The 56,639-nt window shown below is 68.8% G+C and carries 52 protein-coding genes and 2 pseudogenes (1 of these 54 running past the window's edge); 23 read left to right on the top strand and 31 right to left on the bottom strand.

Translation table 11 applies throughout. The features are described from left to right. Positions 1-198: 198 nt before the first annotated feature. The 9 genes from ACTMO_RS0108685 (at position 199) to ACTMO_RS0108645 (ending at position 11,934) form a co-directional block, all read left to right on the top strand. Complete coding sequence (locus tag ACTMO_RS0108685) at positions 199-972, top strand: 3-hydroxybutyrate dehydrogenase (RefSeq protein WP_019854293.1); 774 nt, start codon at positions 199-201, stop codon at positions 970-972. A 42-nt stretch (positions 973-1,014) separates the two neighbouring features. Then, positions 1,015-2,355 (top strand): MFS transporter, encoded by a 1,341-nt coding sequence (locus tag ACTMO_RS0108680; protein ID WP_019854292.1) that lies wholly within the window; start codon positions 1,015-1,017, stop codon positions 2,353-2,355. 60 nt (positions 2,356-2,415) lie between these two features. Continuing rightward, the gene (locus ACTMO_RS0108675) at positions 2,416-4,299 is read left to right on the top strand and encodes a helix-turn-helix domain-containing protein (protein ID WP_019854291.1); all 1,884 of its coding nucleotides are present in this window, start codon (positions 2,416-2,418) and stop codon (positions 4,297-4,299) included. A 104-nt stretch (positions 4,300-4,403) separates the two neighbouring features. Then, positions 4,404-5,996, top strand: coding sequence for a molybdopterin-dependent oxidoreductase (locus ACTMO_RS0108670; RefSeq protein WP_019854290.1), 1,593 nt, complete (start codon positions 4,404-4,406; stop codon positions 5,994-5,996). A 192-nt stretch (positions 5,997-6,188) separates the two neighbouring features. Beyond that, the gene (locus ACTMO_RS0108665) at positions 6,189-6,887 is read left to right on the top strand and encodes a fasciclin domain-containing protein (protein ID WP_033401831.1); all 699 of its coding nucleotides are present in this window, start codon (positions 6,189-6,191) and stop codon (positions 6,885-6,887) included. A 363-nt stretch (positions 6,888-7,250) separates the two neighbouring features. Then, positions 7,251-8,780 (top strand): phytoene desaturase family protein, encoded by a 1,530-nt coding sequence (gene crtI, locus ACTMO_RS0108660; protein ID WP_019854288.1) that lies wholly within the window; start codon positions 7,251-7,253, stop codon positions 8,778-8,780. Next, positions 8,777-9,763: a phytoene/squalene synthase family protein gene (locus ACTMO_RS0108655; RefSeq protein ID WP_019854287.1), complete on the top strand. Its 987-nt coding sequence runs from the start codon at positions 8,777-8,779 to the stop codon at positions 9,761-9,763. The genes crtI and ACTMO_RS0108655 overlap by 4 nt, the downstream gene beginning before the upstream one ends. A 3-nt stretch (positions 9,764-9,766) precedes the next feature. Continuing rightward, complete coding sequence (gene idi, locus ACTMO_RS0108650) at positions 9,767-10,336, top strand: isopentenyl-diphosphate Delta-isomerase (RefSeq protein WP_019854286.1); 570 nt, start codon at positions 9,767-9,769, stop codon at positions 10,334-10,336. Further along, entirely contained in the window at positions 10,333-11,934 is a 1,602-nt protein-coding gene (locus ACTMO_RS0108645) for an FAD-dependent oxidoreductase (RefSeq protein ID WP_019854285.1), read from the top strand. Before idi ends, ACTMO_RS0108645 begins: the two co-directional genes overlap by 4 nt. Here the strand turns inward: ACTMO_RS0108645 and ACTMO_RS0108640 are convergent. Then, on the bottom strand, positions 11,931-12,956 hold the full coding sequence (locus tag ACTMO_RS0108640) for a Rieske (2Fe-2S) protein (protein WP_019854284.1): 1,026 nt from the start codon (positions 12,954-12,956) through the stop codon (positions 11,931-11,933). The two genes, ACTMO_RS0108645 and ACTMO_RS0108640, sit on opposite strands and share 4 nt — an antisense overlap. A gap of 323 nt (positions 12,957-13,279) precedes the next feature. After that, a complete protein-coding gene (locus tag ACTMO_RS0108630; RefSeq protein ID WP_019854282.1) occupies positions 13,280-13,597 on the bottom strand; it encodes a hypothetical protein in 318 nt (105 codons plus the stop codon). Positions 13,598-13,914: 317 nt separating this feature from the next. On the opposite strand from ACTMO_RS0108630, the gene ACTMO_RS0108625 reads away from it, so the two are divergent. Beyond that, on the top strand, positions 13,915-14,358 hold the full coding sequence (locus ACTMO_RS0108625; protein ID WP_019854281.1) for a universal stress protein: 444 nt from the start codon (positions 13,915-13,917) through the stop codon (positions 14,356-14,358). Between the two features lie 105 nt (positions 14,359-14,463). On the opposite strand, the gene ACTMO_RS0108620 is transcribed toward ACTMO_RS0108625, so the two are convergent. Next, positions 14,464-14,889, bottom strand: a complete 426-nt coding sequence (locus tag ACTMO_RS0108620; protein ID WP_026449013.1) for an SPW repeat protein — start codon at positions 14,887-14,889, stop codon at positions 14,464-14,466. 215 nt (positions 14,890-15,104) lie between these two features. After that, positions 15,105-16,751, bottom strand: a complete 1,647-nt coding sequence (gene qcrB, locus ACTMO_RS0108615) for a cytochrome bc1 complex cytochrome b subunit (RefSeq protein WP_051099233.1) — start codon at positions 16,749-16,751, stop codon at positions 15,105-15,107. Positions 16,752-16,908: 157 nt separating this feature from the next. On the opposite strand from qcrB, the gene ACTMO_RS0108610 reads away from it, so the two are divergent. Together ACTMO_RS0108610 and ACTMO_RS0108605 are read left to right on the top strand one after the other, a co-directional pair. Beyond that, positions 16,909-17,565: an O-methyltransferase gene (locus ACTMO_RS0108610; RefSeq protein WP_019854278.1), complete on the top strand. Its 657-nt coding sequence runs from the start codon at positions 16,909-16,911 to the stop codon at positions 17,563-17,565. Positions 17,566-17,664: 99 nt separating this feature from the next. Next, positions 17,665-18,072: a DUF2267 domain-containing protein gene (locus tag ACTMO_RS0108605; protein ID WP_019854277.1), complete on the top strand. Its 408-nt coding sequence runs from the start codon at positions 17,665-17,667 to the stop codon at positions 18,070-18,072. A gap of 79 nt (positions 18,073-18,151) precedes the next feature. Here ACTMO_RS0108605 and ACTMO_RS24070 read toward each other — a convergent pair. Continuing rightward, a pseudogene (locus tag ACTMO_RS24070) lies at positions 18,152-18,372 on the bottom strand (sugar phosphate isomerase family); the annotation flags it as partial. Between the two features lie 114 nt (positions 18,373-18,486). On the opposite strand from ACTMO_RS24070, the gene fdxA reads away from it, so the two are divergent. The 4 genes from fdxA (at position 18,487) to ACTMO_RS0108580 (ending at position 23,140) form a co-directional block, all read left to right on the top strand. Further along, the gene (gene fdxA, locus ACTMO_RS0108595; RefSeq protein WP_026449012.1) at positions 18,487-18,810 is read left to right on the top strand and encodes a ferredoxin; all 324 of its coding nucleotides are present in this window, start codon (positions 18,487-18,489) and stop codon (positions 18,808-18,810) included. 205 nt (positions 18,811-19,015) lie between these two features. Next, positions 19,016-21,463, top strand: a complete 2,448-nt coding sequence (locus ACTMO_RS0108590) for a wax ester/triacylglycerol synthase domain-containing protein (RefSeq protein WP_245556088.1) — start codon at positions 19,016-19,018, stop codon at positions 21,461-21,463. After that, the gene (locus ACTMO_RS0108585) at positions 21,460-22,380 is read left to right on the top strand and encodes a DMT family transporter (RefSeq protein ID WP_019854273.1); all 921 of its coding nucleotides are present in this window, start codon (positions 21,460-21,462) and stop codon (positions 22,378-22,380) included. The genes ACTMO_RS0108590 and ACTMO_RS0108585 overlap by 4 nt, the downstream gene beginning before the upstream one ends. Before the next feature lie 7 nt (positions 22,381-22,387). Then, a complete protein-coding gene (locus tag ACTMO_RS0108580; protein WP_019854272.1) occupies positions 22,388-23,140 on the top strand; it encodes an SDR family NAD(P)-dependent oxidoreductase in 753 nt (250 codons plus the stop codon). 19 nt (positions 23,141-23,159) lie between these two features. Here ACTMO_RS0108580 and ACTMO_RS20765 read toward each other — a convergent pair whose 3' ends face one another. The 10 genes and pseudogenes from ACTMO_RS20765 to ACTMO_RS0108535 all read right to left on the bottom strand — a co-directional run bounded on the left by ACTMO_RS20765 (position 23,160) and on the right by ACTMO_RS0108535 (position 33,660). Next, positions 23,160-23,861 (bottom strand): VC0807 family protein, encoded by a 702-nt coding sequence (locus ACTMO_RS20765; RefSeq protein ID WP_019854271.1) that lies wholly within the window; start codon positions 23,859-23,861, stop codon positions 23,160-23,162. A gap of 171 nt (positions 23,862-24,032) precedes the next feature. After that, complete coding sequence (gene hpnH / locus ACTMO_RS0108570; protein ID WP_026449011.1) at positions 24,033-25,034, bottom strand: adenosyl-hopene transferase HpnH; 1,002 nt, start codon at positions 25,032-25,034, stop codon at positions 24,033-24,035. Then, positions 25,001-25,657 (bottom strand): phosphorylase family protein, encoded by a 657-nt coding sequence (locus tag ACTMO_RS0108565; protein ID WP_026449010.1) that lies wholly within the window; start codon positions 25,655-25,657, stop codon positions 25,001-25,003. Before ACTMO_RS0108565 ends, hpnH begins: the two co-directional genes overlap by 34 nt. Positions 25,658-25,660: 3 nt before the next feature. Next, entirely contained in the window at positions 25,661-27,670 is a 2,010-nt protein-coding gene (gene shc / locus ACTMO_RS0108560; protein ID WP_019854269.1) for a squalene--hopene cyclase, read from the bottom strand. After that, positions 27,667-28,677 (bottom strand): polyprenyl synthetase family protein, encoded by a 1,011-nt coding sequence (locus ACTMO_RS0108555; protein WP_019854268.1) that lies wholly within the window; start codon positions 28,675-28,677, stop codon positions 27,667-27,669. The genes shc and ACTMO_RS0108555 overlap by 4 nt, the downstream gene beginning before the upstream one ends. Before the next feature lie 3 nt (positions 28,678-28,680). After that, positions 28,681-30,033 (bottom strand): hydroxysqualene dehydroxylase HpnE, encoded by a 1,353-nt coding sequence (hpnE, locus tag ACTMO_RS0108550; RefSeq protein WP_019854267.1) that lies wholly within the window; start codon positions 30,031-30,033, stop codon positions 28,681-28,683. Further along, positions 30,030-30,911: a presqualene diphosphate synthase HpnD gene (hpnD, locus tag ACTMO_RS24065; RefSeq protein WP_342670128.1), complete on the bottom strand. Its 882-nt coding sequence runs from the start codon at positions 30,909-30,911 to the stop codon at positions 30,030-30,032. The genes hpnE and hpnD overlap by 4 nt, the downstream gene beginning before the upstream one ends. A gap of 33 nt (positions 30,912-30,944) precedes the next feature. Continuing rightward, positions 30,945-31,796 (bottom strand): annotated as a pseudogene (gene hpnC, locus ACTMO_RS24060) (squalene synthase HpnC); the annotation flags it as partial. Between the two features lie 151 nt (positions 31,797-31,947). Next, the gene (locus ACTMO_RS21970) at positions 31,948-32,754 is read right to left on the bottom strand and encodes a PRC-barrel domain-containing protein (RefSeq protein WP_157062840.1); all 807 of its coding nucleotides are present in this window, start codon (positions 32,752-32,754) and stop codon (positions 31,948-31,950) included. A gap of 42 nt (positions 32,755-32,796) precedes the next feature. Beyond that, positions 32,797-33,660, bottom strand: a complete 864-nt coding sequence (locus tag ACTMO_RS0108535) for a mechanosensitive ion channel family protein (RefSeq protein ID WP_019854264.1) — start codon at positions 33,658-33,660, stop codon at positions 32,797-32,799. 184 nt (positions 33,661-33,844) lie between these two features. Here ACTMO_RS0108535 and ACTMO_RS0108525 point away from each other — a divergent pair, with 184 nt between their 5' ends. Then, positions 33,845-35,671, top strand: coding sequence for a transketolase (locus ACTMO_RS0108525; protein ID WP_026449009.1), 1,827 nt, complete (start codon positions 33,845-33,847; stop codon positions 35,669-35,671). 205 nt (positions 35,672-35,876) lie between these two features. Further along, entirely contained in the window at positions 35,877-38,243 is a 2,367-nt protein-coding gene (locus tag ACTMO_RS0108520; RefSeq protein WP_019854261.1) for a Tex family protein, read from the top strand. An 82-nt stretch (positions 38,244-38,325) separates the two neighbouring features. Here ACTMO_RS0108520 and ACTMO_RS0108515 read toward each other — a convergent pair whose 3' ends face one another. The 4 genes from ACTMO_RS0108515 to ACTMO_RS0108500 are packed head-to-tail and all read right to left on the bottom strand — an operon-like array spanning position 38,326 to position 40,925. After that, positions 38,326-38,592 (bottom strand): hypothetical protein, encoded by a 267-nt coding sequence (locus ACTMO_RS0108515; RefSeq protein ID WP_019854260.1) that lies wholly within the window; start codon positions 38,590-38,592, stop codon positions 38,326-38,328. Then, complete coding sequence (locus ACTMO_RS0108510) at positions 38,589-38,876, bottom strand: non-oxidative hydroxyarylic acid decarboxylases subunit D (protein ID WP_019854259.1); 288 nt, start codon at positions 38,874-38,876, stop codon at positions 38,589-38,591. Before ACTMO_RS0108510 ends, ACTMO_RS0108515 begins: the two co-directional genes overlap by 4 nt. Further along, a complete protein-coding gene (locus tag ACTMO_RS0108505; RefSeq protein WP_019854258.1) occupies positions 38,873-40,309 on the bottom strand; it encodes a non-oxidative hydroxyarylic acid decarboxylases subunit C in 1,437 nt (478 codons plus the stop codon). The genes ACTMO_RS0108510 and ACTMO_RS0108505 overlap by 4 nt, the downstream gene beginning before the upstream one ends. 37 nt (positions 40,310-40,346) lie before the next feature. Further along, positions 40,347-40,925: a UbiX family flavin prenyltransferase gene (locus ACTMO_RS0108500; protein WP_019854257.1), complete on the bottom strand. Its 579-nt coding sequence runs from the start codon at positions 40,923-40,925 to the stop codon at positions 40,347-40,349. Between the two features lie 190 nt (positions 40,926-41,115). On the opposite strand from ACTMO_RS0108500, the gene ACTMO_RS0108495 reads away from it, so the two are divergent. The 3 genes from ACTMO_RS0108495 (at position 41,116) to ACTMO_RS0108485 (ending at position 44,200) form a co-directional block, all read left to right on the top strand. Further along, a complete protein-coding gene (locus tag ACTMO_RS0108495; RefSeq protein ID WP_019854256.1) occupies positions 41,116-41,523 on the top strand; it encodes a MarR family winged helix-turn-helix transcriptional regulator in 408 nt (135 codons plus the stop codon). Positions 41,524-41,641: 118 nt separating this feature from the next. Next, entirely contained in the window at positions 41,642-43,561 is a 1,920-nt protein-coding gene (locus ACTMO_RS0108490; RefSeq protein ID WP_019854255.1) for an ABC transporter ATP-binding protein, read from the top strand. Between the two features lie 156 nt (positions 43,562-43,717). Then, positions 43,718-44,200 carry a hypothetical protein gene (locus ACTMO_RS0108485; protein ID WP_019854254.1) on the top strand — a complete coding sequence of 161 codons (483 nt, stop codon included), beginning with the start codon at positions 43,718-43,720 and terminating at the stop codon, positions 44,198-44,200. Positions 44,201-44,266: 66 nt separating this feature from the next. Here ACTMO_RS0108485 and ACTMO_RS0108480 read toward each other — a convergent pair whose 3' ends face one another. From ACTMO_RS0108480 to cysC, 9 genes are all read right to left on the bottom strand, one after another. Then, the gene (locus tag ACTMO_RS0108480) at positions 44,267-45,067 is read right to left on the bottom strand and encodes an IclR family transcriptional regulator (protein ID WP_019854253.1); all 801 of its coding nucleotides are present in this window, start codon (positions 45,065-45,067) and stop codon (positions 44,267-44,269) included. Between the two features lie 12 nt (positions 45,068-45,079). Continuing rightward, the gene (gene pcaDC / locus ACTMO_RS0108475; RefSeq protein ID WP_019854252.1) at positions 45,080-46,285 is read right to left on the bottom strand and encodes a bifunctional 3-oxoadipate enol-lactonase/4-carboxymuconolactone decarboxylase PcaDC; all 1,206 of its coding nucleotides are present in this window, start codon (positions 46,283-46,285) and stop codon (positions 45,080-45,082) included. Continuing rightward, on the bottom strand, positions 46,269-47,657 hold the full coding sequence (gene pcaB / locus ACTMO_RS0108470) for a 3-carboxy-cis,cis-muconate cycloisomerase (protein ID WP_019854251.1): 1,389 nt from the start codon (positions 47,655-47,657) through the stop codon (positions 46,269-46,271). Before pcaB ends, pcaDC begins: the two co-directional genes overlap by 17 nt. Then, positions 47,629-48,219, bottom strand: coding sequence for a protocatechuate 3,4-dioxygenase subunit alpha (gene pcaG / locus ACTMO_RS0108465; protein WP_051099228.1), 591 nt, complete (start codon positions 48,217-48,219; stop codon positions 47,629-47,631). Before pcaG ends, pcaB begins: the two co-directional genes overlap by 29 nt. Positions 48,220-48,321: 102 nt before the next feature. Next, positions 48,322-49,077 (bottom strand): protocatechuate 3,4-dioxygenase subunit beta, encoded by a 756-nt coding sequence (pcaH, locus tag ACTMO_RS0108460; protein WP_019854249.1) that lies wholly within the window; start codon positions 49,075-49,077, stop codon positions 48,322-48,324. 94 nt (positions 49,078-49,171) lie between these two features. Next, positions 49,172-50,353 carry a thiolase family protein gene (locus ACTMO_RS0108455; RefSeq protein ID WP_019854248.1) on the bottom strand — a complete coding sequence of 394 codons (1,182 nt, stop codon included), beginning with the start codon at positions 50,351-50,353 and terminating at the stop codon, positions 49,172-49,174. Beyond that, positions 50,350-51,150, bottom strand: coding sequence for a CoA-transferase subunit beta (locus tag ACTMO_RS0108450; protein WP_019854247.1), 801 nt, complete (start codon positions 51,148-51,150; stop codon positions 50,350-50,352). The genes ACTMO_RS0108455 and ACTMO_RS0108450 overlap by 4 nt, the downstream gene beginning before the upstream one ends. Continuing rightward, entirely contained in the window at positions 51,147-51,968 is an 822-nt protein-coding gene (locus ACTMO_RS0108445) for a CoA transferase subunit A (protein WP_019854246.1), read from the bottom strand. Before ACTMO_RS0108445 ends, ACTMO_RS0108450 begins: the two co-directional genes overlap by 4 nt. 227 nt (positions 51,969-52,195) lie before the next feature. Further along, positions 52,196-52,810 (bottom strand): adenylyl-sulfate kinase, encoded by a 615-nt coding sequence (gene cysC / locus ACTMO_RS20755; protein WP_051099054.1) that lies wholly within the window; start codon positions 52,808-52,810, stop codon positions 52,196-52,198. 213 nt (positions 52,811-53,023) lie between these two features. Here cysC and ACTMO_RS20750 point away from each other — a divergent pair, with 213 nt between their 5' ends. Further along, entirely contained in the window at positions 53,024-54,223 is a 1,200-nt protein-coding gene (locus ACTMO_RS20750) for a hypothetical protein (RefSeq protein WP_019854244.1), read from the top strand. 100 nt (positions 54,224-54,323) lie between these two features. Here ACTMO_RS20750 and ACTMO_RS0108430 read toward each other — a convergent pair whose 3' ends face one another. Genes ACTMO_RS0108430 through wrbA form a run of 3 tightly spaced genes read right to left on the bottom strand, consistent with a single transcriptional unit; the run spans position 54,324 to position 56,162 of the window. Beyond that, entirely contained in the window at positions 54,324-54,545 is a 222-nt protein-coding gene (locus ACTMO_RS0108430) for an alpha/beta hydrolase (RefSeq protein ID WP_211212928.1), read from the bottom strand. A gap of 5 nt (positions 54,546-54,550) precedes the next feature. Next, positions 54,551-55,519, bottom strand: a complete 969-nt coding sequence (locus ACTMO_RS0108425) for a ring-cleaving dioxygenase (RefSeq protein ID WP_019854243.1) — start codon at positions 55,517-55,519, stop codon at positions 54,551-54,553. Positions 55,520-55,547: 28 nt separating this feature from the next. Then, positions 55,548-56,162 (bottom strand): NAD(P)H:quinone oxidoreductase, encoded by a 615-nt coding sequence (wrbA, locus tag ACTMO_RS0108420; protein ID WP_019854242.1) that lies wholly within the window; start codon positions 56,160-56,162, stop codon positions 55,548-55,550. 149 nt (positions 56,163-56,311) lie between these two features. On the opposite strand from wrbA, the gene ACTMO_RS0108415 reads away from it, so the two are divergent. Next, positions 56,312-56,639, top strand: partial view of a MarR family winged helix-turn-helix transcriptional regulator gene (locus ACTMO_RS0108415; protein WP_019854241.1) — the 5' portion only. 164 nt of this gene lie beyond the right edge of the window; the window shows 328 of its 492 coding nt (coding positions 1-328); the start codon lies at positions 56,312-56,314; its stop codon lies off the right edge, out of view.

The raw sequence follows: 56,639 nt of genomic DNA, 5'->3' as shown, positions 1-56,639 counted from the left end.
GCTCCTGCCGAAATCATCGTCGTTCATGAGCACCGTCACACCGGAGGTACCGGCCGGTGGGCGCGGGAACACCCGGCGCGCGTCGAGCATCGCCGGATCCCTTCCCGGCACAATGTCGGTGGCACACACCACTTGTCGGCCTACTGTGGCTGCTCGACACATCGAACGCGGTGCGTTCGCCGGATAGCGTCCTCCGACATGACCAGACACGCCGGCGAGGGGGCCGAGGACGGCTCCCGCACCACAACCGCGTTGATCACCGGCGCCGCCGGCGGGATCGGACTCGCCTGTGCCCGGAGACTGGCCGCCTCGGGCGCGTACGTGCACCTGGTGGACCTGGACCGGGCCGGGGTCGAACGGGCCGCCGCCGAGACCGGGGGAACGGCGCACGTGGTGGACCTGACCGACGAGTCCGCCGTCTCCGCCCTGCCGCGGGAGGTGGACGTACTCGTCAACAACGCGGGACTCCAGCACGTCGCCGCGCTGCACGAGTTCCCGACCGAGGTCTTCACCCGCATCCAACGGGTCACGGTCACCGCGCCCTTCCTGCTGATCAAACGGTGTCTTCCGTACATGTACTCCCGCGGCTGGGGACGGATCGTGAACGTGTCCAGCGTGCACGGTCTGCGTGCCAGCCCGAACAAATCAGCGTACGTGGCCGCCAAGCACGCCCTGGAGGGGCTGAGCAAGGTGACCGCCCTCGAAGCGGCCGAGCACGGGGTCACCAGTAACTGCGTGGATCCGGGATACGTCCGCACTCCCCTGCTGTGGGGACAGCTGAGCGCCCAGGCCGAGACCCACGGCGTCTCCGAGCAGGAGGTCGCCGAACGGGTGTTCCTGCGGGACAGCGCGATCAAACGGTTGATCGAACCGGAGGAGGTCGCCGCCGTGGTCGCCTGGCTCGCCGGGCCGGAAACCGACTACCTCACCGGAGCCTCCATTCCCATCGACGGTGCCTGGACGGCGCACTGACAACCGAGCGAACCCGCCCCGGCGGGGAAAAGGGGTGACACCATGCGTTCCGAACACTCCCCCACGCCGAGCCGGAGAGCACTGCTCCGGGTCGTCGGGTCGAGCATGATCGGCACCACCATAGAGTGGTACGACTTCTTCCTGTACGGGTCGGCGGCGGCGTTGGTGTTCAACAAGGCCTTCTTTCCCGTAGCGGACTCGTTGAGCGGTACGCTGTTGGCCTTCTCCAGCTTCGCCGTCGGATTCGTCTTCCGCCCTCTCGGCGGGCTGGTTTTCGGACACTTCGGTGACAGGCTGGGGCGTAAGAAACTGCTCGTGATCAGCCTGCTGGCCATGGGCGCTTCCACCTTCGCGATCGGACTGCTGCCCACCTACGCAACGATCGGCGTCGCCGCGCCGCTGCTGCTGACCTTCCTGCGGGTGGTCCAGGGGTTCGCCCTGGGCGGCGAGTGGGGCGGCGCCGTGCTGATGGTCTCCGAACACACCGAGGCCACCCGACGCGGTTTCTGGACCTCATGGCCCCAGGCGGGAGTGCCCACCGGCAATCTGCTGGCCACGGCCGTGCTGGCACTGCTGGCCGCCGTCCAGTCCCAGCAGGCCTTCCTCGCGTGGGGCTGGCGGATACCGTTCCTGCTGTCCGGACTGCTGGTGCTGGTGGGGCTGTGGATCCGACTGTCGGTCAGCGAGTCGCCGGTCTTTCTGGAGGCGGCGAGCCGGGCCGCCCGGAGGGGAACGCCCGAACAGCCTCCGATCGTGCGCGTGCTGCGTCACCAGTGGCGGGCGGTGCTGATCGCCTCGGGCGCCCGGTTCGTGGAGAACGTGTCCTACTACGTGATCACGGTCTTCGTGCTCACCTACGTCACCGACCAGCTCGACCTGCGGGAGGACGTGGCGTTGCGGGCGGTGCTGATCGCCTCACTGGCGCACTTCGTCGTGATCCCACTGTGGGGCGCCCTGTCCGACCGGTTCGGACGCAGGGGGGTCTACCTGTTCGGCGCCGTCGGAACCGGGGTGTGGGCCTTCGTGTTCTTCCCACTCCTGGACACGGGAGCCCTCTCCATGATCACGCTGGGGGTCACCGGCGGGCTGGTGCTGCACGGGGCCATGTACGGCCCCCAGGCCGCGTTCATGTCCGAGTTGTTCGGGACCAGGGTGCGCTACTCGGGAGCCTCGATCGGTTACCAACTGGCCTCCGTGGTGGCGGGCGGACTCGCTCCCACCGTGGCCACCGGTCTGCTGGCGGCGTTCGACAGTTGGGTTCCCATCGCCGTGTATCTCGCGCTCGGGGCCGTGCTCACGTCGGTGGCCATCCTGTTCGCGAGCGAGACCAGTGGCAGCTCACTGCGTTCCGACACCACCGATGCCGCCCCCACCTCCGCCTGAGGGACCGAGCGGGCTCGCGGCACGCCCCGGGGGTTGTTCCCGTACCCCGGAGAACCGAGGATGATCGTCATGGGCGACGAGCCGGCGGAGTCCCTGGTGCGGGTGTTCGAGTCCCTCGTCGACGGTGGCGGGGAGAAACTGGCCAGCACGATCGCGCGGGCACGTGCCGACCAGTCCGAGGAGCGCAACGTCCGGCTGGTCGAACGGGCCGGAGAGCTCGCGCTACGGCTCCGGGACATCCTGGAGCAGCGGCGGCGCCGCGAGTCCGAACTGACCGCGCTGTTCGACACGGCGGGAGACTTGGCGCGGGTGCGGGACCAGGACGCGGTGCTCGGGTCCATCGTGCACCGTGCCAGGACGCTGCTGGGCACACACGTCGCCTATCTCAGCCTCAACGACGACGAGTCCGGAACCACCTACATGCGGGTCACCGACGGCTGCACCTCGGCACTGTTCCAGCAGGTACGGCTGGGAATGGGGGAGGGCCTGGGCGGACTGGTGGCCCAGACGGCACGCCCCTACGCCAGCCCCTCCTACTTCGAGGACACCCGCTTCACCCACACCGAGGAAATCGACGCCGCGGTGCGGGACGAACGTCTGCTGGCCATTCTCGGGGTTCCGCTCACCGTGGGGGGTTCGGTGATCGGGGTGCTCTACGCGGCGGACCGGAACCGGCGGAGCTTCTCCCCCGACGAGATAGCCCTGCTGTCCTCGTTGGCCGATCACGCCGCCATCGCCATCGACAACGCGCGGCTGTTGCAGGAGACCCGTCAGGCCCTGGCGGAACTGCACACCGCGCACGAGACCATCAGTGAGCACAACGCCGCGCTGCACAGGGCCGAACGAGCCCACGACAGGCTCACCGACCTCGTGCTGCGTGGTGGAACACTCACCGACGTGGCCGAGGCGGTGTCCGGGGTGCTCGGTGGGGGGATCGTGGTGCACGACGCGGAGGGAAACCGGTTGGCGTGCGCGGGGACGGATCCCGTGCCGTGGCCGCGTTCGGCCGTCCGTCGTTCGAGCGGCAGCGGGAAGGCCGTTCCCCACGGCGACAATCTGGTCTGTGCGGCGCTGGCCGGCCCGGAACTGCTCGGCAGTCTCACCCTCGTGGGGGATACCGAGCTGTCCGAGGCCGATCGGCGCCTGTTCGAACGGGCCGGTGTGGTCACCGCCCTGGTCCTGCTGCTCCGCAGACGAAGCGACGAGGCGCGGGAACGGGAGCGGGAGGAGCTGCTCACCGAGCTGCTCAGCGCCTCCCGCCCGGAACGCGACGGGCTGGTGACCAGGGCACGCCGTGCGGGTGTCGACCCCGCGGGCGGCAAGGTGGTGCTGGTCGCCTCGGTCGAGGGGGTGGAACGGGAGCGGCTGCTTCCGGCGGCCTCCCGCTACGCGGAGCGCCGTGCGGGGCTGGCGGGAACGCACCTCGACCATCTGGTGATGCTGTTGTCCGGCACCGATGCCGGTGGCATCGCGAAGGACGCCGCACGGAGACTGAGTGCCTCGACGGGCCGATCCGTCAACATCGGAGCGTGCGATCCGGTGATGGGACTCACGGACGTGGCCCACGGTTACGAGGAGGCGTGTCGCTGTCTGCGGGCGCTGTCCGCCCTGGGACGGACAGGCACGGGCGCGGCACCGGCCGACCTGGGTTTTCTCGGTGTGCTGCTGGGGGAGCGCGGCGACCTGGACGGCTACGTCGAACGTACGCTCGGCCCCCTGCTGGAGCACGACGCGCGACGCGGCACCGAGCTGCTGCGCACGCTGCGCGGATACTTCTCCTGCGACCGGAGTCTCGTGCGCACCGCCCGTGCCCTGCACGTGCACGTGAACACGGTCAGTCAACGACTGGAACGCATCTCCTGCCTGCTCGGTGAGCAGTGGCGTTCTCCCGAGCAGCTTCTGGAGATCCAGGTGGCGCTCAGACTGCACGGGCTGCGGCACTGAACGACACACCGCCCCCGCGCTGCCGGGGCACGTCCCGTCGCGATGACTCGCGGCCGAACACTGTCGAGACCACGCGCCGAAGGGGTCGGTTCCGAACACCGGGTATGGCACACGTACCCGAGCCGGTCCGGATCGGAAAGGGCGTCGCCGCGTTGATCGGCCTGCTGAGCATGGCCGCGGCGCTGGCGGTGGGACATCTGGTCGCCGCCCTGACCGTACCGGCTTCCTCCCCCTACCTGGCCGTGGGCAACACCGCCATCGATCTGGCTCCCCAGCCGCTCAAGTCCCTCGCGATCGACCTGTTCGGCACCGCGGACAAGCTCGCCCTGCTGATCGGCATGGCCGTGGTCCTGGCCCTGCTGGCTGCCGGGGTCGGGCTGGGCTCCCGCACCTCGGTGCGGGTGGGCGGACTCCTCGTCGCGGTCTTCGGCGTGCTCGGAGTGCTCGCCGTACTCGCACGGCCCGCCGTGGGCGGCGACGGACTGTGGGCCCCTGTCGTCGCTTTCCTCGTCGGCCTCGGCGTGCTCCTGTTCCTGCATCGGACGGCCACGACGGTGGCCACGGAGAGAGCCGCGCTCTCCCCTTCGGGGGAGAACGCGACCACGGCGGAGACGCGGGCCGGGCGTGGGACGCACGGGCGCCGGCGAGTGCTGGTCTCCACGCTGTCGGTCGCCACGGGCTCGGCCGTGGCCGCTCTCACCGGGCAGAAACTCTCCTCGGGGGAACAGGTCGAACGTTCCCGGGCCGCACTCGGCGGAATCACCCCGGACACCCGGGCGGCACCGATCCCGCCCGGGTCCGATTTCGCGAAGTCCGGAACCCCGACGTTCATCACACCGAACTCGGAGTTCTACCGGGTCGACACGGCGCTGCGCGTTCCCCGGATCACCGCGGAGCAGTGGCGACTGCGAATACACGGCATGGTCGAGCGGGAACTCGACCTCTCCTTCGCTGATCTGAGGGCACGGAACACGGTGGAGAAGCCGATCACCATGACCTGTGTGTCCAACCCCGTCGGCGGCCCCTACGTCTCCACGGCCGAGTTCATCGGGGTCCCCATCAGGGAAGTGCTCGCCGAAGCCGGGGTCCGCGAGGACGCCGAACAGGTCTTCAGCACCAGCGTGGACGGTTTCACCGCGGGCACACCGGTGGACGTGCTGACCGACCCGGACAGGGACGCCCTGCTCGCCTTCGGGATGAACGGACGCCCACTGCCGATCGAACACGGTTTCCCGGTTCGGATGGTCACGCCGGGGTTGTACGGCTATCTCTCGGCCACCAAGTGGGTGACGGACCTCGAGTTGACCACCTGGGACCGGGAATCCTACTGGAGGACCCGCGGCTGGGCCCGGGAGGCTCCGATCAAGACCCAGTCCCGCATAGACACTCCCTCCGGCTTCGCGAAGGTCCCGGCAGGAGGAGTCACGGTCGCCGGGGTGGCCTGGGCACAACACACGGGCGTCGAACGTGTCGAGGTGCGTGTCGACGGAGGGGACTGGCGAACCGCCGAGTTGTCGGCACCGGTGAACCGGGACACCTGGCGCATGTGGCGCACGGAACTGGAGTTGCCGCCCGGCGGGCACACGGTGGAGTCCCGGGCCACGGACCGCTCCGGGCACACCCAGTCCCGGAAACGTTCCCCCACCGTTCCGGACGGGGCCACGGGATGGCACTCGGTCTTCTTCACCGCCGAGTGACGGAGCGCCAGACAACCACCCGGATGGCTCCCGTGCTCGGAACCTCTTCCGGAGCACGTGCCCACCACCGCGAAGAGCGTTCGAAAAAATCGACCGCCTCGACCAATCGGTCGAAGACTGTGCTCCGAAGAACCCGTGAAAGGACTTCTCGATCCACGAGGGATCGAATGTGACGAGGAGATCGAAAAGAGCATGACACACAGTCGAGCCAAAGCCGCCGTCACGGGCGCCGTCGCGTCGCTCGCCCTGCTGCTCACCGCCTGTGGCGGTGCCGACACGGAAACCGGGAACCAGCAGCAGGACCAGTCCTCCTCCATGGAGTCCGGAAGCGGTGACGAGCGTGGACAGCAGAACCGTGACGAGGGTTCGGGCAAGCAGGGGATGACCACGGTCGACGACATCTACGGTCCCGCCGCCTCCCAGGTCCCGACCGACCCGAACGACGAGGGATCCGCCAAGGGGATGGTCGACGACCCGGTGGCCACGGCGGCGAGCAACAACCCGCTGCTGTCCAATCTCACCAAAGCGGTGAAAACCGCCGGCCTGGTTGACACCCTGAACAACCAGGACCAGCAGTACACCGTGTTCGCCCCCGCGAACTCGGCTTTCGAGGAACTGCCTCCGGACACGCTGAAGGCGCTGTTGAACGATCCGGCCAAGAAGGAGCAGTTGCGCAGCATCCTCACCTACCACGTGGTTCCCGAACGCATGGACGCCCAGGACCTGGGGGAAGCGGGAGAGGTCCCCACCGTCAACGGTGAGAAGGTCAGCATCAGCGGCAGTGGCGAGAACATCGAGATCGGGGACGCGAAGGTGCTGGTGGGCAACATCCCCACCGCCAACGCGACCGTGTTCGTCATCGACAAGGTACTGATGCCCCAGCAGCAATGACACCTCCCCCGCGAGGTCTCTGCCGACCGAACCCGGTCGGCGGGCCCCTTCGGCGGGTAACCGCGGAAGGGGCCCGCAGGGGCACCGCTGAAAACAGCGTCTCGACGTCCCGGGCCCTTGCCCGGGACGTTTTCGCGTCGTCCACGCGCCCCGTGCTCGGTGCCGTCGACCACACTCGGCTGCCCAGGGACTCGTGCCGGAGCGAACCGGTCCCTCACTGTGCTCCATCTTCACACGAACAAGTGAAGGGTGCGCGTTTGAAGGCTTCCGAACGGGTTTCTAGACTGAGCCGCACCGACCAGACAGCCCCGAAGCGCGCCCATCACGGCGACCACGAACCCATCACTCGGAGGGACACGACACATGCGGACAGTCACCGGTCCCACCGATCACGTGGTCGTCGTGGGAGCGGGCCTCTCCGGACTGGCCGCGACCCTGCACCTACTCGGGGCGGGACGTGAGGTGACCCTCCTCGAACGGGAACGGGTTCCCGGCGGACGTGCCGGACGGCTGGACGTCGCCGGTTACCGCATGGACACCGGCCCCACCGTGCTGACCATGCCGGAGCTGCTGGACGAGGCCCTGGCCGCCGTCGGGCAGTCCGTTCACGAACAGCTGGAGCTGCTGCCGCTGGACCCCGCCTATCGTGCCTGCTTCGCCGACGGCTCCACGCTGGACGTGCTCAGTGACGGCGCCGCGATGGAACAGCAGGTACGGGACTTCGCGGGCCCCGTCGAGGCAGCGGGTTACCGACGGCTGCGGAACTGGCTGAACAGGCTGTATCGCACCCAGTACGCGAGCTTCATCGACGCCAACTTCGACTCGCCGTTGAACCTCGTGGAGCCGAACCTGGCACGGCTGGCGGCGCTCGGAGGGCTCGGCACCCTGCACCGAGCGATCGGCCGGTTCCTCACCGACGAACGGCTCCGCCGTGTCTTCTCGTTCCAGTCCCTGTACGCCGGGGTCTCTCCCCACCGGGCGCTGGCCGCCTACGCGGTGATCTCCTACATGGACACCGTGGGAGGCGTGTACTTCCCCCGGGGAGGGATGCGCGCGGTCCCGGACGCGCTGGCCCGGGCCGCCACGGGGGCCGGAGCCCATCTGCGCTACGGCAGCGCGGTGCGGTCCCTGGAACGCCACGGCGGGCGTGTGACCGCCGTGCACACCGAGCGGGGGGAACGCGTTCCCTGCGACGCGGTGGTGCTCACCCCGGACCTGCCGGTCGCCCAGCGACTGCTCGGCATCTCCCCGCGACGTTTCCCCCGACCACGTGCCGCCCCCTCGGCCCTGCTGCTCCACACCGGCACCGACCGTGAACAGCCCCGACTGGCGCACCACACCCTGTCCTTCGGACACGCGTGGAAACGCACCTTCGACGAGCTCACCCGGCGGGGCACGCTGATGAGCGACCCCTCGGTGCTGATCACCAACCCCACGCGTACCGACCCGGAACTCGCCCCGGCGGGCAAACACCTGCACCACGTCCTGGTTCCCTGCCCGAACCTGGACCTGGCCGGACACGACTGGCCCCGCATCGCCGACGGCTACGTCCGGGAGACGATCGAGCTGCTACAGGACAGGCTCATGCCGGGGTTCGGCCCCTCCGTCGAGGTGAGCCGTGTCGTGACCCCGGCGGACTGGGCGGAACAGGGCATGATCGCCGGTTCTCCGTTCAGCCTGGCGCACACCTTCACGCAGACGGGCCCGTTCCGTCCCCGCAACCTGGTGCGCGGGCTGGACAACGTGGTTCTGGCCGGATGCGGAACCACACCGGGGGTGGGAGTCCCTCCGGTGCTGATCTCCGGCAAGCTCGCCGCCGAGCGGATAGTCGGCGGTTCCGTCGCCGGAGCGACGCTCCCACGGACCGTGTCGCTCGGAGCCGGCTCACGATGAGCGCGCACGAGCTGGACGCGGCCGGCATCCACGCCCCCGCGCTGCGGGCAGCCTACCGGCACTGCCGGTCCCTCAACTCCGCGCACGGCCGTACCTACTTCCTGGCGACCAGGATGCTGCCCGCGGCCCGGCGTCCGGCCGTGCACGCGCTGTACGGACTCGCGCGTCAGGTGGACGACATCGTCGACGATCCGACGAACACGCTGGGCCCCGAGACCCGCCGTCGGTTGCTCGACGAGCTGGCGGGCGAGCTGGACGCCGCCCTGTCGGGAGATCACGGCGACAGTCCCGTGGTCACCGCCGTGGTCGACACGGCGCGCCGCTACGGGATCCGGAAGGAGTACTTCGACTCCTTCATGCGTTCCATGAGGCAGGACCTCACGGTGTCCGACTACCCGGACCGAGCGAGCCTGAACGCCTATGTGCACGGCTCGGCCGAGGTCATCGGTCTCCAGGTGCTTCCCGTCCTGGGCACGGAGGTGCCGGCGGAGCAGGCGGCTCCCTACGCGGCCGCGCTGGGCAACGCCTTCCAGCTCACCAACTTCCTGCGGGACGTCGGCGAGGACCTCCGTCGCGGGCGGGTGTACCTCCCCGCCGACGAGCTCGCCGTGTTCGGTGTCGACCGCCGACGACTCCAACAGTGTCTGCTCGACGGGCGTCCCGACCGCCAAGTGCGGCGCGCGCTCGCCGACCAGGTGGCCCGCACCAGGGCCGTGTACCACTACGCCGCTCCCGGCATCGACCTGCTCGACCCGATAGCGCGACCATGCGTGTCCACCGCCTACACCCTCTACGGTGAGATACTGGACCGGATCGTGGAATCCGACTACGACGTGTTCGCTCATCGGATATCGGTGCCCGGACCCCGCAGACTCGGGGTGGCACTGGCCGGCGCCGCGGGGGTGGCGAACGCTCGGATCCGTTCCCGGTCGGCGGGAACGGGCAAACACGTGTCGTCCTATTCGACGTTGGGTGGCCGCTAGGCGATGAAATCGACCCTGTCCGCGTCCGAGACGGAACTGGTCGTTCTGCTCGACGAAACCGCGAAACCCGTCGGTACGGCCCCCAAGGCCGAGGTGCACCACGGCTCCACTCCCCTGCACCTGGCTTTCTCCTGCTACGTGTTCGACCAGGCGGGCAGAGTGCTGGTCACCCGTCGTGCCCTGGACAAGAGGACCTGGCCGGGTGTCTGGACCAACTCCTGCTGCGGCCACCCCTCCCCCGGTGAGGATCCCGAGGGGGCGGTCCACCGCAGGGTCGCGCAGGAACTGGGGATCGGGATCGGCGACGTGCGACTGCGCCTGGCCGACTTCCGGTACCGCGCCGTCGACGTGACGGGAGTGGTGGAGAACGAGGTGTGCCCGGTCTACACCGCCGTCACCACCGACCCGATCCGTCCCGACCCCACCGAGACGGTGGACTCCACCTGGGTGGACTGGTCCGATTTCGTGAGCCTCGTCCGCCGCACCCCGTGGGCGGTCAGCCCGTGGGCGGCCGAGCAGGTTCCCCTGCTCGCGGATCAGCTCGGGGAGAGGATCTCCCGGGAGGAACCGTGAGCACCGGGACCTCCCCCGCTGTCGGGGAACACCGCCCCGGGCGGGGGCGGATCCGCACCGAGCACGAGTTTCCCGGTCGGGACCCGCGAGCCGTGCTGCACCCGGCGCGGAACGGTCATCCCGACGCGGGTGACCTCACCGGGGACGTGCGGGTGGCTGTGGTCGGCGGCGGCGTCGCGGGGCTGTCCGCGGCCACCTGCCTGGCCGAGCGGGGGGTCACGGTGACCCTGATGGAGCGGGAGAGCTATCTGGGCGGGCGGGTGGGAGGCTGGTACACCGAACTGGCCGACGGTTCACGGGCCGCGATGAACCGGGGGTTCCACGCGTTCTTCCGACAGTACTACAACCTGCGCGCGCTGCTACGTCGCGCCGACACCAGGCTCTCCGGGCTGGTCGCTCTCCCCGACTACCCGCTGGTGCACAGCGCCGGCTACCGGGACACCTTCGCCGGACTGCCCCGCACGTTTCCCTGGAACGCCCTCGCGTTCGTCGCCCGCAGCCCCACGTTCGGATGGCGGGACCTGCCCCAGCTCGGTGTCCGGGCGGCGCTTCCCCTGGCCCAGGTCTCCGTTCCGGAGATCTATCACAGGCTGGACCATCTGGACGCCGACGCCCTGTTGGGCCGCATCGGTTTCCCCGCTGCCGCCAAACACCTCGCCTTCGAGGTGTTCTCCCGGAGTTTCTTCGCCGCCCCACACGAGCTGTCCGCGGCCGAGCTGGCCACGATGTTCCACATCTACTTCCTCGGTTCCAGCGAGGGACTGCTGTTCGACACGGCGGCGGACTCCTTTCCCGAGGCGTTGTGGGAACCGCTGGGGGACTACCTCGAGGACCTCGGTGTCGAGCTGCGCACGTCCACCCCGGTGAGCTCCCTGGGTCGTGGGACGAACCGTCGTTTCGCGCTGTGGACCTCCGCCGGTCGGGAGGCCGAGGTGGACGCCGTGGTCCTCGCACCGGATCCGGCGGGGCTGCGCGGGATCGTCCACCGCTCACCCGAGCTGGGACAACCGTGGTGGCGGAGAGCCCTCTCCCGGCTGCGGGAGGCTCCCCCCTTCCTGGTGTCCAGACTGTGGCTGGACCGTCCGGTGCGACGGGACCGGCCGGCGTTCCTCGGCACCAGTGGCTACGGACCGCTGGACAACATCAGCGTGTTGGAGCGCTACGAACGCCAGGCCGCCCGCTGGGCGGGGCGACGCGGCGGTTCGGTACTCGAACTGCACGGCTACGCCCTCCGGGAGGACGTGCGACCACGGCAACTGCGGACGAGGATGCTCGCCGAACTCCACCGGATCTATCCGGAGACCCGGCAGGCGGGGGTCATCGACGAACGCCATGAGCTGCGCGCGGACTGCCCGCTCTTCCCCCCGGGAGGGTTCTCCGGCCGTCCCACGGTCACCACCCCGGAACGCGGCCTGGTGCTGGCCGGGGACGCGATCCGAGTGGATCTGCCGGTCGCGCTGATGGAACGCGCCGCCACGACCGGGGTGTGTGCCGCCAACGCACTGCTGCACGACTGGGGCCTGCGCGGGCACCCGCTGTGGAGCGTTCCCACCAGGGGGCGCTCGGCCCTTCTGCGGTCGCTGAACGCCTTCCCCTAGCCGGGGAAGAGCCCCGCCGACCGTAGCTGGTAACGCCGTTCGGCGTAGGCCATGTCGTCGCTCCACAGCCGCAACGCCGCCCGCCGAACCAACGGACGCAACAGCCGGGCCACCTGAGGCACGACCCGCCGGAAACCGGGACGCTCGGAGTGGGCCAGCACGGCCTCGACCACGGCGGTGCGCGGTCTGCCGTGGGTGTCCCGGCCCAGCGGGACCGCGTGTGTCTCCACGACGCTGCCCGCTCCCTCACCGTCGAGGACGCGCATGACCACGGTCCGCGGCTCCGGGCAGGTGAACACGGCCGTGACCGGGGCCCCGAGACGAGGAGCGACGCGGAAGGTCACCGAGACCTCGAAGAAGTCGTCCTCCTCGGAACATCCGACTTCCGGGGCGTGACGCACCCCGAGCTCGGCGAACGAGTGCGGATGGAACCACGCGCCGTGCCACGGATCCAGCCGATTGGCCACGATGTCCTCCGGTTCGCAGACACCGCTCGTGCTCGCCACCTCGACGAGACTCTCCCGCAGGATGGGTCTGCGGGGCACCACGGGAGAGCTCAGTGGCTGTTCCCCGCCGATCCCGTCGAGCCGTACCCAGGTGAGCACCCCGTCGTCGTGGGTCGGCAGCGGGGACCATCCGGGGCCGCCGCGTTCGGTCAGGCGGAGTCCGTGCCAGGCGCAGACGAGTTGTCCCCGGTCGACGACGGCCGTGCCGAGTGGGGCACCGAGGTGGGGGCAGATCCCCGGGCCGGCGTGCGCCCGCCCGTCCGGTGTTCTCCATGCGACGATCTCGGTTCCACCGACGGTGCGGGCGAACGGCTCGTTCCCGTTGATCCGGGTGCTGGCGGCCAGGACGTACCAGTTCCCCGAAGGACGTGCCCGACAGCGGTCGAGAGCGGCGTTGATGATCTCGGGACGGGCCTGACGCCATGTTCCCCGTTGTTCCGCCCAAGCGGGCACACGCAGCCGCCGCAGGGGCAGGACACGGCTGCGTGGCCGGGCCCGATCCGAGCGCCCGCCCATCGTGGACTCCTTCGCTCACCGCACGGCGTCCGGCGGACGAGCCGGACGGAAGGCGAGCCTAACGCCTTCGCGGCGGTTCCGCGCGTGGCCTCAGGCCGTGCGGACACCGTGGGGGAAGGCCCGCCGGGCCGCCCCGTTCGAGTACGTGTCCCGCGGGTTTTCCCGGCTGGTCAGCGTGTCCGGCCGTGTAGGGGCCCGTGGAGGAAGGGGTTTTTCGGGACACGCTCCGGCGGACTCCACCGTCGTCGCCCCGAAACTTTCCCTGTTCGAGGGACGAAGGGGATCCGTCACGACGGCCAGGTCGAGGTGGGCCCTTTTCCGACTCACTCCTCTTCCTCCAGGGTCTGGATGGCCCGCCGTGCGCATTCCCCCAGGTCCTCGGCGGCGGCCGCCGCCTGGTCCATGGCGAGGTAGGCGCTGCGTTGTTCCGGTACGCCCGGCTTCTCGTAGTGCTTGGCCAGCCCGTCCACCAGTTCCGTCAGCCGCTCACCGATCACCGTGACCGTACGCAGCACCTCCCGGGCGAGGTCGTGCTTGGCAGCGGCCCCCCGTTCCGTGTCGAGCTCCCGAACGGCCTGTCTGAGCCGATCGGCGTCATGGGCTATGACGCTCCAGGTGGGCGCGTCCGTCATCCGATCCATCAATGCTCTTCCCCCGGGTTGCCGCGCACTCACGAACGATCCGAGTTCCACTCGGTTTCGTCCGGACACGTCACTCGTGTCTGACCTCGGGCCCGAAAACCGTTTCCCCGGCACTGAATGTGTCGCCGGTATCGGCGAACGTAGCCATGAAGCATTCAGATCACAATTCGATTTCGGCGGTAATCGCGAAAATACGCGAACCTTCCGGGACCGACTCGGCAACGTCCCCGGATTCGTGCGACAGTCTGAACGCGGGCGATCCCGCCAGACCCGCCTTCCGGGAACACCGCAACACCACCGCCGGAACGGACGATGCCATGACCGAAGAGAACAGAATCGTCGTCGGCGTCGACGGCTCGGCTCCCTCACTGGCCGCCCTGGACTGGGCGCTCGGCCAGGCCGAACTCACCGGTGCCACCGTCGAGGCCGTGACGGCCTGGGAGTACCCGGCGTTCTACAGCTGGGAGGGAGGTGCCATCTCTCCCCGCGAGTTCGAGAGCGCGGCCAGTCAGACCGTCGAGGAGGCGGTGGACAGGGCCGTCGACCGCCGGAGTTCTCCCCCGCCGGTCCGGACCAAGGTCACCCAGGGCGACTCCGCCCAGGTACTGCTGGACACCGCCAGGGACGCGGAACTGCTCGTGGTCGGCAGCCGCGGACACGGCGGGTTCGTGGGGGCGCTGATCGGTTCGGTCAGTCACAGGTGCACCCACCACTCCCGCTGTCCGGTGGTGATCGTGCACGCCGCCCGGGACACCGAGTGACCCCGGGCCGAAGCGCCACACTCCGCTCCGGCCCGGTGGCCCCGTGCACGAACGCCCGGGCCGCCTCTCCGGCACGGGTAGACGCGGAAGTTCCACCAGTCCGCGTCACTCGCGACGCATGAGCGTCAGTGCGCTCATACCCAGCCCGAGCAGAATGATCACCGCTCCGGTGATCACGTTGCTGAGCATCATCCCGAATCCCACGGCGGAACCGAGCACGACGAACGGGGCGATCACCGTCCACGCGCCGAGCAGCGGAACCACCCAGGACACGGTGTGTGTACGGCTGTACGCCGAGGCGAACGCCAACGCCAGCACCGCCACGGTCACACCGACGATCAGGTTTCCCATGGCCACGTCGAAGCTGGTGGCGCTGAACTGGATCACCCACGGCGACATGGCCAGATAGACCCCGGCCAGCAGTGTGGCCCCTTCCAGGGTCTGCCCCTGTGGGGTCTCGCTCGCCTCCTCGTAACGCGCCCGCATCTCGGCGAGATCGGGATGCTTCTCGATCGGGCCTGCTTGTGCCATCTCCATCACCCCTCACCGTTCGCCTGCGCAAACGGTCCCTTGCCCGGTCTCCCCGCTCCGCCGGGCATCTGGCCGGACGGACCACGTCTTCCGGGTCCACGGCGGTCGTGTCGAGGAGCCCGCACCGCTACTGTGACCCCGGAAACCGCGTATGTCCAGCGGCTCCACGAACGAACTCCGCGTTCCCGGCACGACGGGCCCGGCCCGGACGGGTTTCACTCCCGTGTCCGGTCACCGGGCAGCTGGCCGGCTTGCCCCCCGTCCTCCTCGGAGCTCTGCCGGGCGCGGCGGAGTCGTTCGGTCTCCTCCGCGGGATCCGGCAGCAGCAGGCTGCCGGGGAGCGGCCTTCCTGCGGCACCGAGCTTGTTCATCTTCTTGGGGACCGGCGCCCCCTGGTAGGACAGTGGTTCGGGATGACCGTGTTCGTCGCTGCCGCCCAGCGGCTGGTGGACCTCGACCATCTCCCCGTGGGGCAACCTGCGGATGATCCCGGTCTCCACCCCGTGTTCGAGCACGTGGCGATCGGCGCGTTGCAGCCCGACGCAGACGCGGTAGGCCAGGTAGTAGGCCAGCGGGGGACCGACCAGCACCCCGATACGGCCTATCCAGGTCATCGCGTTCAGCGAGATGTCGAACTTGAAGGCGACTATGTCGTTGGCGCCGCTGACCAGCACGATCATGAAGAAGGTGATCGCCATCGCCCCCAGGCCGGTACGCACCGGCACGTCCCTGGGGCGTTGCAGGAGGTTGTGGTGCGCGTCGTCTCCGGTCAGTTTCCGTTCCAGGAACGGGTAGACGAGAGCCAGGGTGAAAACCAGTCCCAACCCGAGAATGAGCGGGAAGAAGGGAGCCGGAACGGTGAAGGCACCACCCAGATAGATCTCCCAGGGCGGCCAGAGACGCCCCATTCCGTCGGTCCACATCATGTACCAGTCGGGTTGGGAGGCCGCCGAGACCTTCGAAGCCACGTAGGGACCCAGATTCCAGATGGGATTGATCTGGAAGACCCCGCCCATGATGGCCGTGACTCCCACGACCGCGGCGAAGAATCCTCCTGACTTCACGGCGAAGACCGGCATGATCCGTACGCCCACCACGTTGCGCTCACTGCGCCCGACCCCGGGGAACTGCGTGTGCTTCTGATACCAGACCAGGGCCAGATGTACCGCGATCAGGGCCGCGATCACTCCGGGAAGCAGGAACACGTGAATCATGTAGAAGCGCGGGATGATCGCGTCCCCCGGGAACTCACCGCCGAACAGGATCCAGTGCAGCCAGGTTCCCACGACCGGGACGGAAAGGGTGATTCCCGAGGCGATCCGCACCCCCGTTCCGGAAAGCAGGTCGTCCGGGAGGGAGTATCCGGTGAAACCCTCGAACATTCCCGCCACGAACAGCAGCACGCCGATGGCCCAGTTCGTCTCCCTCGGACGGCGGAAAGCCCCGGTGAAGAAGATGCGGAACATGTGTACCACGATGGCGCTCACGAATATCAGCGCGGCCCAGTGGTGGATCTGCCTGGCGAACATTCCGCCGCGCACCTCGAAGGAGATGTTCAGGGCCGACTCGTAGGCCCGCGACATCTGCACACCCCGCAGGTCGGTGAACACCCCGTTGTAGGTGACCTCCTCCATGGACGGGTCGAAGAAGTACGCGAGGTAGGTGCCGGTGATGATCAGCAGAATGAAACTGTACAGCGCTATCTCACCGAGCAGAAAGGACCAGTGGGTGGGGAAAACCTTGTTCAGCTGTCGCCGCGCTCCGGAGGCCAGCCGCAGACGTTCGTCGATCTCGTTCGCCTGGGAGGCCGCCATTCTGTAGGTCGCGCCCGCCCGCTTCGTCGGTCGTGTCAATCTGCTCATCGCGACGATCACGCCTGCCCTTCCGGACACCCCGTCGGCGGTTTTCGCCGTTCTCGGGTCAGCGTAAACAGCCGTCCCGGAGTACGCGACTGCGCCACGGAGCCTGAGCCCCGCCGGTCCGGTTGCGTGCGGGTCCGGCACGGGTAGCGTCGGCGGCGTGACTCGCAAGTCGACCCAGCTCGACGACCAACTGCACGACTACCTGGTGGAACACGGGGCGAGACCGGATGAGCTGCAACGGGAACTGATCGCCGACACCGCGCGTCTGTGGCCGGACAGTGCCGAGATGCAGATCTCGCCGGAGCAGGGCTCCCTGCTGACCCTGCTCGCCAAGATCCTCCGCGCCGGAACCGCCGTGGAGGTCGGGACGTTCACCGGTTACTCCGCGCTGGCCATAGCCCGCGGTCTCGACAGGGACGGCCGTCTGTTGTGCTGTGACATCAGCACCGAATACACCGACGTGGCACGAGACTACTGGCGACGCGCGGGGGTGGAGAAGCGCATCGAGCTGCGCATCGCCCCCGCGCTGCGGACCCTGCGCGCGCTCGACCCCGAACCGACGATCGACCTGAGTTTCGTCGACGCCGACAAGGAGAGCTACATCGCCTACTGGAACGAGCTGGTTCCCCGTACCCGCCCCGGGGGGCTGCTGGTGGTGGACAACGTGCTCGCGGGTGGAAGGGTGCTGTCCGAACAGCACGACCCCACCGCACACGCCATCCACGAGTTCAACAGGTACGTACTCCGTGACCACCGGGTGGAGCTGACCATGCTGCCGATCAGCGACGGCATCACCCTGGCGCGCAAGCTCTGAGTCCCCGTTCCGGTGTTCCGGGACGGCCACTCCGCGTTTCGATCACCGCGGATCCGGGTACCACTCCATCGGAGTTCTCCGACGGGAAGGGGCGAATCCATGACCCGACCGGAACCAGTCGGTCGCACGATGACCGCCTTCGAGGAACAGGTGGGACAACGGACCGGCCTGTCCGACACCACCGAGATCGAGCGGCTGACCAGGGCGACGATCCGGGCGCTGTCCGAGCGTCTGGCCGCGGGCCAACTGAACGACCTGGAACCCGCCCTTCCCCCGGAACTCCGCGAGGAGCTGCACAGTTTCGGGGGGCAGGCGGTGTCGTTCGACAAGGAGACCTTTCTGGACCAGGTCAGCGGAGAGATCGACACGGTCGACGTGGACGAGGTCGAAAGGCGGGTCAGCGCGGTGCTCGGCGTGTTGCTCGCGTGGGCCCCGGGGGAGGAGATCGAGGACACCATCGCCCAGCTCCCACCGGACCTGGCCGAGATGTTCCGTGGGGCGTCCTGAGGGCGCGCCCCGTTCGGTGCCGTCCCCGGCACCACCATGTTCACTCCGTGGGCGCCACGGTGCCCTCGACCACCTCGGAGGCCGCTGCGAGCATGGCTCTTTCCACGTGGACGAGTTCGTGTTCCTGGTGGAAGGTCATGCTCACGTTCATCGCCGAGGTGGACACGAAAGCCGTGTCCACCGACAGGGCTCCCACCGTTTCGACGCAGAGCAGCCCGAGGAAGGAGTCGTGGCCACGGTCAACGGCCCCACTCCACCGAGGGAACGGGCGAGTGTGAGCGCCGTGGTCGAATCGTCGAGACGGCCAACCTGTCAACCCGTTCACCACCCGCCCGCCTCGATCCCCACCGGCGGCATCACAGCCGCCGAGGATGGGTATCCCCATGGAGAGTTCCCCGAACGAAAGTGGTTCCCGTGACGTACGTAATCACCCAACCGTGTGTGGACGTGCTGGACAGGTCCTGCATCGACGAATGTCCGGTGGACTGCATCTACGAGGGAAACCGGATGTTGTACATCCATCCCGACGAGTGCATCGACTGCGCCGCCTGCGAACCGGTCTGTCCGGTGGAGGCCATCTACCACGAGGACGACGTCCCCGAGGAATGGGAGGGCTACACCGTGGCCAACGCCGAGTTCTTCACCGCCACCGGTCTCGGCTCCCCCGGCGGGGCGGCCAGGGTCGGACGAACCGGAACCGACGTGCCCCCGATCTCCGAACTGCCGCCCCAGGCGTGACCCCGACCCCGGAACGCGACACACAGCGACAGTATGATCGCCACACGTGCACGCAGGCGGTACCGTGCTGCGGTACGCGGCCCCGGCGAACCCGCGAGATCCCCGGGACAGCCGTCACGCCGAAGGACCGAGACCGGTGGAGGGACCCAGACCGGTGACCCCGCACCCACACGAACCATCAGACCGCCCCCCGGGTCGTGTGTTGGTGCTCAGCGCCGACATCGGCGAGGGGCACAACGCCACCGCCAGCGCGGTCGAGGAGGCCGCCCGGACGCTGTGGCCGGGATGCGCGACCCGTCGGCTGGACACCCTGGAGGTCATGGGCCCCGGAGTGGGGCCGCTGTTCCGATGGATCTACGTCCGCAACGTCGAGTCCACGCCGTGGCTGTACGACCTGTTCTACAACGCACTGTGGCGCCAGCGCTGGTTCGCCGACGCCGCGCGTCGCTTCGTGGGTGCCTGGGCCGGTCCCCTGCTGCGGAGACACATCGACGCCTGGAACCCGGACGTGGTGATCTCCACCTACCCGATGGCCACGGCGGGGCTGGACCATCTGCGGCGACGCGGCGGACTCAACGTGCCGACCTCGGCGATCGTCTCGGACTTCTGCCCCCACCCCTTCTGGGTGTATCCGGAGATCGACCTCCACTACGTCATGAGTGAGGCCAGCCTGCGCTGTCTGCACCACGCGCAACCGGACGCGGCCGGTGCGGTCTGCGTTCCTCCCGTCTCCACGAGGTTCCGCCCGATGGACCGGGAGAGCGCCCGCCGGTCCACCGGACTGCCGACCGGGGGTTTCCAGTTGTTGGTGGCCTGCGGCTCGCTGGCCTTCGGGTCCGTGGAACGAGCCGTGGACACCGCCCTGACCGTTCCCGGGGTCGACCACGTGGTGGTGGCGTGTGGACGCAACGAACAACTGCGTGACCGACTGCTGGGCAGGCAGGATCCGCGGGGGAGGTTGATACCGCTCGGCTGGGTCGAGGACATGCCGGCGCTGACGGCGGCCGCCGACCTCGTGCTCTCCAACGCGGGCGGAGCCACCGCCCTGGAGGCCATGGCCTGCGGTCGCACCATGATCATGTTCGAGCCCATCGCCGGGCACGGCCGAGCCAACGCCGAACTCATGGCCCGAGCGGGACTGGCCGAGCTGTGTCCCGACACGGAGGCTCTGGCCACGGCCCTGCGCCGGTTCACCGAGAACGAGGAACACCTGCGAAGCTACGAACGACGGGTACTGGCACACGCCAGCTCCGGTGAGTTCACCGAGCAGACCGCGCGGCTGGCACGGCTTCCCCGCCACGAGGGTAGTCGCCCGCTCCGGGCCCAGGACCGCTTCTTCGTCCACGCCACCACCCCGGCCGTTCCGCAACAGACCGGGGCCGTGCTGCGGATGCGGGGATCCCCTCCGGAACGAACGGCGCGGGACTGGGCCGAGTACCTGGCCTGGCTCGTCCGGGAACGCGCCCGCGAGCTGCCCATGCTGTGCCGTGTCCTCGTGCGAGGGCGCCACCGGGCCCCGAGTTGGCACACCGTCCCCGAGATCGACCCGTGGCGGCACCTGAGTCACCACGACACCGACGAACGTTCCGCCGAGCGGGTGCTGAACGAGTTCTTCACCTCGGAGGTCCCCACCGACCGGCCACCGTGGCAGCTCATGGTGCTGTGCACCCCGCACAGCACACTCATCCTGGCCAAACTCCACCACTGCCTCGGCGACGGCATCGCCGTCACCGACACGCTGGTTCGGCTGCTGCGGGACGAGGAACCACCGCGCCCGGCAGAGTCCCGGTCCGCGAAACCGGGCGTGGAAGGTGGGCGCGCGATTCTCCCCTCCACCACCCCCCGGGCCCTGCTCGATGGGATCCGCACGACGGCACGGGGTTTCCTCAGCCTGGCCCGCGCGGGAACGGCCCCGTCCTGCTTCCTGAACGGACCGAGCACGCCGGCACGTTCCTTCGGCACTCTCGAACTTCCCACCCGCTCGGTCCGTGCGGCGGCACGCGCCCACGGTGTGCCGCGCAGCGTCCTGCTGATCGCCCTGGTGGCCGAGGCGCTGCACCGCGAACTCGCCGAACGCGAGGGCACTCGCGCCGGACAACGGCTGCGGGTCATGGTGCCCCGCACCACGCGGGACTCACGGTCGGTGACGGACTCCGTCGAGTTCGGCAACCACACCGTGGCCGTCTCGGTCGACCTGCCGGTGGGTCCCATGAGCACGACGGAACGTGTCGAGCAGGTGAACAACCTGCTCCGAGCCGGACAACACGACGGCCAACCGCTCGCCGCCGGGATGGTCATGAGGGCGCTCGGCCTGTTGCCCACCCCGGTACACCGCCGTGTGGTCCGGGCCGTCTACCAGAGCCGGTTCTTCAACACGATCCTTTCCGTGATGCCCGGGTCGCCGCGTCCACCGCACGTGTGGGGCGACCTGGTGGCCGGGGTGGTACCCGTTCTCCCCCTGGCCTCCGGGGTGGGAGTGGCCACCGGAGTGATCAACTGGGGGGAGACGGTCGGCATCGGAGTGACCGCCGACGCGCGCCTCGGGGGGATCGCGGAACGGCTGGTCGGACGGATCCACGACGTGTCCACGGAACTGACGGGCTCCACCACCGAGTCCGCGGCCCCTCCTCGCGACCGGGAAGGACGACGTTGAGCGACACCGGAACCTGGTTCGTGGTGGCCGTACCGGCGGCCCTGGTCGGAGCGGCCAGTTTCGGCATGGCGAGCGCGGTACAGCAGCGGGCCACCAAACAGGTCCCGAACATCCGCACGCTCCATCCTCGTCTGCTGTTCGAGCTGGTACGCAAGCCCATCTGGCTGGCCAGTGTGGCAACGGTGATCATCGGGCTGACCCTGCAGGTCGTGGCCCTGGCCTACGGCCCGCTGATGCTGGTTCAACCGTTGCTGGTCACCAGCGTGCTGTTCGCGGCGGTGCACGCCGCGTGGTTGGCCCACCGCAGGCTGGACCGGCTGGTGATGTTGGGGGCGCTCGCCTGCATGGGGGGACTGTCCGCCTTCCTGCTGCTGGCGCGGCCCCGTGGAGGGGACGAGACCATCGAGCCCCAGGCCATACCGCTGGGCGTGCTGCTGGGGATGCTCACGGTGGTGTGCCTGGTGGCCGCCTCCCGTTTTCCCGGCGAGATCCGCGTGATCGCCCTCGCCCTGGCCACCGGGGTGCTGTACGGGGTCACGGCGGCACTGATGAAAGTGGTGGCCAGCCAGTTCCGTGCCGGTGGGATCACCGAACCCTTCCAGCACTGGGTGCTCTACGCGGTCTGCCTGCTCGGCCCCTGCGGTTTCCTGCTGAGCCAGAACGCCTTCCAACAGGGAAAGTTGATATCCCCCGCCCTCGCCGTGATCACGACCGTCGACCCGCTGGTGGGGGTGGCCATCGGCATCAACTGGTTCGGTGAACGGGTCACCGCCACCCCGGCCGTGCTCGGCGGCGAGGCGTTGGCCGCCCTCGTCATCATCGGCGGGATCGTGCTGTTGACCCACCGCGGAGAGGTCCTGCGCCGGGAGATAGAGCGGGTCGACTCCGGGGACCGGTCCGAACCAACATGGGGGTGAACCACCGGTGACCACGGTGCTGCGTGGAAGGAAAGTACTGGTGACCGGGGGTTCCTCCGGGATCGGAGCCGCCACGGCCCTGGCACTGGCGCGACGGGACTGCGAGGTCGTCGTCACGGGACGTGACGAGAGGGCGCTGCGTGCCGTGGCCGCCCGGACCGGGGCACACCCTCTGGCTGCCGACCTGTGTTCCCCCGAGGGGCTTGCCCGCCTCGTCGAGGAGGCCGGTCCTCCGGACGTGCTGATCAACAACGCCGGGCTGGGGTGGTCCGGAACGACGGAGGCCATGCCGGGAACGGAGGTGCGTCGCCTGCTGGCGGTGAACCTGGCCGCGCCGGTGGAACTGACCAGGATGCTGCTTCCCGCCATGCGCTCCCGGGGCGGGGGCCACATCGTGTTCGTGTCCTCGATAGCCACCGTCGGTGTCGGTAGCGAAGCGGTCTACTCGGCGACCAAGGCCGGGCTGCGTGCCTTCGCCGCCGCGCTGCGCGACGAACTCGACGGGCAGCACGTCGCGGTCACCACGGTGTTCCCCGGAGCGGTACGCACTCCCTTCTTCCGACGCCGCGGGCAGGAGTACACGCGAAGCTTCCCCCGGATGCTCCCTCCGGAGGAGGTGGCCGAGCGGATGCTCCGCGCCGTCGAACGCGGCGAGCAGGAGTGCTTCCTGCCACGGTGGCTGGGGCTCGCCTGTCGGGCGAACGGGCTGCTTCCCGGAACCTTCCACCGACTGAGCAGGTGGTTCGGCCCCACGAGCTGAGCGTCGCTCGACGTTCCTCTCAACGCGAGGCGGAGGGTTCGGGAAGCGGCCGTGCCCACGCCGCGAACGACGCCGGCCCCCCGGTACCAAAGAGCAGTCTGATCCCGTGCCCCCGCAGTTCCCTGCGGAACCACACCAGGGAGAACAAAGCGGCCAGCGCGATCAGACCGTACGAACCCGCCGTGCTCACCAGCAGGAACTCCTCGACGGTACGCTGCGCCAGCATCCACAACGTGATCGCGCCGTTGGCCGTGAACACGGCAGCCCACAGCAGGGAGACCCGCCTGAAGAAGCGTCGGATCGCCACGTGTCCGAACAGCGTGGGAGGAAAGACGCAGAAGTCGTCGGCGAGCCGTGCGAGGAAGGTCCGTTCGAAGGGAACCGTGACCAGCAGCAGAGCCGCTATCAGGAAGTTCTGCAGGCTCGGCTGGAGGAAGTACAGGAACGTGCTCTGGGACAGCAGGCCGACCACCGTGCGCACGACCAACAGGGCCGTGGTGAGCACCAGAGCCGCGGGGACGCGGGTCCGGAGCACCAGCCGGCAGCCCACGGCGGCGAGTACCCATCCGAGGGCCGCCAGCAGACCTCCCGTCAGATCGGTCAGGTTGAGCAACAGATAGAACAACCCGAGGGGAGCGAGGGTGGTTTCGAGCAGCTTCTTACCCGCGTGGACGAGTTGGGTCCGGATCCCACCCAGCTGAACGGTGGTCGATGTGTGCATGTCTACCTCACGCGGCACGGACGGGAGACCTCCCGCATCCGGTGCCGTGGACGGTTTCATCGCGCTGTGGGCGTGGCGAAAGCGGCGCGATGGACGCTCACCCGCGACTCACTGTATCCCGGCAGCACCCTAACGGACCGTTCCCGGTGAGTACAGCCACACCGAGCGACGTCATCCGCGCAGCGCCCGCAGTGACTCCCGCAACGATCCCATGGTGGCCAACACGGCGGTGGGCTCGTAGCCGCAGTGGGCCATGCAGTTCGCGCAGCGCGAGTCCCGACCCCGGCCGTAGGACTCCCAGTCGGTCTCCTCGAGGAGTTCGCGGTAGGACTGGGCGTATCCGTCGGCCATGAGGTAGCAGGGGCGTTGCCAGCCGTACAACGAGTACGAGGGGATGGCCCAGGCCGTGCAGGCGAAGTCCCGTTTGCCTTCGAGGAAGTCCAGGAACAGCGGCGAGTGGTTGAGCCGCCACTTCTTGCGACGCCCGTCCGCGAAAGCTTTCTTGAACAGCTCTCGGGTTTCTTCCACGCCGAGGAAGTGTTCCTGGTCCGGCGCCTTGTCATAGGCGTAGGCCGGCGACAGCATCATCTGGTCGACCTGGAGTTCGTCGTTGAGATAGTCCAGGACGTCCACCACGGTCTTGGGGGTGTCGGTGCTGAAGAAGGTGCTGTTGGTCGTCACGCGGAAACCACGCCGCTGGGCGTCCTTGATGTTGTCCACCGCCTGGGCGAAGACGCCCTTCTTGCTCACCGAAGCGTCGTGGCGCTCCTCGAGCCCGTCGATGTGCACAGCCCAGGAGAAGTACGGCGAGGGTTCGATCTTGTCGATCTTGCGCGGCATCAACAGCGCGTTGGTGCACAGATAGACGAACTTCTTCCGCTTGACCAGCTCGGCCACGAGCACTTCGATCTCGGGATGCATCAACGGTTCCCCACCCGCGATGGACACCACGGGGGCCCCGCACTCCTCGACCGCGGAAAGCGCCTGGTCCACCGGCATACGCTGCTTGAGCACGTTGGCCGGATGCTGGATCTTGCCACACCCCGCGCAGGCGAGGTTGCAGGCGAACAGCGGCTCCAGCTCCAACGTCAGAGCGAACTTCTTTCGACGAAGAATTTTTTGCTTGGCCAGATACGCCCCTACGCGGACGGCCTGCCGCACTGGGATACCCATGACGGAACCTCTTTGCTCCAGCGAGATCGAACAGTTTCCAGCGAACCGTCCCCCACCACCGCGCGTGACCAGCGCAGCAGCGGGAGCCCGGTATCGCGCAGTCGTCGCAACGCCCCGACCAGTCGCCGCGGCGCCCCCGGGGCGAGCAGGGGCTGTTCGGAGGTGTCCAACACCACACGCACGACCGCGAACGGATGTTTCCCCGCAGCCACGGCCAACTCCCCCGACTCCATGTCCACCACCGTCGCGCCGCTCTCCGCCAGCGCCCGGCGTTGCGCTCCGAGCACGGGGTGGTCGCTGGTGACCACCACCCCGAGGCGAACCCGTGGTACGACACGACGCAACTCACGAGCCAGTACTTCGGGGGCGTGCGAGCTCAGCCGCCGCCCCGCCGAAAGCACCTCGGTTCCCACGACCACGTCCCCGGAACGAAGTGTGGGATCGAGACCACCCCCCAATCCGGCCACCGCCAGCGCACCGAATCCGATCCCGGAGATCCGCTCGACGGCACGAACGCTGCGCCGCCGTCCGTAACCGGTACGCCTCACCCGCAGCTCGGGGCAGCCGCGCAGGGCGCGGGCCTCCAGTCGCAGGGGGGCGCAGACCAGCAGCTCCGGAGGCATCGGCTACTCCCCCTGGACGGCACGTCGATACCGGCCCAGCGCCGCCAGCGGGAAAACCTGCCGGTACAGGTGGTAGTTGATGTAGAAGTCGCCGGGAAAACCGGTGCCGGTGAACTGCGGTTCCGACCAGCTGCCGTCCTGGCGCTGTGTCCGCACCAGAAAGGCGATCCCCGCACGGACGGCGGGGGTGTCGTGCCTGCCCACCGCGAGTAGGGCGAACAACGCCCAAGCGGTCTGCGAGGCGGTGGACTCCCCTCGGCCCACCCACGCCGGGTCCACGTAGGAACGCGGGTCCTCTCCCCAGCCCCCGTCGGGGTTCTGGTGCTGTTCCAACCACCGCACGGCGCGACGCAGTGCGCTGTGCCCGGCGGACACCCCCGCGCGCACCAGGGCCGGAACCGCCGCTCCCGTTCCGTAGACATGGTTCACCCCCCAGCGTCCGTACCAGGATCCGTCGTTCTCCTGCTGCTCCAGCAGCCAGCGCACCCCGTCACGCACCACCCGGTCGCTGCGGTCGTCACCGGTTTCGACCAAGGCCTCCACCACGTGCGCGGTCACGTCCACCGAGGGCGGATCGATCACGGCACCGAAGTCACAGAACGGCAGTTTGGTGACCAGCCACCGGGTGTTGTCCGCGTCGAAGGCGCCCCAGGCACCGTTGGAGGAACGCATGCCGCGCAGCCACCGACGACCGCGGGACACGGCCTGGGCGACCCCCTGCTCCGTGGCGTAGCCGGTCCGCGCGAACGCCAGCAACACCTCGGCCGTGTCGTCGATGTCGGGGTAGTTGTCGTTCTCGAACTCGAAGGCCCAACCACCTCCCCCCGGAAGCTCCGGCCGCCGCACAGCCCAGTCCCCCCGCACGGTGATCTCCTCGGAGCGGACGTAGTCCAGTGCCTTCCGCATCGCCGGGTGATCCCGACAGACCCCCGCGTCGTGCAGGGCCTGGATACCCAACACGGTGTCCCAGACCGGGGACTGACACGCCTCCATCCTGCGGACCCTTCCCGCCGGTGTGTCCTCTCGGATCAGGAACCCCTCCAGGCCGTCGATCCCCGCACGCAGCACCGGGTGGTCCAGCTGGTAGCCCAACAGGTGCAGCGCGATGAGTGAGTACACCCACGGTGGCTGGATCCCACCCCAACATCCGTCCGCCTCCTGCCGCGCGACGATCCACTCGGCCGCACGACGGATGGCCTGTTCCCGCACCCGTCGGAGCGGACGCCTTCCGTAGGCGTGCAGCGCCCTGTCCAGCCCCCGGAAGAACCTGTCCCAGGAGGTCTGCCCTTCCGCGCCCGAAAACCGCCCCACGGGACCGCCGGTGCGCAGCTCGTCGGTGCGGACCCCGAGTTCGCGCTGCGGGCGGAGGGTGCTCACCACGGTCAGCGGCACGATCGTCTGACGCGCCCAACATCCCCAGTCCGCGAGGTTCAACGGGAACCAGGAGGGCAGGAACACGATCTCGGGAGGCATACACGGCAGTTCGTCCCAGGACCACTGTCCGAACATGGCCAGCCACATCCGGGTGAAAACCCTGGTGCGTTCGATCCCACCCTGGCGCAGGATCCAGTCCCGGGCTCCGACCATGTGCTCGTCGGCGACGTCGTCCCCGGCCAGCTTCAACGCCACATAGGCCTCGACGGTGGTGGAGAGATCCCCCGGAGCCCCGTGGAACGGTCCCCAGGTCCCGTCGGAACGCTGCTGGGAGCGGATCCACCGGGCGGCCTCGGCCGTCTCCTCGGCGGTACGGATGCCGAGGAACTGGCGCAGCATGAGGTCCTCGGCGTCCATGGTCACGTTGGTCTGCAGCTCTCCCTGCCACCAGCCGCGTTCGTGCTGCCGGGAAAGCAGGTGGTCACGCGCCGCCTCCAGGGCACCCAACCAGTCCGGTTCCTGTTCGCGGTGCTCCGCCGTCCGGGAGAGTTCCCACCCTCCCGTTTCGACACTCGGTGGGTCCGCTGCCTCGACCTCCTCGGGAGTCGATACCTCGGTGTGGCGCAGTGATCCGGTCACTGGTTCCTCCGGAGAACGAAATCGGCGAGTTCGGTCAGTCCCTCGGTGGTGCCTTCGCAGTCGGCACGTCGCAGCTGGCGACACCCCGCCTGCAACCTGCGTTCGCTCTCGGCACGGGTCCATTCCGCGGATCCCGCGCCGCGCAGCAGCTCGGCGGCCTGTTCCACCTGGGACTCGGTGAGCGGTTCCGGCTGTTCGTAGAGCTTCCGCAACCGCTCCCCCTCTGGGGTTCCGGAATTGAGGGCGTGCACCACGGGCACCGACTTCTTACGCGCCCGCAGATCGGACAGCACGGGCTTTCCGGTCTCCTCCGGGTCCCCCCACACCCCGAGCAGGTCGTCGACCAGTTGGAACGCCATTCCCAGCTCGAACCCGAACTCGTGCAGTCGCTGCACCGTGTGTTCGGAGGCTCCCGTCAACAACGCCCCCATCGAGCACGAGCAGGCGATCAGGGCCGCCGTCTTCCCGGCGACCATACGCTGGCACTCGGTTATTCCCACGTCGAGACGCTGCTCGAAGTCCAGATCCGCGGCCTGGCCCGCGATGAGGCTGCGCACCGTACCCGACAGGCTTCGGGCGGCCCGCAACGCGTGGGGGGAATCGTCCTCCAGAACCACGTCGTGGGCCAGTTCCAGCAACGCGTCCCCCGCCAGCAGGGCCGTGGAGCGCCCGAACACGCTCCAGGCCGTGGGGCGGTGTCTGCGTGAGAGGTCACCGTCCATCAGGTCGTCGTGCAGCAGCGAGAAGTTGTGCACCAGCTCTACCGCGGCGGCCCCGGACAGTGCCGCCCGCTCGTCGCCGTTGCCCGCTCTGGCCGACAACAGCACCAGCGCCGGACGCAGTGCTTTGCCGGAGCGCACTTCGGGAGTTCCGTCGGCGGCGACCCAGCCGAAGTGGTACTCGCTGACCCTGCGGGTGTCCGGATCCAGACGGGCGACGGCCCGGCGCAGGTGCGGATCGACCGTTTCCCTGGCACTGACCAGGGCTGAGGGCACCGTCGTGGTCATACGTCACCTCCACGCCGCACTGGGCAGGCTGTCCATCGCTCGAACTACGGTCCGTGCCGCCGCGTTTCCGCTCCGCACCGCGCCTTCGAGGGTGTCCGGCCATCCGGTGTCGGTCCAGGCTCCGGCCAGCACCAGACCGGGATACTCCGTCTCGGCCGGAGGGCGTAGTCGACGGGTTCCCGGCGCGGGCAGAAACGTGGCAGCGGGCTCGCGGGTGACGAAGAAGTCCAGTACCCGGCTGCGGCGGATCGCCGGGAACAGGTTTTCCAGGGCGGGCAGGTACTCGGCACGCAACCGCGCCGAGGGAGCCTCGATCAGCTCCTGGGCCGCCGACAGCGACACCACCAGGTACTGTCCCCGGTCCGCCCCCGCCGCCGCCGTGCGGTCGAACAACCATTGCACCGGGGAGTCGAGTGCGGCCGCCATGGGCAGATCCGTGACCGGATCCTCCACGTGGACATGGATGTTGACGATCGGGGCACGTTCCAGCGCCTGCCCCCCGTGCTCGTACCGTTGCGAGTCGCGCAGCAGTTTCGCGGCGGCGATGTTGGGCACGGCCAGTACCACGGCGTCCGCCGCGATCTCGTGGTCGCGTCCCCCCTCACTCGCCCGGACGCGGTAGTCCCCGAACTCCCCGTGTATCCCGGAGACCTTGTTCCGCGGCAACACCGTCACTCCCGCCGCGCACAGGGCGGTGTGGGCGGCGTCGCCGTGTACCTCGCCGAGGGGGCGTTCGATGATTCCGATGTCACCACCGGTGGTGGTGTCCAGCATCCCGGTGCGGAACACTTTCACCGCCGAGGCCAGCGAGGCGTGCTCGGGACGGGCGTTGAGCGCGGCGGTGCAGAACAGTTCCCACAGTCCCGTCACCGCCGCCCGAGGCTCACCCCGGGAGCGCAGCCAGGAGGCGAAGTCCGTGCTGTCCAGCTCCGGATCGTTCGGGTCCAGCGTGCGCAGGGCCAACGCGGTACGGGCCGCGGCGATCCGTTCCCGGGGGGAGAGGGCGCGGTGTCCGAACAGGGCGGGCATCAGGTGTGCCGGGGCGGGCAGTCCGTTGCGCCGCAACGTCCACCGCGCCCGTGGGGTGACCACCGGCACCCGCAGTCGTGGCTGGATCCGTACCCTGTCCGCGGTTCCCAGGCGACGTAGCAGCTCCGTGTACTCGGAGTAGCAGCGCAGGAAGACGTGCTGTCCGGTGTCGACGGTCAGCTCACCCCGGCGGAAGGAGTAGGTGGCTCCGCCCAGTCTGGAACGCGTCTCCAGCAGGGTGACCTCGTGCCCCGCCTCCCGACATCCGAAAGCGGCGGCGATGCCGGCGAGTCCTCCGCCGACTACCACGACTCGTCCCGGGCTCATGAGGTCATCCCGGCCAGGGAACGCGCGGCCACGACCGCTTTCTGCCAACCGGGCAGGCTCGTCCTCGCCCGCGTCACGAGGCCGGGATCCTCCGTGATGCGGCGGAGCAGCTCGTGGTAGATCCCGGCCATGGCCGCACAACAGGCGCGGCTTCGATGGTCCAGCATGGGCAGCAAACGCAGTCCTTCGGCATACCAACGTTCGGCTCGTTGTCCCTGGAAACGCACCAGTTCGGCGATTCTCGACTCCTCGTCGGTGAACCCTCCCCGTCGGTCCAGGTCCAGTCGCACTCCGAAACGGCGCAGATCCTGCCTGGGGAGATAGATCCGCCCGGAACGGCGGTCCTCCAACAGGTCACGCAGGATGTTCGTCAGTTGCAACGCCACTCCGAGGGCGTCGGCGCGTTCCGCGGCCACTCCGGTGACCCGCTGGCCGAACACCCCCAGGGACAGTCGCCCGATGGAGCCGGCCACGCATCGGCAGTAGTGCACGAGTTCCTCGAAGGTCTCGTAACTGTTCCCCCGGACGTCGGCCTCACAGCCGTCGATGAGTTCGTGGAAGGCCTCCAGGGGAACGGGCAGTCTCCGCCGAGCGTCGGCCAACGCCACCAGCACCGGGTCCTTGGCGTCCTGGTGGACGTTGCGCAACGAGTCCCTGGCCCGTTGCAGTCTCACCAGTTTGTCCTCGGTGGAGGCTGTTCCGTCCCCGATGTCGTCCACCAGACGCGCGAAGGCGTACACGGCGGACAGGGCTCGGCGCTTGGTCGGGGGAAGCAGCCTGATCCCGTAGGAGAAGTTGCGGGCCTGCTGCCGGGTGATCCGTTCGCAGTACTCGTAGGCCCGTCGCGTCCGGTCGTCCCTCCCCCGTGCCGGGGCCAGGGAGAGCCGGACCCACTCGCCGAGTATCCGTGCGCGGCGCGGTCGGACACCGACCGCCAGCGGGTCGTAACCGGCCGGTCGGAAGGCGCGGGCCGTGGCCAGCCCACCCGCGACGTATCCCGCCACCGCCAGCCGCGACAGGCCGGACAGCCGGGCCACCAGCGGCTGCCCGGCACGCAGCATCGACACGGCCCGGTCCACCTCGAACCAGACGAGGGCGCGTAATTCGTTGGAGGCGGTGCTGCCGGCGAACTCGGATTCGTCGCACCCGAAGTCCCGCAGGTCCTCGGAGGGGAGGTAGATCCGGCCCCTGCGATAGTCCTCAGCCACGTCCTGGGAGTGTTCGAGTATCTGCAGCGCCGAACAGATCCGGTCGGAGAGCACGGTCAGCTCGGGATCGGCCCGGCCGAAGACGTGGAGCACGAGCTCTCCCACCGGATTGGCCGCGTAGGCGCAGTAGTCCAGCAGGTCCCCGAACGTCTCGTAGCGACGGACGTGCTGGTCCCGCCGGTTGGCGATGATCAACCGCGCCGGAACCTCGCGTGGAATCCCGCACTCGTGCACGGTGGGCGCGAAAGCCCTCATCAACGGAATACGCGGGGTTCCGTCGTAGACGCGGGCCAGATCGGATTCCAGCAGATCGAGCAGCCTCTCCCTGGGGCCGCAGGCTTCGTCTCCCGCGTAGTCGACGAGGCGGGCGAATCCGTAGACGGCCATCAGATGCTGTCTGATCCGGTACGGCAACACCCGAGCGGCGACCGTGAAGTTCTCTGACTGGGCCAGTGCCAACACGTCACCCGTCTCGGGGAGCTGACCGGGCAGCACCACCTCGAACGATCGTGCAGGTTGCCGAGCGGGGCGGGCACGGTCCGGTATCGCAGCCATGTCCACCTCCTACCCCGCACAGTTGTTGAGGGAGTCCATTGGCGACAGCGTAGATCGCTGATGGACACGGCGCAGGGCTGTTGACCTCCTCCGATCGGGTGAGTTGCGGTGCGTGCCGGACCCGAACTCCCCTTCACGACGGAGGACGGACTCAGTCCCGGACCGAACGCACGCTCATCCGCCCCAGTGCCACGGAGGCCAGGATGGTGGCCAGGGCACCGCTGGCGAAGAAGAAACCGAGTTGGGCCCACACCCACATGTCGGGTGATCCCAGCGGCGAACCGATCGGGGTCGCCACCCCCTCGGTGCCCCACAGGCGACTCAGACTCGGGCCGACCAGCAACCACACGCCTCCGGCCAGGGCCAGCACTCCTCCCGTTCCGGCCAGGAAACGGTTGCTCGCGGGAATCATGACCAGACCGCCCACCAGGATCGCCGCTGCGGGCAGCACGCACAACCACAACCGGTCGACCGTGAACACCCACGGCTGGCCGCCGCCGAAGCCGTAACCGAAGTAGGGCCCCACGAAGGGGACGAGTCCGGTCCAGACGCCCAACAGCACCAGAACCAGCCCGCTCATCACACCCCGGCTACGACGCATCGAGACCACCGAGGCGCGTGCCGTGTTGGCCTCTCCCGTGTAGTGTTCGACCAACCGACCCTCGAACTCCGGGTTCAGCTCCTGGTCCGCCGAAGCGTTGGGAGCCGTTCTGACCTGTTGTTTGCTCGCGTCCACCCGCACCGTGCGTGTACCGGAACGGGCGTCGTACAGGGGAACGAAGCGGTGCTTCCTGCCCGCCCGCACCACGCCCCAGGTCGGCGAGCCCGAATCCGGGGCCAGGTAGACGTGCTCCAGCGTGCCCAGTTTCGAACCGTTCCTGTCGACCACGGGTTTCCCGGAAAGGTCACTGTGCTCCGGCCCCCGGGATTCCTCGGGGCCCTGGGGAAGCGTGGACACACCCACCACCTCCACGACTGAGGGGCATTGCTGAGGAAACTTCTACGTCGCCCGGTAGGAACTGCCGCCCTCGCCGGAGCCTCCGCCCGCCGTCGATCCCCGCTGTTCGGACTCGGGCGCTCCCTGCGGTTCGGGAGTACCGCCCGCACCGCGCATGGTCCAGCTCTGTTCCCGCTCTCCCGTCTCGGTGCTGTCACCGGCACTTCCGGAACGCGCTCCTTCGGGAACGGTGCGGCGGTAGCTGGAATTGATCATGTCGGCGGCCGCTTCCCGCCCACCGAGTCCGAAAGCGATGGCGGAGCCGAGAGCGATCGCTCCCACCAGGGCTATGTAGGTCACGGTGACGATCACGGGGGCGATCCGCAGCTGCGTGAGAATCATGAACACGCCGATGGCCATGACCATGGTGGGAGCCGCCGTCCGCGCCATGCGTCCGGCCGGACTGTCCCCCATGGTGCGTTCGACCAACGTTCCCACCGCCCCTGCCACGGCGGCGGCGAGCAGGAAGATGGCCAGCGCGGCCAGCACGCGAGGCAGGTATCCCAGGACCACGTTCATGAAACCGGTCAACGCGGGAATGCCGAGCGTGCCGATCGCCGAGGACAGCACGAACAGCATGATCACAGCGAAAGCCACCGTGCCGACCAGTCTCGACGGGCTTCCCCGCGGGCTGAGTCGCTCCACATAGCGAGCTCCCTGCCCCGAACGGGCCATCCGGTCGTCCAGATGCAGTCGGCGCAGGCCCCGGGTGATCACAGCCCGCAGTATCCTGGCGACCAGATAACCGATCACCAGCACCAGTAGCGCACCGATCAACTGCGGCAGGTAGCTGACCAGTTGTGTGAATCCGCTCTGCAGGCTGTTCAACACGTTGAACCCGGTACCTTGCGCGAGGACCATGTCCATGGTGCGCCTCCTACTGCCGGCGTCGTGTGGCCCGATTGGAACTCCCGGTCACCGGGCGTGCAAACGCAAGTACTTCACACTTTCGGGCGAGTCCTTCCGGGTGGAACCGCCCAGCGTCCGGAACCACTTGCGGGCGTGGAGCGGCACGGGTTTGTCCTCCGCCGCGCGTGGGAACCCCGACGGCGTGGAACGAGCGGAATTCAGACGAGAACTGGCCCAACAACTGCGAGTGGACTCGATCAGGAGCTCCTCCGCGGCGGGCTCCGGACACCCCACCTCGTCGATGTCGGCCGCCGAGTTGATGGCGGTACTGCTGGACGGGCACCTGCGGATGGATGTCACCCGTCCGGACCATCCGGGCAATGACCACCTGATCTTTTCCAAGGGACACGCCTCCCCACTGCTGTACTCCTGCCTCAAGGCCGCGGGTGCGATCGACGACGCGGAACTGATGACCTTCCGTGAGTTCGGCAGCAGAATGGAAGGCCACCCCACCCCGGTGCTCCCCTGGGTGGACGTCGCCACCGGCTCACTCGGCCAGGGGCTTCCCATCGGGGTCGGGCTGGGACTGACACTCAGCCGACTGGACGAGTTGCCCGGCAGGGTCTGGGTGCTCTGCGGCGACAGCGAGATGGCCGAGGGCTCGATCTGGGAGGCCTTCGAACACGCGGCGTACTACGGTCTGGACAACGTGGTCGCGCTCATCGACGTCAACCGTCTCGGCCAGACCGGCGAAACCATGCACGGGTGGAACCTGAGCGCCTACTCCGACCGGGCACGCGCCATCGGCTGGCACACCGTGGAAGTGGACGGCCACGATCCCGACCGCGTCGAGGAGGCCCTCACCGAGGCGGAGAACACCCTGGGCAGACCCACGGCCGTCGTCGCACGGACCGTCAAGGGCAAGGGAGTGAGCGAGGTCGAGAACCTCACCGGCAAACACGGCAAACCGGTCGCCGACGAGCAGGCCGCCATCTCCGAACTCGGCGGCAACCGCGATCTCGGTGTCACGGTCTCCGCTCCGGACAGCGCCGTCCGCGCCCGTACGTTCGAGGTCCCCGGCGGGCAGCTTCCCGTCTTCGAAACGGGGAGTTCGGTGGCCACCCGGAAAGCTTACGGGCAGGCACTGCGCGCCCTCGGATCCCGTCGGGGGGACATCGTCGCGTTGGACGGCGAGGTCTCCAACTCCACCCACTCGGAACAGTTCCGCGAGGGGCATCCGGAACGGTACTTCGAGATGTACATCGCCGAGCAGCAGATGCTGGCGACGGCGGTGGGGATGCAGGTGCGCGGGTGGCGACCGTTCGCCTCCACCTTCGCCGCCTTCCTCACCCGGGCCTACGACTTCATCCGGATGGCTGCCGTCAGCAGGGCCGACCTGTGTCTGATGGGGTCCCACGCCGGAGTCGCCATCGGCGAGGACGGCCCCTCCCAGATGGCGTTGGAGGACCTGGCCGCCCTGCGCGCGGTGCACGGCAGCACGGTGCTGTACCCGTGCGACGCCAACCAGACCGCGCGGCTGTTGGAGCCGATGGCCGACCTGAGCGGCATCAGCTACCTGCGCGCCAGTCGGGGAGCCTCCCCGGTGATCTACGGGCCCGAGGAACAGTTCCCCGTGGGCGGCTCCAAAACGGTCCGCGACGGGGACCACGTGACGCTCGTCGGTGCCGGAGTGACCCTGCACGAGTCGCTGGAGGCCGCGGACCGCCTGGCCGCGGAGGGCATCCGGGCACGGGTCATCGACCTCTACTCGGTCAAACCCGTCGACTCCGCGACGCTGCACACGGCGGCCCGGGAAACAGTCGGTCTGGTCACCGTCGAGGACCACTGGCCCGAGGGTGGACTCGGCGACGCCGTCCTCGCCGCGCTGGCCGAGACCGGGGCGAGCACGGCGGTGCGCAAACTCGCCGTCTCCCGCATGCCCGGCTCGGGGAAACCGGAGGAACTGCTCGAACAGGCCGGCATCGACGCCGGCGCGATCGTGACGGCGGCTCGTTCCCTCCTGGGATGAGGGCCTCGACGGGTACACCTGCCCGGGCGGAGGTCGGATCCCGGTTGCGTGCGGCTTCCGCGGGGATCCTCCGCCCAGGTGAAACAGTTTCCCCCGTCCGTGCCACTCCGAGATCGCCTCAGCCCGGAGAACCGGCGACAATGGTGCGGAGAACGCCCTCACTTTCGGAGGGTAAACCAGGCCGGTCGAAAGGCTGAACAGGATCGTGACGACGTCGATTGACCACAGGATCGCCGAGGAACTCGGTGTGGGCGCGGAACAGGTGACAGCCGCTGTTCGGTTGCTGGACGACGGTGCGACCGTCCCGTTCGTCGCCCGGTACCGCAAGGAAGCGACCGGGGCACTGGACGACACACAACTGCGTACTCTCGAACAACGACTGCGTTATCTGCGGGAGCTGGAACAGCGGCGCACCACGATCCTCGAAGAGATCCGCAAACAGGGCAAACTGGACGACGAACTGCACGCCAGGATCTCGGCCGCGGACACCAAGGCGCGGCTGGAGGACCTGTACCTGCCCTACCGGCCCAAACGGCGCACCAAGGCACAGACAGCCCGGGAAGCCGGGCTGGAACCGCTGGCCGAGACGCTGCTGACGGACCCACACCAGGATCCGCACGTGCTGGCCGAGAAGTATGTGGACGCCGACAACGGGATCGCCGACGCCGCGGCGGCGCTGACCGGGGCCCGTTCGATCCTCGTGGAGCGGTTCTCCGAGGACGGGGACCTGATCGGGCAGCTGCGCGAGACCGCATGGCGTCGCGGACGGATCACCTCGACGGCACGGGAGGGAGCCGAGACCGGCAGTTCCAAGTTCGCGGACTACTTCGACTTCACCGAAACGCTGGACACACTTCCCTCCCACCGTGTGCTCGCCCTGTTCCGCGGAGAGAAGGAGGGGGTCCTCGACCTGTCCCTCGACCCGGAGCCCGAGCACGATCCGGACCGGGGACCGGGCGAGTACGAGAACACCATCGCGGCGCGCTTCGGCATCCGTGACGAGGGCCGTCCCGCGGACGCGTGGCTGCGTGAGACGGTGCGCTGGGCTTGGCGCACCCGGATCATGGTGCACATCGACATCGACCTGCGCGGCAGACTGCGCCAACACGCCGAGGACGAGGCCGTGCGGGTCTTCGCGAGCAATCTGCGCGACCTGCTGTTGGCCGCCCCCGCCGGCCCCCTCCCCACGATCGGGCTGGATCCCGGTTACCGCGCGGGAGTGAAGGTGGCCGTGGTGGACGGCACCGGCAAGCTCGTGGAGACCGCCACGATCCATCCGCACGAGCCCCGACGGCGGTGGGACGAGGCGGTGGCCACGTTGGAACGGCTGGTCGAGCGGCACGACGTCCGGCTCATCGCGGTCGGCAACGGCACGGCCTCCCGGGAAACCGACGACCTCGCGGCCCAGGTGACCCGTTCCCACCGGAACCTGACCCGGGTTTCGGTCTCCGAGTCCGGGGCCTCGGTCTACTCCGCCTCGGCCTACGCCTCCAGGGAACTGCCCGATGTGGACGTGTCGTTGCGCGGAGCCGTCTCCATCGCCCGCCGACTACAGGATCCGCTCGCCGAACTGGTGAAGATCGACCCGAAGTCGATCGGGGTCGGCCAGTACCAGCACGACGTGTCCGAGTCGAAGCTCTCACACTCCCTGGACGCGGTGGTCGAGGACTGCGTCAACGCGGTGGGGGTGGACGTGAACACAGCGTCGGCCCCCCTGCTCAGCAGGGTTTCCGGCATCAGCACCGGGCTCGCGGAGAACATCGTCGACCACCGGGACACACACGGCCCCTTCCGGTCCAGGCAGACCCTCAGGGAGGTGTCCCGCCTGGGGCCGAAGGCGTTCGAACAGTGCGCGGGATTCCTGCGGGTCACCCAGGGGGAGAATCCGCTGGACGCCTCCAGTGTCCACCCGGAGAGCTACCCCGTGGTGCACCGCATCGCCGAGTCGGCGGGCGGCTCGGTGACGGAGCTCATCGGCAACACCGAACTGTTGCGCGGACTGCGCCCCGAGGACTTCGCCGACGAGTCCTTCGGTGTACCGACGGTCACCGACATTCTCTCCGAACTGGAGAAACCGGGCCGTGACCCGCGTCCGGAGTTCCGCACCGCGCGTTTCGCCGAGGACGTGCACTCGCTGGAGGACCTGCGGCCGGGAATGGTGGTGGAGGGTGTGGTCACCAACGTGGCCGCTTTCGGGGCCTTCGTGGACGTGGGGGTGCACCAGGACGGGCTGGTGCACGTCTCGGCGATGTCGAAGTCCTTCGTCAAGGACCCCCGTGAGGTCGTCAAACCCGGCGAGGTGGTCCGCGTCAAGGTCCGGGACGTGGAGGTGGAACGCAAGCGCATCTCGTTGACCCTGCGGCTGGAGGACGAGGTCTCCCCCTCGGGTGAGCAGTCCCCGGGCACGAGGGCGGAGGAGGCCAGCGGCGGGGCCCGCTCCAAGCGCGGGGGCTCCTCCGGCGGAGGGGGATCGAAGGGATCCGGTCGCCCACGGCGCGGCGGGAACCGCGGCGACAACGCGGAGGGAAGTCTGGCCGCGGCTCTGCGGCAGGCGGGGTACGGGACCGACTGACCCCTCTCCCGGCAGCGGTGTCGCCGCGAAGCCCTCCGGTCTCCGCGGCGACACCCGTGCCCGTCGCGGCCACGTGGCCGTGTCACCGGAAGACGTGGCGGCGGACTCGTCGGAACGTCCACTGTCGGGCCGGACGGGACAGCAGTTCCTCGGGAGGAGGGGGCAGTTCCGGCGGGAGACCGTCGGCCTCCACGAGCACCACCACGCGGTGGTCGCCGCCGCGGTACAGTCCCGCACAGCGACATGCGGCGTTGTCCCGCATCCCCTCCAGAACTCCTCCGACCCAGTCGAGCAGCTCCTCCTGCCTGCCCACCGCGGCCCTGGCCTCCCACATGAGGGTCTCGCTCATCGGTCTCCTCCCGGCGTGTCCTCCCGTATGTCGGGGACCGGGGGCAGGTGGGGTGCCTCGTCGATGTCCCTGCGGCTCATCCGGAACCGCTCCGGGTAGGCAGCGCGGCTGCTCCGACGGGCGGGTTCGGTGGTGCGCCAGCTGTACAGGCACCGGTCACAGCGCAGCACCCGCCACACTCCCGGCACCGGGGAGACGGCGAGTTCGTCGAACTCCGCCGCGGCGCACCGGGGGCACACCGTCGTCGGTGCGGGCTGTCCGGTCCCTCCGTGGGTGGTGTTCACCGGTCTCCTCCTCGTTCGGCGAGCAGTGTCGTGAGTCTGTCGATCCAGGCGGCGGACTCGGGCAGGTCTGTCACCGGTTGGCCGTAGTGTCCCCGCTCGTCCGGGGCCACCGGAGTGGTGGCGTCGATGACGAGCTTGTTGGTGATCCCCGGCGGCTGCGAACCGGGATCCAGTTCTAGGACGGACATGTTCGGCAGGTTGACCAGGTCGCGGGCCGGATTGACCTTGGTGGACAGCGCCCACATGACCTGGGGAAGGTCGAAGGGGTCCACGTCCTCGTCGACGACGATGACCGTCTTGCAGTAACCGAGGCCGTGCGGCGTGGTCATGGCGCGCAGCCCGACCGCCCGCGCGAACCCGCCGTAGCGTCTCCCGGTGGAGACGATGGCGAGCAGCCCGTGGGTGTACATGGCGTTGACGGCCCGTACCTCGGGGAAGTCGGCACGCAACTGCTGGTACAGCGGCACGCAGGTGGCCGGCCCGATCAGGTAGTCGACCTCGGTCCAGGGCATACCGAGATACAGGGACTCGAAGATCGGATCGGTGCGGTGGGAGATCCGGTCCACACGCAGGACGGGCATGTTCCGCCCACCCGAGTAGTGCCCGGTGAACTCTCCGAACGGTCCTTCGAGTTCGCGTTCGCGGGACTCGATCACGCCTTCGAGCACAACCTCGCTGCCCCAGGGGACGTCGAGCCCGGTCCGCGGTGCCCGGGAGACCGGCGCCGGTGCTCCGCGCAGCGCCCCGGCCATCTCGTACTCGGGCTGCTCGTAGCCGAGCGGGGTTCCGGCCACCACCGAGATCACCGGGTCGTTGCCCAGCGCGACCGCCACGGGGAGGTCCTCGCCGCGGCGTTCGGCGGCGTCGAGGTGCAGTGCGATGTCGTGCATCGGCACCGGTTGCAATCCGAGCCGGTTGGTGCCCTTCACCTCCATGCGGTAAGTGCCCACGTTCTGTCTGTCGAGGTTGTCGGGATCCTCCGGATCCCGTGAGACGACGGCCGCCTTGTCGAGGTAGAAGCCTCCGTCACCGTCGTTGAGGCGGAACAGCGGGAGTACGTCGAAGAGGTTGACCTCGGCCCCGTCGAGGGTGTTCTCCGCCCACGGTGGGTCCTGCCGGCGTTCGACGGCCACCGGGAAGTTCTCCCAACGCCGGATGAACTCCCGCACCTGGTCCCTGGTGGGGGTCTCGGGAGGCAGGTCGAAGGCGATCGCGTGGTTGGCCCACGAACCGTGGGCGTTCACCGCGATCCGAGCGGACTCGAAACCGGTGACGTTGTCGAAGTACAGGGCGGGAGCCCGCTCACCGAGCCGGTTGGCCGCGTTGGCGGCCGCGCCGAGGTCGGGTTCCGGGTCCACCCGCTCGGTGACGTGCAGCAGCTGCCCCTGGCGGTCGAGGGCAGCGAGGTACGAACGCAGGTCGTCATAGGACATGGCGGCACTCTCCTGGTCACGGAGGAACGGAGCGGGTTCACGCGCGGGGCCTGGTGTCGAGACCGCGCCACCGTCCGGCCCCGGACGCGGGGATCCCGAACTGGTCGAGTACGCGGGTGACCACGTGGGCGACGATCTCCTCGACGGACTCGGGATGGTTGTAGAAGGCGGGCATCGGGGGAACGACCACGGCTCCCATGCGGGTGAGAGCGAGCATGTTCTCCAGGTGGATCTCGCCGAGTGGGGTTTCCCGGGGTACGAGCACGAGCCTGCGGCGTTCCTTGAGCGTGACGTCGGCCGCCCTCCCGATCAGTCCCTCGGCGTATCCGACGCGGATACCGGCGAGGGTCTTCATGCTGCAGGGCACGATCACCATCCCGTCGGTGTGCACCGATCCCGAGGAGATCGTGGCCGCCTGGTTCCCGGGGGCGTGCACCTCGTCGGCCAGCGCGGTGAACTCCCGTACGTCGTATCCCGTCTCCAGTTCGACCGTGGCCCTGGCCCAGCGGCTGAGCACGAGGTGTGTGTACACCTCCGGCCTGCCGTGCAGCTCCTCGAGCAGTCCGGCGGCCACCGGTGCCCCGGTGGCTCCGGTGACCCCCACCACCAACCGCATTCCCGCTCCCAAAAAGTTCGCATACGAATGTTCGTGTACATACTAACACCGTTCGGGCTGCCGGGAAGCACACCGCCCTCCCCGACGCCCCACCCTCTCGGACGGGAGACCGGTACCCGTGCGAGCGCACCGACGGCCTCTAAGATGCACGGGCACCCCGAGCAAGCCCGACTCCCAGTGAGAGAGCACCGTGGAACTGGACGCGGCCGTATTCCACCTGCTGCGCCGTGCACTGCAGGAACACACCGCCGCCTGGCAGGCCCACCTGCCGGAGCTGACCAAACCGCAGTACGCGGTGCTGCGCGCGGTGGACCAGCAGCCCGGCATCGAACAGACCGCGGTGGGCCAACACGCCGCCATCGACAAGGCCACCCTGGCCTCCCTGCTGCTCCGTCTGGAACAGCGGGGACTGCTGTCCCGCACGGTCGACTCCGGAGACCGCAGGCGGAGACAGCTCCACCTGACCGAGCTGGGACGGGAGACACTGCGCCACGCCAACTCCGTGGCCGAGTCGGTGAACGGGTCCATGCTGGCCCGCCTGGACGAGGACGAACGGGAGCAGCTGCGTCGACTGCTGCGAAAACTCACGGAAGGGTGACCGGTTTCCCTCCCCTTTCGGAGAGGACACCGGGCCTCCTCGTCCACACTGTTGACTTCCAGAGAACTCCAACTCACACGATCGAGCGGACTCCTGCTCCCGAACCGGAGGTGGCCTCATGGACGGTGGGGTGAGCTGGGCGACACTGCGCTCACTGACCCGGGACAGCTCGGTGACCAAACAACGGCTGCCTCCCGGGCTCGCCACACGGATCCTCGGTTACGCCCGCCCCTATCTGGGCGTGATCGTTCCCTTCCTGATCACGGTCGCGGCCACGGCGGTACTCGGTGTCGCCACCCCGCTGCTGTTCAAGGCGATCATCGACCGTGGTGTCGTGCCGGGACGTACCGGAGTGGTCGTCTGGCTGTCCGTGGGCGTGGCCGGGGTCGCCCTGCTGGAGGCCGTGCTCACCCTGCTGCAACGCTGGTACTCCTCCCGCCTCGGCGAGGGGCTGATCTACGACCTGCGCCGCGAGGTGTTCGACCACGTACGGCGGATGCCGTTGGCGTTCTTCGTCCGCGCCCAGACGGGCGCGCTGACCAGCAGACTCAACAACGACGTCATCGGAGCCCAGCGTGCCCTGACCAGCACGCTGTCCTCGGTGGTGTCCAACGTGCTCAGCCTGGTGCTGGTGCTGGCGGCGATGTTCGCCCTGTCCTGGCAGATCACGCTGATCGCACTGGCCCTGCTGCCGTTGTTCCTGCTGCCGGTGCGCTGGATCGGTCGGAGGCTGCAGCGCGTGACCCGGGAGCAGATGGCCGTGGACGCCGAGATGAGCTCGCTGATGACCGAACGCTTCGGGGTCGGCGGGGCCATGTTGACCAAGCTCTACGGCAGGGCCGACGAGGAGACCGAGCACTTCGCGGGCAAGGCGGCACGCGTCCGCGATCTCGGTGTGCTCTCGGCCATGTACAGCCGGGTCTTCTTCGTGGGGCTGACCCTGCTGGCCGCCCTGGCGACCGCCGTGGCCTACGGCCTCGGTGGGGTGCTGGTGATCGGCGGTTCCCTGCAGCTGGGCACGCTGGTGGCACTGACCTCACTGCTCACCCGGCTCTACGGTCCACTGACCTCGCTGTCCAACGTGCACGTGGACGTGATGACGGCCCTGGTCAGCTTCCACCGGGTGTTCGAGGTGTTGGACCTGCCTCCGATGATCCGGGAGAGGGAGGACGCCGTCGACCTGCCACCGGATGCGCGCAGTCTCGAATTCGACTCCGTCTCCTTCCACTACCCGGGCTCGGACGAGGTCTCCCTGGCCTCCCTGGAGTCGGTGGCCCGGCAGGAGAACACCCCGGCCCACCAGGTACTGCACGACGTCTCCTTCCGCGCCGCTCCCGGAGAGATGATCGCACTGGTCGGACACTCCGGAGCCGGCAAGACCACCATCGCCCAGCTCGCGGGACGGCTGTACGACGTGGATTCGGGAAGCGTCCGCGTGGGCGGACACGACGTCCGGAACGTCACGCTGTCCTCGCTGTACTCCACCGTCGGTGTGGTCACCCAGGAAGCGCACCTGTTCCACGACACGATCCGGGCGAACCTCACCTACGCCCGCCCCGAGGCCACTGACGAGGAACTGCTGCACGCCCTGCGCACCGCGCAACTGGAGGAACTGGTCTCCGAGCTTCCCGACGGCCTGGACACCGTCGTCGGGGACAGGGGCTATCGGCTGTCCGGAGGCGAGAAGCAGCGCATCGCCCTGGCACGACTGTTGCTCAAACAGCCGCCCGTGGTGGTGCTGGACGAGGCAACAGCCCACCTCGACTCGGAGTCCGAGGCCGCTGTACAGCGGGCCCTGAACCGGGCGTTGACCGGACGCACCTCGTTGGTGATCGCCCACCGCCTGGCCACGATCCGCCGGGCGGACCGGATCCTGGTGATCTCGGAGGGACGTGTTCTCGAACAGGGCACCCACGAGGAACTGCTGGAACACGGCGGACAGTACGCCGAGCTGTACCGCACCCAGTTCGCCGAGGAGGAGCAGGACTCCCCGGGACGGGTCCTTCCGTCGGGGAGCCGGACCGGTTCGGCGGAGTGATCCGAGCTGGGTGAAACCACGAGAACGGGAAACCTCCGAATTTCGGGTGACATCGACTCACGTCGTTGCTTCGTTCGGAACCGAACAGGAAAAATCGGAAAAGCCTGAAACGAGACCTCTCGGCGGAACGAAATCCGTCCACTTTTTGGAGTAATCGTGCGCACACCGAAACTGGTCGGCCTCTTCTCCGGAACGGCAATGGCGATCGCTCTGCTCGGAGCCGCGCCGGCTGCCGCCTCCGAAAGTCCGGACTTCCGACAACCACAGGGAGGTGGAGCCACCCAGGCAGCCCCCGACTACGAGTGGAACAAGGCCTCCCCCGGCACCCCTCCCTCCGGAATACCCTGTTCGGAGCCGATTCCGGGGGCGATAGCGTGTTTCGAACCGTACGGGGACAAGTACTGGGTCAAGGACACCGTCGCGGACGGACATTCGGCAGCGGCGGACTGGGACAACTATCGAAACGGAAACTGGTACCGCCAAGGAGGCTGCGTGAACAGCCTCGGAAAAGGCAACTGGGGAGTGTGCAACAAAAACCACTACGAGGACAGCACTGTCGTATTCCGTACGGCCGTTTACGACGCGGGAACCGGAACCTGGCACGATTTCGGTCCCAGCACCACAGTGAGCGCCGGATGAGTCGAACGTGCTGAAACCGGCTCCCCGGATCGGCACCATCTCGGAGAGACACCGAACCGGTCCCACTCACCGCGCGGTCCGCACCGCCTGGGGAGCCACCCGCAGATCGGCCTCGATCCTGGCCGCCGTCTCCAGCAGTGGCGGCAGCAGCTCCTCCCGCGCCTGCTCGGTGGTGGCCCGGCTGGCGTGGGAGGACACGTTCACGGCCGCCACCACGCGTTCGGTGCGGTCCCGGACCGGGGCGGCCAACGAACGCAGCCCCGCCTCCAGCTCCTGGTCGACCACGGCCCACCCCTGGGAACGGATCCGCTCCAGCTCCCGCCGCAGTTCGTCGACACTGGTCACGGTGTGCGGCGCCAGCGGCTCGGGGCGCAGCCTGCTCAGATAGTCCTCCAGCTCCCGGTCCTGGAGTCCCGCCAGCAGCACGCGTCCCATCGAGGTCGCATAGGCCGGAAACCGGGTGCCGATGTTGATGGCCACGGTCATGATCCGCGAGGTCGGGACGCGCCCCACGTAGACGATCTCGTCACCGTCCAGTACCGAGACGGACACGGACTCGTGCACCCGTGCGGCGAGCCGCTCCAGGTGCGGCTGGGCTATCTCCGGCAGGGAGAGGCTCGACAGGTAGGAGAACCCCAGCTCCAGGACCCTGGGGGTCAACGCGAACAGGCGACCGTCCGTCCACACGTAGCCGAGCTGGACGAGCGTGTGCAGGAACCTGCGCGTGGAGGCGCGGGAGAGCCCCGTGGTCCGGGCGACCTCGCTGAGGGTCATCTCCGGCCGTGTCTCGTCGAAGGCACGGATCACCCGCAGTCCGCGCGCCAAGGACTGCACCGGACCGACCTCGGAATCGACCTCGGGCTCCATCACCGCACTCCTTCATGAATCGTTCTCTCGGGCAGCGCCTCGCCCGGACTCCTCGGACAGGATCCGGTCCGCCACCGCGAAGGCGCTGTTGGCTCTGGGCACCCCGGCGTAGACCGCCACGTGCATGAGCACCTGACGGATGGTCGTCACCTCCACACCGTTGCGCCGTGCCGCCCGGACGTGCATGGCGAACTCGTCGTGGTTGCCGGTGGCCGCCAGGATGGCCAGCGTGACACAACTGCGACTCGGCCGGTCCATCTCCTCCGAGGCCCAGAGCTCCCCCCAGGCGTAACGGGTGATGAAGTCCTGGAAGGGGGCGGTGAACTCCGTGGTGCGTGCACGAGCCCGGTCCACATGGGCGTCGCCGAGCACCTGTCTGCGCACGGCCGTGCCGCTGCCCGTACCGCCGGATCCGGACAGTGCCCCGTCGGTACGCGTCCCCGCCGCGGACACAGGCTCGTCGTCCCCCGTGAAGTGCTCGTACAGCAGCCGACCGACCTGTTCGTGACGTTCGACACTGGCCAGGTGCGCGGCGTGTTCCAACACCTCCAGCCGAGCACCCCCCACAGCGCCTGCGATGGCCTCGGCGTGCCAGGGTGGCGTCGCCGGGTCATCATATCCGGCCACCACGAGCGTGGGCGCGGTGATCCGTCCCAGCCACCGCTGGAGATCCATGGTGGCGATGGCCTCACAGCAGGCGGCATAACCCTCGTCGTCGCAGGAGGCGATCATCGCGCCGTACTTGGCCCGGACGTCCTCGTCCGCGGCCAGCTCGGCGGTGAACCAGCGCTTCAGGGTGGACTCCACCATCGCGGCCGTGCCGTTGGCCCGCACGAACCCGGCCCGTTCCCGCCACGCGGAAGCCGGTCCCAACGCGGCGGAGGTACACAGCAGGGCCAGCCGGTCGATTCGGTCCGGCACGTTGACCGCCAGCCACATCCCGGTCATACCGCCGAGCGAGAGCCCGGCGAAATGCGCCCTGTCGATGTCGAGGTGGTCCAGCAGGTCCACCACGTCCCCACCGAGCAGGTCCAGGTCGTAGGGGCCGACGGTGGCCGGTGTGCGGCCGTGGCCACGCTGGTCGTAACGCAGCACGCGGAACCGTCGGCTCAGCAGCGGCACTTGTGCGTCCCACATCGTCCGGTCCGTGCCCAGGGAGTTGGACAGCACCAGCACCGGAGCGTGGGGTGGGCCGGTCAGCTCATAGTCCGGGATCACCGGTGGTCGTCTCCTTCCAACGTGTGTAGGCCTCCAGAGCGCGTCCCAGGAACCGCTCGGAGGAGCCCAGGTAGCCCCCCGGGTCGGTCAGCTCGGTCACCCGCTCCTGGGACAGCACCGAACGCACCGTGGGATCGTCGAGCAGTTCGGCACGCAGACCGCCCGCGTTGCCCCGCGCCCTGCCCGCGAGTTCGCTCACCAGGCGCTCGGAACGCCGTGCCCCCAGATGTGGAGCGAGCTCCGTCGAGACTCGCTCGGACAGCAGGGCGCCCCCGGTGAGATCCAGGTTGGTGCGCATCGCGGTGGTGTCCACCCGCAGCTCGGCCAGGAGCTCGCGGGTGAGGGTGGCCGCCGAGCCGGTCAGTCGCAGCAGGTCGGTGAAGGGTTCCCACTCGGACTGCCAGCTTCCCACCCCCCGCTCGTGTTCCTGCGGCATGGCGCCGAGCAGGGTGGCGACCAGACCGGGCACCCGTCGCGTGGCGGCGGTCACGCGCACGGCGCGGACCGGGTTGCGCTTGTGCGGCATCGCGGAGGATCCCCCGGGATTCCCCTCGGCGAGTTCTCCCAGTTCGGTCTGGGCCCCCAGTTCGACGTCGACGGCGATCTTGCCGAGTGTTCCGGCCACGGTACCCAGCGCGGAGGCCAGTTCCCCGACTCTCGTGCGGTCGGTGTGCCACGGCAACACGGGTTCGGCGAGCCCGAGACGGTCGGCCAGGGCGGAGACCACCCGGTCCCCCTCGTTTCCCAGAGTGGCCAACGTACCGACCGGACCTCCCAGCTGCACGGCCAGGCGGTGTCGCCGCACCCGCGCGAGCGCTTCGGCGGACTCGACCACTCCGGTCAGCCAACCGGCGGCTTTCCTGCCGAAGGTGGTCGGCAACGCCTGTTGCAGCAGGGTCCGTCCCGTCATCAGGGTGTCGCGGTACTCCCGGCCCAACCGGGCGCACTCGTCGGCCACCCCGTGCAGCTCCTCCAGCACCAGGTCCAGACTCCTCCGCGCCACCAGCATCGCGGCGGTGTCCACGACGTCCTGGCTCGTGGCCCCCCAGTGCACCCGGGAAGCCACCTCCGGAGGCAACCGTTCGGCCAGGTCCCGGACCAACGGGATCACGGGGGTGGCGGACTCGGCCGCGCGTGCGGCGATCGAGTCCGGGGCGAAGCCCTCCGGCACGCACTCCCGGGCGATCCGCTCCGCGGTCTGCCGGTCCAGGACACCGGTGTCGGCCTGCGCCCGCGCCAGCGCCGCCTCGAAGTCGAGCATGGCCGCCAGCCACGCCCGCAGGCCGGTGCGCTCGGCGAACCGGTCCGTGACGAAGGTGGGGCCGAACAGCCCGTCCGCCCGTTCAGAGTACGAAGAAGACCGTCTCGTCATCGCCCTGCAATCTGATGTCGAACCGGAATCCCGTGTCGTCGTGTTCGGCGAGCAGCGTCTTCCGCCGCCGTTCCTCCACCGCCTCGAGCACCGGATCCGCGGCGTTGGCCCGTGTCTCGTCAGGGAAGTAGATCCTGGTGACCAGACGGTTGAGCATCCCTCTGGCCAGCACGGTCACGTCGATGTGCGGCGCCTCCCACTCACCACGGGGTGTGGGAAGCCCGCCGGGGCGGACCGTGCGGAACCAGAACCGTCCTTGTTGGTCGGTGGCGCACCGCCCGAACCCCCGGAAGGAGGTGGTCGTGCCCCGAGGGTCGTCCGGGTGGGCGAAACGACCTCGCTCGTCGGCCTGCCAGATCTCGATCAGTCCGTCCGGAACCGGGTCACCGGCGCCGTCGACCAGCTGTCCACGCAGCACGAAGGCGTGCGGGGTGTCCTCCGTGACGAGTTCGGGACCGTCCGGCCACGGCAACCCCTCCGGGAGGGCGAAGAAGGGCCCCACCGTCTGGGACGGGGTGGTCCCCAGCGTCGGCTGGGACCGGGCACGCGGGGAGTTCGTCATGACCGCCTCCACGGATTCGCGTTCTCGACGTCTGCCGGTCGCGGTGCCCCGCGGTTCGGCACGCCACCGGGCACCGTCGGAGCCGCCTCGGCCCGGTCGGGTTCAGTCGTCATCGTCGTCGTCCTCGTTCTCGAACGGGGTCGCCCGGCTGCCGCGCAGCACGATGTCGAAGTGGTAGGCCAGCGCCCACTCCGGAATCGTGCTGTCCAGATCGAACCGGCAGATCATCCTCTCGCGCGCCTTCGGGTCACGCACCGACTGGAAGATCGGGTCCTGGAAGAACAGCGGATCCCCCGGAAAGTACATCTGGGTGATCAACCGTTGTGTGAAGGCACGCCCGAACAGGGAGAAGTGGATGTGGGCCGGTCGCCAGGCGTTGTCGTGGTTGCGCCACGGATAGGCCCCCGGTTTGATCGTGACGAACCGGTACCTGCCCTGCTCGTCGGTCATACAGCGGCCGACCCCGGAGAAGTTCGGGTCCAGCGGGGCGGGGTGCCGGTCGCCGGAGTGACGGTAGCGCCCGGCGGCGTTGGCCTGCCACACCTCGACCAGCGTGTCCGGAACGGGCCGCCCGTCCGAGTCGAGCACCCGTCCGCTGACCACGATCCGCTCGCCCAGGGGTTCGCCCTCGTGCTGGACGGTCAGGTCGTGGTCGTGCTCACCGACCCGTTCGTGCCCCAGCAACGGACCGGTGACCTCGGTGAGGTTCTGCGGCAACAGGTGCAGGGGCCGCTGGGGGTTGCGCAGTGCCGTGGACCGGTACTCGGGGGTGTGCAGCGCCGGGTGACTGGTGTCGTCCCGCGCGTAGGTGGGGAGCACGAGATCGTCCGTGTGTTTCCCGTTGGTGTCAGTGGCCATGTTCACTTCCGATGTCTGAGGTTGCCTCGGTCGGTCCCTATCGCGGGCCGACCGCCGGAGGCCGGGCTCCACGGGACCCGTCGGTGTGTCCCGGTCAGGCGTGCAGCACCACGGCCAGGCCCTGCCCCACACCGATACAGATCGCGGCGAGCCCCCATCCGCCTCCGCGGCGGTGCAGTTGGTGGGCCAGGGTCGTCAGGATCCGCGCGCCCGACGCGCCGAGCGGATGGCCGAGTGCGATCGCCCCGCCCTGCTGGTTGACGATCTCCGGGTCGAGGTCGGGCCACTCGGCCAGGCAGGCCAACGACTGGGCCGCGAAGGCCTCGTTCAGTTCGACCGCATCCAGCTCGCCCCATCCGATCCCGGCACGCCGTAGGGCGGTACGGGCGGCCTCCACCGGGCCGATCCCGAACACGTCGGGGTCGACGGCGCAGGAGGCCCTGCTCACGATCCTCGCCAACGGTTCGGCACCGGCCAGCTCCGCTCCGCGCGCGCTGCCGAGCAGCACGGCGGCGGCCCCGTCGTTCATCGGCGAGGCGTTGCCCGCGGTCACCGTGCCTCCGGAACGGAACACCGGGGACAGCCCGCCGAGTTTCTCCAGTGACGTGTCCGCGCGGATCCCCTCGTCCCGGGTGAGGTCCGTACCGGGGACCGGAACCACCTCGTCGGCGAACAGCCCGTTCCGCCAGGCGGCGTCCGCCTTCTCGTGGCTGCGTACCGCGAAGGTGTCCTGCGCGGAGCGGTCGATCCCGTAACTCTCGGCGAGCAGGTCCGCGCTCTCCCCCAGCGACACGGTCCATCTCTCCGGCATCCGGGGGTTGACCATCCGCCAGCCCAGCGTCGTGGAGTGCAGGGTCTCGTGTCCGCGGGGATAGGCGTGACCGGGTTTGGGCAGCACCCAGGGGGCACGACTCATCGACTCGACCCCGCCCGCGAGCACCAGCTCCCCGTCACCGGTCTGCACCAGACGGCTTCCCTCGATGACCGCCTCGAGACCCGAACCGCAGAGCCGGTTCACCGTCGCTCCCGGCACGCTGGTGGGCAACCCGGCCAGCAGTACGGCCATCCGCGCCACGTTGCGGTTGTCCTCACCGGCGCCGTTGGCGTCACCGAACAGCACGTCACACAGCTGTTCCGGGTCCAGCTCGGGGTGGCGTCGTACGAGCTCCCTGACCGTGTGCGCGGCGAGGTCGTCGGGGCGGACCTCGGCGAGTCCCTTTCCGTAACGCCCCACCGGGGTGCGCACCGCGTCGAGTACGTACACTTCGTTGCTCACGACGACTCTCCGTTCCCGAGGGTTGCCTTCAGATCCCGCAGGATCCCCAACTCGTTCTCGGTGGGGGGCTGTTGCACCTCCACCCGCTCGGCGACGCGCAGCGGCCATCCCGTGGCCGCGCGCACCTGCTCCACCTCGACCTTCGGGGCCAGCCGGGTCAGCACCAACTCCCTGGTCTCGGGATCGGGTTCGAGCACACCGAGGTCCGTGATCACCCTGACGGGACCGCTGCCGAAGAGACCCAGTCGGTCGCGTGCCCGACCGTCCCTGCCGTACCCCACCGAGGTGACGAAGTCCACGGCGGGGACGAACGCCCTGGGACTGTGGCGCATCACGATGAGCACCTCCTTGCAGGAGGCGGCGATCTCCGGCGCGCCCCCGGCACCGGGCAGCCGGACCTTGGGGGAACGGTAGTCGTCCCCGATGACCGTGGTGTTGATGTTCCCGTAGCGGTCCACCTGGGCCCCGCCGAGGAAGCCGACGTCCACGCGCCCCGGCTGCAACCAGTAGTTGAACACTTCGGGCACACCGACCACCGCGTCGGCCGTCTCGGCCAGCACACCGTCCCCGATGGACAGGGGAAGTCGTTCCGGGCGGGTTCCCAACGTGCCGGACTCGTAGAGCAGCACCAGTCCCGGGGCGTGTGTCCGGCGCGCGAGGTTGGCCGCCGTGCTGGGCAGCCCGATCCCGACGAAGCACACCGCCTCGTCGGACAACGAGCGGGCCGCGGCCACCGTCATCATCTCGTCCGAACTGAACTCCGCCCCCGTCGCGGACTCGGGTCGCGGACCGCTCATCGTGGGCTCCTCTCCGCACCGTGGATCTCGGTCTCCAGCCACTCCAGGAACCGGTCCCGGTCCCTGCTGATCGCGTCCCAGTCCTGGTAGTAGCCGTTGTCCCTCTCGTAATACCCCTGGGCGTAGGAAGGACGGGCCCCGCCCGGGACCTCGGACACGGCGGTGACCGCCCAGCCGGGGATCACCACGGCGCCGGGCTGTTCCGGCAGCCGTTCGACGACCTCCTCCACGGTCACCAACGATCTCCTGGAGGCGAGCACCGCCTCCTTCTGTACTCCGGATATCCCCCACAGCTGCACGTTTCCCGCCCGGTCCGCCCGCTGGGCGTGAATGACGCCCACGTCGGGGTTGAGCGCGGCCACGGCGGCCAGTTCCTGCCCGGTGAAGGGACAGCGCACCGTACTGATGGTCTCGGTGTGCTCCGGAAGATCGGTTCCGGCGTAGCCCCGCAGCACGGCGAACGGCAGCCCGGAGGCGCCCGCCACATAGCGGTTGGCCATCCCCGCGTGGCTGTGTTCCTCGATCTCCAGCGGAACGGGCCAGGAGTGCTGGATGGCGTCCCGGAACCGGTGCAACGACCCCACTCCGGGGTTGCCGCCCCAGGAGAACACCAGTTTGTCCGCGCATCCGGCGCCGATCATCTGGTCGTAGATCACGTCGGGGGTCATCCGGACGAGGGTCAGGTTCCTGCGCCGCGCGCGGATGATCTGGTGTCCCGCCGCGACCGGAATGAGATGGGTGAACCCTTCCAAGGCGACGGTGTCCCCATCGTTGACGAGCTCGGCCACGGCCGTGTCGAGCTGCAGAATGCGTGCCACTGGCCACTCCGTTCCGCGGTCTTCGCACGGTGTCGACACGTACCCTGGTTTGTTCGCTGAGAGAACGTACGTGCTTTATGCGAACGTAAACCGCTACTCCGCTCCGGTCAACACCGAGCTCCGCCGCCCCCGGACACGAAAAAGGCCCGGCGAACACCGTCGCCGGGCCATCGAGAACGCGGACGCGTCGTGAGTCGGCGCTCCGAAGTCCGTTTCGCGAGGAACACTCAGTCGTACTCGACCGCTCTGTTCCCCCGTTCGTGTGGGCCCCGGTCACCGGACAGCAGAGCCAGCACCTCGTCCCGTGCCGTCAGGATGTCGGTGCTGGTGGTGTCCACCCGCAGCTCGGGCTCCACCGGCTCCTGGTACTCGGCGTCGTAGCCGGTGAGTCCGGAGAGCTCTCCGGCGGCCGCGCGTCCGTAGAGCCCCTTCGGGTCACGACGCATGCACTCGGTGAGCGGAGTCGCCACGTGGATCTCGAAGTACGGACACCCCGCGGCCTCGTGCTGGCGACGCACCGCCGAACGCGCGGCCGAGTACGGGGCGATCACGGGCACGAGCACCGTGACACCGTGCGCGGCCAGCAACTGGGCGACGAAACCGGTGCGTCGGACGTGCTCGTTGCGGTCGGCCATGCTGAACCCGAGATCCGCGGAGAGGTTAGTCCGCAGGCGATCCCCGTCGAGCACCTCCACGCGCGCGCCCCGACGGAACAGCTCCTCCGCCGTCACCTCAGCGATCGTGGACTTGCCCGACCCCGGCAGACCGGTCAGCCAGAGCGTGGCCCCCGCGAGCTCCATCGCCTGTCCCTTCCCGTCGAACGGCACTGAGCCGGAAGCCATGATGTGATCGCCTCGAAAGCCCCGGCCAGCACGTGCGGTGTCCACCACCCTACAGAGCAGCGACACTTCTGTTCATCCTTTCGCGGGAATTAGGCCATACCCGAGGCACGAAGGGGAACTCCCCTCCGTCACCGGTGTTTCCCCGGCATCTTGCTAGGGTGTCTTGCTCGATTTCGAGTTCCCTTCCCGATATCGTCAGCGACTGGAGAAGCGATGAGCACCGGCGCCCCCACACGGGTCTACCTCCACGTCGGTTCCCCCAAGACCGGAACGACGTATCTGCAGGAGATTCTCTGGAACAACCGGACCGACCTGCGGCACTCGGGGGTGCTCTACCCGGGGAAACGTCCCGACTCGCACTTCCACGCCGCCATGGACCTGCAGGAAAAGCAGTTCCAGCACGACTGGTTCGACGAGAACGTTCCGCGGGCATGGAACGCTCTCGTCGAGGAGGCCGCGGCCTGGCCCGGAACCGTGGTCATTTCCCACGAGCTGTTCTGCACGGCCACCCCGGAACAGGTCGAACGTGCCATGCGGGATCTCTCCTTCGCCGAGGTTCATCTGGTGTGCACGGCACGGGATCTGTTACGGCAGCTGCCCGCCGTGTGGCAGGAGGACGTCAAAAATCGACACACACTCACATTCGAGGATTTCGTCTCCGGGATCCGGGGGACGGCTTCCGAGACGAACCCGCTCAGTGAGCTTTTCTGGCCCCGGCAGGACACCCCGGCGATCCTGTCCCGGTGGGCCGCGCGCCTTCCTCCCGAGCGAGTCCACGTCGTGACCGTCCCCCCGAAGGGGAACGACCCGGACACGGTCTGGTACCGGTTCGCCGAACTGATCGGTGTCGACCCGCAGGCGTTCGACACCCGGGTCAGCAGACCGAACCGTTCACTCGGGGTCGCCGAGACCGAGGTACTCCGCCGACTGAACCAGCGACTGGAGGGACGCGTCAGCTGGGGACGCCACGACGAACTGGTCAAGTCCCGCATCGCCGCCGACCTGCTCGGCAGCAGGAAACCACGCACCCCCATCGAGGTTCCGGAGCAACACCGCCAGTGGCTGGACGAGCAGGCCGAACGGATCATCGCCGAACTCGGTGGGAGCGACTACCACGTCGTCGGTGACCTGGCCGAACTTCGTCCAGCCACGGAAACGGCCGCATCCGGGTCCCATCCCGACCACGCCGATCCGGAGGAGACCACCGAGGTGGCGGTCGAAATACTCGCCGAGCTGGTGTACGACCCGCCGCGGAGCGAACCGGCTCCTCCGCCGCCTCAGCCGCAGCAACCCGCCCCGGTCGGCGTCCGGCGGAGCCTGGTCCACCTGTGCGAGCAGCATCCGCTGTCGCGGGCTGCCCTGACGCTGTACCGTCGCGCCAAGAGATCACTGCTGCGGGCCCGGGGACGGTGACGACCGTCTCCGGATCGGCCCGTTGTCCTCCGTAGGCACCGGGCGGCCTCGCGCGGCGACTCCGGGGGATCCCGTGGCCTCCGGGATGCCGTTTACGAGGTCACCTCGGCTCCGTTCGTACGGAAGGCCGCGTGTCTGCGGAACCACCGGGCCACTCCGTTCCCGAACCCCTGCTCGCCGGAGCCAGCAGCGTCGCCGTCGGGTCCGGTTCACGTCCCAACACCGCGATGTCCTCCGGGGTTCCCCCGGTGCCGTGCGGCAACAGCAGCACCGGAGCCCGCGGATCTCCCTCGGCGTAGCGGCGGCGCGGTGGTGGTTCCACCGGCGTCACGAGACCGCCCCGCGCGGGTTGTTCTCGCTGGGAAGCTCCAGGTGGGGCAGCATCGCCTCGATCTGTTCCCGGTTCGGCTCCAGCCAGGGGGGCAGCTTGAGCGCCCGGCCCAGTTCGAGCAGGGGTTCGTCGGCGGTGAAGCCCGGCTCGTCGGTGGCGATCTCGAGGAGCGTTCCCCCCGGCTCGCGGAAGTAGACGGACCGGAAGTACTGGCGGTCGAGGATCGAGGTCACCGAAACCCCGTTCTCCGCCAGTTCGCTCCGCCAGGCGGCCTGGGTGGACTCGTCCGGGGCACGCCAGGCGACGTGATGCACGGTCCCGGAAGCCACCAGACCGCGTTCCGCCCCCGGACGCACGAGCACGTCCACGAGGCTTCCGGGCTCTCCCCGCGCCGCGGCGAAGCGCAGCCGGTTCCCCTCCTCGGAGAGGAGACTCAGCCCCATACCAGCCAGCATCTCCACGGTGGCCTCCGCGCTGTCGACCGAGAGCGTGACAGAGTGCAGACCACGTACCGCGTGTTCGGCGGGGACCACCCCGTTGTCCCACGGCCGCCTGGGGTCGGGTTGGGTGTGGGCCACGAGCGAGAGCACCAGACCGTCGGGATCACGGAACGTCAGCACCTCCTCGTTCTCCCGGGTCCGCGCCCGTTCCGTCCGCACCTCGGCTTCGTGCAGGTGACGTTGCCACCATCCGAGGGAGTGCTCCGGAACGGAGAAGGCCGTCGCCGTGGCCTGGCCGTTGCCGTGTTTGCCCGGTGGGGCCCCGTGGAACGGGAAGAAGGTCATCAGCGTACCGGGACGTCCCGCCTCGTCACCGTAGTAGAGGTGATAGGTACCGGGGTCGTCGAAGTTGACGGTGGTCTTGACCATCCGCAGTCCCAGCGTGCGCAGGTAGAAGTCCGCGTTGCGCTGCGGATCCCCCGCGATCGCCGTGACGTGGTGGAGTCCGCTGGTGGCAATGGTCATGTGTTCCTCCTCCCGCGGCGAATGCGGGTCAGGTGCGACCCTCACGCAGCGCACGAGCGACGGTGACGACCCGACGCGCCTGCACGGAGGCGGCCTGCCTCGTTTCGGTGTCGACCTTGAACTGTCCCTGGCCGTCCACGTGGGCGGTGCCGTAGGGATTGCCGTCGGCGAACTTCGACGCGTCCGTGTAGCCGGGGGTGACCAGGATCCCCCCGAAGTGGTGCACGCTGTTGTAGAGAGCCAGCAGGGTGGACTCCTGCCCACCGTGCTTGGTGGAGGTCGAGGTGAACCCGCTGTAGACCTTGTCCGCGAGTAGTCCCTGCTGCCACTGCGGCCCCAACGAGTCGATGAACTGCTTGAGCTGCGCCGCGACGTTTCCGTACCTGGTCGGGGTGCCGAAGACGACCGCGTCCGCCCACACCAGGTCCTCCGGGGTCGCCTCGGCGATCTGTCGGGTGGCTTCGAGGTTGGCCCTCCAGGCCGGGTTCGCGTCGATCGCGGCGTCGGGAGCGAGTTCGGCGACCCGGCGCAGCCGGACCTCGGCGCCGGCCGCCTCCGCCTCGGAGGTCAACGTGTTGGCGATCTCGGCGACGACCCCCGTCGCCGAGTAGTAGACGACCGCGAGCCTGACCGGTGCACTCATCCTGTTCACTCCTGGATTCGGGTTCCTGCTGCTTCCGGGACGAGACTACCAGAAAATATCTAGCTAGCAAGAAGTTTCTTAGGAAGAGTTAATGCGCTGGTAGTTAGACTCCGAGCAGGGAAGCAGACACGAGGCAGAAAGGCGGTCAGGTGGGAACCGAGGACATCGCCACCACACCCCCCCAACAGACCGACGAGGAGGCCGACGACGACGAGATCGTCACCTGGTGGGGGCTTGTGATCGAGGGCTATCACACCACCCAGGAAAGGCTCATGGCTGAGATCACCGAGCGGTTCGACCTCACACCGGGAGCCTTCGACATCCTCGTGAGACTGGTGCGTTCGCCGGACTACCGCATGCCCATGACCAAGCTGGCCAAGGAGGCGGCACTGAGCAGCGGGGGGTTCACCAAGGTCGCCGACCGACTCGTCGCGGCCGAACTCATCCGGCGGGAACCGTGTGAGACCGACCGACGGG

This window comes from Actinopolyspora mortivallis DSM 44261, from assembly GCF_000384035.1.
Lineage (GTDB): Bacteria > Actinomycetota > Actinomycetes > Mycobacteriales > Pseudonocardiaceae > Actinopolyspora > Actinopolyspora mortivallis.
The sequence above is the reverse complement of the archived record's forward strand: the minus strand, read 5'-3'. Positions and strand labels throughout refer to the sequence as shown.

What these genes read in the sequence shown, in the direction of transcription:
- ACTMO_RS0108685 (WP_019854293.1), top strand. Translation starts at nt 199, where the DNA reads ATGACCAGACACGCCGGCGAGGGGGCCGAGGACGGCTCCCGCACCACA.
- ACTMO_RS0108680 (WP_019854292.1), top strand. Translation starts at nt 1,015, where the DNA reads ATGCGTTCCGAACACTCCCCCACGCCGAGCCGGAGAGCACTGCTCCGG.
- ACTMO_RS0108675 (WP_019854291.1), top strand. Translation starts at nt 2,416, where the DNA reads ATGATCGTCATGGGCGACGAGCCGGCGGAGTCCCTGGTGCGGGTGTTC.
- ACTMO_RS0108670 (WP_019854290.1), top strand. Translation starts at nt 4,404, where the DNA reads ATGGCACACGTACCCGAGCCGGTCCGGATCGGAAAGGGCGTCGCCGCG.
- ACTMO_RS0108665 (WP_033401831.1), top strand. Translation starts at nt 6,189, where the DNA reads ATGACACACAGTCGAGCCAAAGCCGCCGTCACGGGCGCCGTCGCGTCG.
- crtI (WP_019854288.1), top strand. Translation starts at nt 7,251, where the DNA reads ATGCGGACAGTCACCGGTCCCACCGATCACGTGGTCGTCGTGGGAGCG.
- ACTMO_RS0108655 (WP_019854287.1), top strand. Translation starts at nt 8,777, where the DNA reads ATGAGCGCGCACGAGCTGGACGCGGCCGGCATCCACGCCCCCGCGCTG.
- idi (WP_019854286.1), top strand. Translation starts at nt 9,767, where the DNA reads ATGAAATCGACCCTGTCCGCGTCCGAGACGGAACTGGTCGTTCTGCTC.
- ACTMO_RS0108640 (WP_019854284.1), bottom strand. Translation starts at nt 12,956, where the DNA reads ATGGGCGGGCGCTCGGATCGGGCCCGGCCACGCAGCCGTGTCCTGCCC.
- ACTMO_RS0108630 (WP_019854282.1), bottom strand. Translation starts at nt 13,597, where the DNA reads ATGGATCGGATGACGGACGCGCCCACCTGGAGCGTCATAGCCCATGAC.
- ACTMO_RS0108625 (WP_019854281.1), top strand. Translation starts at nt 13,915, where the DNA reads ATGACCGAAGAGAACAGAATCGTCGTCGGCGTCGACGGCTCGGCTCCC.
- ACTMO_RS0108620 (WP_026449013.1), bottom strand. Translation starts at nt 14,889, where the DNA reads ATGGCACAAGCAGGCCCGATCGAGAAGCATCCCGATCTCGCCGAGATG.
- qcrB (WP_051099233.1), bottom strand. Translation starts at nt 16,751, where the DNA reads ATGAGCAGATTGACACGACCGACGAAGCGGGCGGGCGCGACCTACAGA.
- ACTMO_RS0108605 (WP_019854277.1), top strand. Translation starts at nt 17,665, where the DNA reads ATGACCCGACCGGAACCAGTCGGTCGCACGATGACCGCCTTCGAGGAA.
- ACTMO_RS20765 (WP_019854271.1), bottom strand. Translation starts at nt 23,861, where the DNA reads ATGCACACATCGACCACCGTTCAGCTGGGTGGGATCCGGACCCAACTC.
- hpnH (WP_026449011.1), bottom strand. Translation starts at nt 25,034, where the DNA reads ATGGGTATCCCAGTGCGGCAGGCCGTCCGCGTAGGGGCGTATCTGGCC.
- ACTMO_RS0108565 (WP_026449010.1), bottom strand. Translation starts at nt 25,657, where the DNA reads ATGCCTCCGGAGCTGCTGGTCTGCGCCCCCCTGCGACTGGAGGCCCGC.
- ACTMO_RS0108555 (WP_019854268.1), bottom strand. Translation starts at nt 28,677, where the DNA reads ATGACCACGACGGTGCCCTCAGCCCTGGTCAGTGCCAGGGAAACGGTC.
- hpnE (WP_019854267.1), bottom strand. Translation starts at nt 30,033, where the DNA reads ATGAGCCCGGGACGAGTCGTGGTAGTCGGCGGAGGACTCGCCGGCATC.
- ACTMO_RS0108535 (WP_019854264.1), bottom strand. Translation starts at nt 33,660, where the DNA reads ATGGACATGGTCCTCGCGCAAGGTACCGGGTTCAACGTGTTGAACAGC.
- ACTMO_RS0108515 (WP_019854260.1), bottom strand. Translation starts at nt 38,592, where the DNA reads ATGAGCGAGACCCTCATGTGGGAGGCCAGGGCCGCGGTGGGCAGGCAG.
- ACTMO_RS0108505 (WP_019854258.1), bottom strand. Translation starts at nt 40,309, where the DNA reads ATGTCCTATGACGACCTGCGTTCGTACCTCGCTGCCCTCGACCGCCAG.
- ACTMO_RS0108500 (WP_019854257.1), bottom strand. Translation starts at nt 40,925, where the DNA reads ATGCGGTTGGTGGTGGGGGTCACCGGAGCCACCGGGGCACCGGTGGCC.
- ACTMO_RS0108490 (WP_019854255.1), top strand. Translation starts at nt 41,642, where the DNA reads ATGGACGGTGGGGTGAGCTGGGCGACACTGCGCTCACTGACCCGGGAC.
- ACTMO_RS0108480 (WP_019854253.1), bottom strand. Translation starts at nt 45,067, where the DNA reads ATGGAGCCCGAGGTCGATTCCGAGGTCGGTCCGGTGCAGTCCTTGGCG.
- pcaB (WP_019854251.1), bottom strand. Translation starts at nt 47,657, where the DNA reads ATGACGAGACGGTCTTCTTCGTACTCTGAACGGGCGGACGGGCTGTTC.
- pcaG (WP_051099228.1), bottom strand. Translation starts at nt 48,219, where the DNA reads ATGACGAACTCCCCGCGTGCCCGGTCCCAGCCGACGCTGGGGACCACC.
- pcaH (WP_019854249.1), bottom strand. Translation starts at nt 49,077, where the DNA reads ATGGCCACTGACACCAACGGGAAACACACGGACGATCTCGTGCTCCCC.
- ACTMO_RS0108450 (WP_019854247.1), bottom strand. Translation starts at nt 51,150, where the DNA reads ATGAGCGGTCCGCGACCCGAGTCCGCGACGGGGGCGGAGTTCAGTTCG.
- cysC (WP_051099054.1), bottom strand. Translation starts at nt 52,810, where the DNA reads ATGGCTTCCGGCTCAGTGCCGTTCGACGGGAAGGGACAGGCGATGGAG.
- ACTMO_RS20750 (WP_019854244.1), top strand. Translation starts at nt 53,024, where the DNA reads ATGAGCACCGGCGCCCCCACACGGGTCTACCTCCACGTCGGTTCCCCC.
- ACTMO_RS0108425 (WP_019854243.1), bottom strand. Translation starts at nt 55,519, where the DNA reads ATGACCATTGCCACCAGCGGACTCCACCACGTCACGGCGATCGCGGGG.
- wrbA (WP_019854242.1), bottom strand. Translation starts at nt 56,162, where the DNA reads ATGAGTGCACCGGTCAGGCTCGCGGTCGTCTACTACTCGGCGACGGGG.